The organism is Pseudomonas pudica (assembly GCF_015680405.1).
Lineage (GTDB): Bacteria > Pseudomonadota > Gammaproteobacteria > Pseudomonadales > Pseudomonadaceae > Aquipseudomonas > Aquipseudomonas pudica.
Window position 1 is genome coordinate 1 of the sequence record NZ_JADLJS010000030.1, and the last position, 57,671, is coordinate 57,671.

At 63.4% G+C, this 57,671-nt stretch carries 48 protein-coding genes (1 of these 48 running past the window's edge); 23 read left to right on the plus strand and 25 right to left on the minus strand.

What is annotated here, in order from left to right; all coding sequences use genetic code 11:
- Positions 1 to 74: 74 nt before the first annotated feature.
- The 6 genes from tadA to IRZ77_RS18950 form a co-directional block, all read right to left on the minus strand.
- Positions 75 to 554 carry a tRNA adenosine(34) deaminase TadA gene (gene tadA / locus IRZ77_RS18925; protein WP_046617108.1) on the minus strand — a complete coding sequence of 160 codons (480 nt, stop codon included), beginning with the start codon at positions 552 to 554 and terminating at the stop codon, positions 75 to 77.
- Positions 554 to 1,936 (minus strand): multicopper oxidase family protein, encoded by a 1,383-nt coding sequence (locus IRZ77_RS18930; protein ID WP_196174117.1) that lies wholly within the window; start codon positions 1,934 to 1,936, stop codon positions 554 to 556. The genes tadA and IRZ77_RS18930 overlap by 1 nt, the downstream gene beginning before the upstream one ends.
- A gap of 89 nt (positions 1,937 to 2,025) precedes the next feature.
- Complete coding sequence (locus IRZ77_RS18935) at positions 2,026 to 3,498, minus strand: M48 family metallopeptidase (RefSeq protein WP_196174118.1); 1,473 nt, start codon at positions 3,496 to 3,498, stop codon at positions 2,026 to 2,028.
- 31 nt (positions 3,499 to 3,529) lie between these two features.
- A complete protein-coding gene (locus IRZ77_RS18940) occupies positions 3,530 to 4,228 on the minus strand; it encodes a hypothetical protein (protein WP_046617119.1) in 699 nt (232 codons plus the stop codon).
- On the minus strand, positions 4,188 to 4,853 hold the full coding sequence (locus IRZ77_RS18945; RefSeq protein ID WP_286195487.1) for a hypothetical protein: 666 nt from the start codon (positions 4,851 to 4,853) through the stop codon (positions 4,188 to 4,190). The genes IRZ77_RS18940 and IRZ77_RS18945 overlap by 41 nt, the downstream gene beginning before the upstream one ends.
- Positions 4,850 to 5,296 (minus strand): hypothetical protein, encoded by a 447-nt coding sequence (locus tag IRZ77_RS18950; protein ID WP_046617112.1) that lies wholly within the window; start codon positions 5,294 to 5,296, stop codon positions 4,850 to 4,852. The genes IRZ77_RS18945 and IRZ77_RS18950 overlap by 4 nt, the downstream gene beginning before the upstream one ends.
- A gap of 177 nt (positions 5,297 to 5,473) precedes the next feature.
- Here IRZ77_RS18950 and IRZ77_RS18955 point away from each other — a divergent pair, with 177 nt between their 5' ends.
- Positions 5,474 to 6,418, plus strand: a complete 945-nt coding sequence (locus IRZ77_RS18955; protein WP_046617113.1) for a helix-turn-helix transcriptional regulator — start codon at positions 5,474 to 5,476, stop codon at positions 6,416 to 6,418.
- Between the two features lie 60 nt (positions 6,419 to 6,478).
- Here the strand turns inward: IRZ77_RS18955 and guaA are convergent, their stop codons facing one another.
- From guaA to IRZ77_RS18975, 4 genes are all read right to left on the minus strand, one after another.
- Positions 6,479 to 8,056 (minus strand): glutamine-hydrolyzing GMP synthase, encoded by a 1,578-nt coding sequence (gene guaA / locus IRZ77_RS18960; RefSeq protein ID WP_013971139.1) that lies wholly within the window; start codon positions 8,054 to 8,056, stop codon positions 6,479 to 6,481.
- Between the two features lie 78 nt (positions 8,057 to 8,134).
- Positions 8,135 to 9,604: an IMP dehydrogenase gene (gene guaB / locus IRZ77_RS18965; RefSeq protein ID WP_046617114.1), complete on the minus strand. Its 1,470-nt coding sequence runs from the start codon at positions 9,602 to 9,604 to the stop codon at positions 8,135 to 8,137.
- Positions 9,605 to 9,690: 86 nt separating this feature from the next.
- Positions 9,691 to 10,248 (minus strand): hypothetical protein, encoded by a 558-nt coding sequence (locus IRZ77_RS18970; protein ID WP_046617115.1) that lies wholly within the window; start codon positions 10,246 to 10,248, stop codon positions 9,691 to 9,693.
- A gap of 52 nt (positions 10,249 to 10,300) precedes the next feature.
- Complete coding sequence (locus tag IRZ77_RS18975; protein ID WP_196174119.1) at positions 10,301 to 11,056, minus strand: sulfite exporter TauE/SafE family protein; 756 nt, start codon at positions 11,054 to 11,056, stop codon at positions 10,301 to 10,303.
- 97 nt (positions 11,057 to 11,153) lie between these two features.
- Here IRZ77_RS18975 and IRZ77_RS18980 point away from each other — a divergent pair, with 97 nt between their 5' ends.
- The 4 genes from IRZ77_RS18980 (at position 11,154) to leuA (ending at position 16,484) form a co-directional block, all read left to right on the plus strand.
- Entirely contained in the window at positions 11,154 to 12,032 is an 879-nt protein-coding gene (locus IRZ77_RS18980) for a LysR family transcriptional regulator (protein ID WP_196174120.1), read from the plus strand.
- 136 nt (positions 12,033 to 12,168) lie between these two features.
- A complete protein-coding gene (gene xseA, locus IRZ77_RS18985) occupies positions 12,169 to 13,548 on the plus strand; it encodes an exodeoxyribonuclease VII large subunit (protein ID WP_085600570.1) in 1,380 nt (459 codons plus the stop codon).
- 3 nt (positions 13,549 to 13,551) lie between these two features.
- Positions 13,552 to 14,379, plus strand: a complete 828-nt coding sequence (locus IRZ77_RS18990) for a M23 family metallopeptidase (protein ID WP_025337876.1) — start codon at positions 13,552 to 13,554, stop codon at positions 14,377 to 14,379.
- 431 nt (positions 14,380 to 14,810) lie between these two features.
- On the plus strand, positions 14,811 to 16,484 hold the full coding sequence (gene leuA / locus IRZ77_RS18995) for a 2-isopropylmalate synthase (RefSeq protein WP_025337875.1): 1,674 nt from the start codon (positions 14,811 to 14,813) through the stop codon (positions 16,482 to 16,484).
- A 238-nt stretch (positions 16,485 to 16,722) separates the two neighbouring features.
- Here the strand turns inward: leuA and IRZ77_RS19000 are convergent, their stop codons facing one another.
- The 3 genes from IRZ77_RS19000 to zwf are packed head-to-tail and all read right to left on the minus strand — an operon-like array spanning position 16,723 to position 19,590.
- Entirely contained in the window at positions 16,723 to 17,403 is a 681-nt protein-coding gene (locus tag IRZ77_RS19000; RefSeq protein ID WP_025337874.1) for a bifunctional 4-hydroxy-2-oxoglutarate aldolase/2-dehydro-3-deoxy-phosphogluconate aldolase, read from the minus strand.
- Positions 17,404 to 17,420: 17 nt separating this feature from the next.
- Positions 17,421 to 18,134: a 6-phosphogluconolactonase gene (gene pgl, locus IRZ77_RS19005; RefSeq protein ID WP_135001599.1), complete on the minus strand. Its 714-nt coding sequence runs from the start codon at positions 18,132 to 18,134 to the stop codon at positions 17,421 to 17,423.
- Positions 18,121 to 19,590, minus strand: coding sequence for a glucose-6-phosphate dehydrogenase (gene zwf / locus IRZ77_RS19010; protein ID WP_196174122.1), 1,470 nt, complete (start codon positions 19,588 to 19,590; stop codon positions 18,121 to 18,123). Before zwf ends, pgl begins: the two co-directional genes overlap by 14 nt.
- Positions 19,591 to 19,801: 211 nt before the next feature.
- Between zwf and hexR the strand changes: the two genes are divergently transcribed.
- Positions 19,802 to 20,665 carry a DNA-binding transcriptional regulator HexR gene (gene hexR, locus IRZ77_RS19015; RefSeq protein WP_169774905.1) on the plus strand — a complete coding sequence of 288 codons (864 nt, stop codon included), beginning with the start codon at positions 19,802 to 19,804 and terminating at the stop codon, positions 20,663 to 20,665.
- Here hexR and IRZ77_RS19020 read toward each other — a convergent pair.
- The 11 genes from IRZ77_RS19020 to edd all read right to left on the minus strand — a co-directional run bounded on the left by IRZ77_RS19020 (position 20,658) and on the right by edd (position 34,112).
- Positions 20,658 to 21,512 carry a D-hexose-6-phosphate mutarotase gene (locus IRZ77_RS19020; RefSeq protein WP_046617125.1) on the minus strand — a complete coding sequence of 285 codons (855 nt, stop codon included), beginning with the start codon at positions 21,510 to 21,512 and terminating at the stop codon, positions 20,658 to 20,660. The two genes, hexR and IRZ77_RS19020, sit on opposite strands and share 8 nt — an antisense overlap.
- A 116-nt stretch (positions 21,513 to 21,628) precedes the next feature.
- Positions 21,629 to 22,921: a carbohydrate porin gene (locus IRZ77_RS19025; protein ID WP_230385668.1), complete on the minus strand. Its 1,293-nt coding sequence runs from the start codon at positions 22,919 to 22,921 to the stop codon at positions 21,629 to 21,631.
- 101 nt (positions 22,922 to 23,022) lie between these two features.
- The gene (locus IRZ77_RS19030; RefSeq protein ID WP_085600578.1) at positions 23,023 to 24,177 is read right to left on the minus strand and encodes an ABC transporter ATP-binding protein; all 1,155 of its coding nucleotides are present in this window, start codon (positions 24,175 to 24,177) and stop codon (positions 23,023 to 23,025) included.
- A gap of 3 nt (positions 24,178 to 24,180) precedes the next feature.
- Positions 24,181 to 25,026, minus strand: a complete 846-nt coding sequence (locus tag IRZ77_RS19035; RefSeq protein WP_046617128.1) for a carbohydrate ABC transporter permease — start codon at positions 25,024 to 25,026, stop codon at positions 24,181 to 24,183.
- Positions 25,019 to 25,927 (minus strand): carbohydrate ABC transporter permease, encoded by a 909-nt coding sequence (locus IRZ77_RS19040; RefSeq protein ID WP_025337868.1) that lies wholly within the window; start codon positions 25,925 to 25,927, stop codon positions 25,019 to 25,021. Before IRZ77_RS19040 ends, IRZ77_RS19035 begins: the two co-directional genes overlap by 8 nt.
- 180 nt (positions 25,928 to 26,107) lie before the next feature.
- Complete coding sequence (locus IRZ77_RS19045) at positions 26,108 to 27,394, minus strand: ABC transporter substrate-binding protein (RefSeq protein ID WP_046617130.1); 1,287 nt, start codon at positions 27,392 to 27,394, stop codon at positions 26,108 to 26,110.
- 104 nt (positions 27,395 to 27,498) lie between these two features.
- Positions 27,499 to 28,749: a D-mannose isomerase gene (locus tag IRZ77_RS19050; RefSeq protein WP_196174124.1), complete on the minus strand. Its 1,251-nt coding sequence runs from the start codon at positions 28,747 to 28,749 to the stop codon at positions 27,499 to 27,501.
- 240 nt (positions 28,750 to 28,989) lie between these two features.
- On the minus strand, positions 28,990 to 30,444 hold the full coding sequence (locus tag IRZ77_RS19055; RefSeq protein ID WP_196174127.1) for an ATP-binding protein: 1,455 nt from the start codon (positions 30,442 to 30,444) through the stop codon (positions 28,990 to 28,992).
- Positions 30,425 to 31,150, minus strand: coding sequence for a two-component system response regulator GltR (gltR, locus tag IRZ77_RS19060; RefSeq protein ID WP_046617133.1), 726 nt, complete (start codon positions 31,148 to 31,150; stop codon positions 30,425 to 30,427). Before gltR ends, IRZ77_RS19055 begins: the two co-directional genes overlap by 20 nt.
- Positions 31,151 to 31,329: 179 nt before the next feature.
- Positions 31,330 to 32,289 carry a glucokinase gene (locus tag IRZ77_RS19065; RefSeq protein ID WP_085600585.1) on the minus strand — a complete coding sequence of 320 codons (960 nt, stop codon included), beginning with the start codon at positions 32,287 to 32,289 and terminating at the stop codon, positions 31,330 to 31,332.
- Positions 32,286 to 34,112 carry a phosphogluconate dehydratase gene (gene edd / locus IRZ77_RS19070; RefSeq protein WP_046616960.1) on the minus strand — a complete coding sequence of 609 codons (1,827 nt, stop codon included), beginning with the start codon at positions 34,110 to 34,112 and terminating at the stop codon, positions 32,286 to 32,288. The genes IRZ77_RS19065 and edd overlap by 4 nt, the downstream gene beginning before the upstream one ends.
- Before the next feature lie 265 nt (positions 34,113 to 34,377).
- Here edd and gap point away from each other — a divergent pair, with 265 nt between their 5' ends.
- The 6 genes from gap to IRZ77_RS19100 all read left to right on the plus strand — a co-directional run bounded on the left by gap (position 34,378) and on the right by IRZ77_RS19100 (position 41,196).
- On the plus strand, positions 34,378 to 35,379 hold the full coding sequence (gene gap, locus IRZ77_RS19075; protein WP_196174129.1) for a type I glyceraldehyde-3-phosphate dehydrogenase: 1,002 nt from the start codon (positions 34,378 to 34,380) through the stop codon (positions 35,377 to 35,379).
- A gap of 198 nt (positions 35,380 to 35,577) precedes the next feature.
- Positions 35,578 to 36,090, plus strand: a complete 513-nt coding sequence (locus tag IRZ77_RS19080) for an RNA polymerase sigma factor (protein WP_025337861.1) — start codon at positions 35,578 to 35,580, stop codon at positions 36,088 to 36,090.
- 70 nt (positions 36,091 to 36,160) lie between these two features.
- Complete coding sequence (locus IRZ77_RS19085) at positions 36,161 to 37,120, plus strand: FecR family protein (protein ID WP_196174131.1); 960 nt, start codon at positions 36,161 to 36,163, stop codon at positions 37,118 to 37,120.
- Positions 37,121 to 37,305: 185 nt separating this feature from the next.
- The gene (locus tag IRZ77_RS19090) at positions 37,306 to 39,909 is read left to right on the plus strand and encodes a TonB-dependent receptor (RefSeq protein WP_108480957.1); all 2,604 of its coding nucleotides are present in this window, start codon (positions 37,306 to 37,308) and stop codon (positions 39,907 to 39,909) included.
- 222 nt (positions 39,910 to 40,131) lie between these two features.
- Positions 40,132 to 40,725, plus strand: a complete 594-nt coding sequence (locus IRZ77_RS19095) for a biliverdin-producing heme oxygenase (protein ID WP_046616964.1) — start codon at positions 40,132 to 40,134, stop codon at positions 40,723 to 40,725.
- Positions 40,726 to 40,779: 54 nt separating this feature from the next.
- Positions 40,780 to 41,196 carry a YbaN family protein gene (locus IRZ77_RS19100; RefSeq protein ID WP_108480956.1) on the plus strand — a complete coding sequence of 139 codons (417 nt, stop codon included), beginning with the start codon at positions 40,780 to 40,782 and terminating at the stop codon, positions 41,194 to 41,196.
- Here the strand turns inward: IRZ77_RS19100 and arcD (IRZ77_RS19105) are convergent.
- Entirely contained in the window at positions 41,176 to 42,603 is a 1,428-nt protein-coding gene (gene arcD, locus IRZ77_RS19105; protein ID WP_046616967.1) for an arginine-ornithine antiporter, read from the minus strand. The genes IRZ77_RS19100 and arcD (IRZ77_RS19105) overlap by 21 nt on opposite strands.
- Before the next feature lie 434 nt (positions 42,604 to 43,037).
- On the opposite strand from arcD (IRZ77_RS19105), the gene arcD (IRZ77_RS19110) reads away from it, so the two are divergent.
- The 11 genes from arcD (IRZ77_RS19110) to gcvT all read left to right on the plus strand — a co-directional run.
- Complete coding sequence (arcD, locus tag IRZ77_RS19110; protein ID WP_046616968.1) at positions 43,038 to 44,465, plus strand: arginine-ornithine antiporter; 1,428 nt, start codon at positions 43,038 to 43,040, stop codon at positions 44,463 to 44,465.
- A gap of 33 nt (positions 44,466 to 44,498) precedes the next feature.
- Positions 44,499 to 45,752: an arginine deiminase gene (arcA, locus tag IRZ77_RS19115; RefSeq protein ID WP_196174133.1), complete on the plus strand. Its 1,254-nt coding sequence runs from the start codon at positions 44,499 to 44,501 to the stop codon at positions 45,750 to 45,752.
- Between the two features lie 69 nt (positions 45,753 to 45,821).
- Positions 45,822 to 46,832: an ornithine carbamoyltransferase gene (locus tag IRZ77_RS19120; protein ID WP_046616970.1), complete on the plus strand. Its 1,011-nt coding sequence runs from the start codon at positions 45,822 to 45,824 to the stop codon at positions 46,830 to 46,832.
- Positions 46,833 to 47,013: 181 nt separating this feature from the next.
- The gene (gene arcC / locus IRZ77_RS19125) at positions 47,014 to 47,943 is read left to right on the plus strand and encodes a carbamate kinase (RefSeq protein WP_003257953.1); all 930 of its coding nucleotides are present in this window, start codon (positions 47,014 to 47,016) and stop codon (positions 47,941 to 47,943) included.
- A gap of 55 nt (positions 47,944 to 47,998) precedes the next feature.
- Positions 47,999 to 48,367 carry a DUF5064 family protein gene (locus IRZ77_RS19130; RefSeq protein WP_046616971.1) on the plus strand — a complete coding sequence of 123 codons (369 nt, stop codon included), beginning with the start codon at positions 47,999 to 48,001 and terminating at the stop codon, positions 48,365 to 48,367.
- Between the two features lie 175 nt (positions 48,368 to 48,542).
- A complete protein-coding gene (locus tag IRZ77_RS19135; RefSeq protein WP_046616972.1) occupies positions 48,543 to 50,051 on the plus strand; it encodes a sigma-54-dependent transcriptional regulator in 1,509 nt (502 codons plus the stop codon).
- 309 nt (positions 50,052 to 50,360) lie between these two features.
- Positions 50,361 to 51,560 carry a sodium/glutamate symporter gene (gene gltS, locus IRZ77_RS19140; RefSeq protein WP_046616973.1) on the plus strand — a complete coding sequence of 400 codons (1,200 nt, stop codon included), beginning with the start codon at positions 50,361 to 50,363 and terminating at the stop codon, positions 51,558 to 51,560.
- Positions 51,561 to 51,902: 342 nt separating this feature from the next.
- Positions 51,903 to 52,286: a glycine cleavage system protein GcvH gene (gene gcvH / locus IRZ77_RS19145; RefSeq protein WP_046616974.1), complete on the plus strand. Its 384-nt coding sequence runs from the start codon at positions 51,903 to 51,905 to the stop codon at positions 52,284 to 52,286.
- 11 nt (positions 52,287 to 52,297) lie between these two features.
- Positions 52,298 to 55,153, plus strand: coding sequence for an aminomethyl-transferring glycine dehydrogenase (gene gcvP / locus IRZ77_RS19150; protein ID WP_085600596.1), 2,856 nt, complete (start codon positions 52,298 to 52,300; stop codon positions 55,151 to 55,153).
- Between the two features lie 202 nt (positions 55,154 to 55,355).
- Positions 55,356 to 56,732, plus strand: a complete 1,377-nt coding sequence (locus IRZ77_RS19155; RefSeq protein WP_196174134.1) for an L-serine ammonia-lyase — start codon at positions 55,356 to 55,358, stop codon at positions 56,730 to 56,732.
- 27 nt (positions 56,733 to 56,759) lie between these two features.
- Positions 56,760 to 57,671, plus strand: partial view of a glycine cleavage system aminomethyltransferase GcvT gene (gene gcvT, locus IRZ77_RS19160; RefSeq protein WP_046616977.1) — the 5' portion only. It continues 210 nt past the right edge of the window; 912 of the gene's 1,122 nt are visible here — the first part of the coding sequence; the start codon lies at positions 56,760 to 56,762; the stop codon falls past the right edge of the window.

Consider the following 57,671-nt stretch of genomic DNA (forward strand, 5'->3'; position numbering starts at 1 on the left):
GGGGGCCCGCCCCCCCCCGTTAAACCCCCCCCCCGCCCCCGCCGGGCCAACCCCCCCTCGGGGGCCGGTGCAGGTCAAGACTTGGCCCGGCGGGCCTTGAAGAAGTCACTGAGGATCTGCCCGCACTCCTCCGCCAGCACCCCGCCCTCCACCATCACCCGATGGTTCAGGAAGCCCTGCCCGAAGAATTGCCCCTGGCTCTGCACGATCCCCGCCTTGGGCTCCAGCGCGCCATACACCACCCGCATCACCCGCGAATGCACGATCAACCCCGCACACATGCTGCACGGTTCCAGGGTCACATACAGGGTGCTGCCGGGTAGCCGGTAGTTGCTGGCGGATTTCGCCGCCGCGCGAATGGCCACCATCTCGGCGTGCGCACTGGGGTCACTGTCGATGATCGGCCGGTTGAAGCCCTGCCCGATCACCTGCCCATGCTGCACCAGTACCGCGCCCACCGGCACCTCGCCCATGGCCGCGCCTTGGGCAGCCAGGGCCAGGGCCAGGCGCATGAATTCCTGATCGCGACTGCGATCGATGATCTGCGGGCGCATCAGACCACCGCGATCGCGGCCATCAGGCCGGTTTCCATGTGGTCGATGACATGGCAGTGGAACATCCAGGTGCCCGGGTTATCCGCCACCAGCGCCACCTGGGCGCGCTCGTTCTTGCCCAGCAGGTAGGTATCGGTGAACCACGGCTCCTTGATGTCATGGCGGTTGGAGCCGATCACCTTGAAGCTCATGCCGTGCAGGTGGATCGGGTGCTGGTACTGGGTCATGTTCTTTAGCTCGAAGATGTAGCTCTTGCCCTTCTTCAGCGTGGCAATCGGCCGCTCGGCGCAGGTCTTGTCGGTGATATCCCAGGCTTGGCCGTTGATCTGCCACATGCTCGACGGCCTGTCCTGGTCCGTAGTGACCGAGACTTTCGCCGCCCACTCGAAATTGAAGTTGAGCTTTTCGGCATTCTCCAGGTCAGGCTCGGCGATCGGGTTGGGCGGTAGCGCCGGCGGCCAGTCGCTCGGCGCGCCGCTGCTGGCCACCGAACGCAGGGTGCCCAGGCGCACGAAACCGTCGCGCAGGGAGATCTCCTCCCCCACTTCGGGAATACGGATAGCCAGGCAGATACGCATGCCTGGACCGAGCCAGTAGTCATCGTCCAATGGGCGCGGGGTTACCGGGTTGCCGTCCAGGGCATAGATTCTTGCTTCGCAGTTGCCCTTGAGATTGATGCGGTAGGTCCAGGTGTTATCGAGGTTCAACAGACGCACACGCACCACCTGGCCGGCCGGCAGCTCGGTGACCGAATCGGCCTGGCCATTGATGGTGATCAGACGCCCGGCGGTGCCGTTGCGCGCCGCCTCACGCGGGATGCTGAACGGCAACCAGGCGCCCTGCTCGTCCACGTGCCAGTTCTTCAGGCTGAGCGTGCGCTCATGCTTGAACCCGGTCGGCTCGCGTTCCTCGACGATCAGCGGGCCGACCAGGCCACGGCCCAGCTCCTCGGAACTGCTGACATGCGGGTGATACCAGTAGCTGCCGGCGTCCGGCACACGGAACTTGTAGTCGAAGTACTCGCCCGGCTTGACCGGCAGTTGAGACACATAGGGCACACCGTCCATTTCCAGCGGCAGGCGGATACCGTGCCAGTGGATGGTGGTTTCGACCGGAAGGTGGTTGATGAAACGCACCCGCAGCCAGGTACCCTGGCGCACGCGCAACTCGGTACCCGGTGCCGACGGGCCAAAGGCCCAGGCCTCGGTCTTGTGCCCGGGCACCAGTTCGACGTCCAGTGGCGCTGCGATCAGCTCGTAGTCGTGGCCGGCATTGTCGTCTTCGACCTTGCCCAGCCAGTAACGCGCCGCGCCACCGGCGCCCAGGCCAACCACAACCAGGCCGGTCAGGCCCTTGAGCATTTGTCGACGGGTGAAGGACATCGGTGCGGGTACCTCGTGTTCTGCGCAATCAAGCTGCCAGCATGGCTGGCGATGAAGGGCGAATACGATACACCTGCAAATGGGAAATATTAAGTGAAGTCTCTTTGGATGCTGCCCGCAGCCTTGCTATCGCAAGTGCTGCCTGGAGCCAGACAAAGGTCATTGAACCACTGCTGGTCACCAGCGGACGGCACGCGCAAGGCGGCCTGCAGCAATTGCGGGTCGAGCAGGATGTCCAGGTTGCTCAGGCGCGTGGCGAGGTCGGGGTGCGTATCGAACGGATGGGTAGTGGCCAGCCCCAGCACTTCCTCGCCCAGTTGCAACGGCGTGCCTTGCAGGTGCGCTGCCAGCGCCTGCAAAAGGTTGCTGCCACCGTGTGCGACCAACAAGCCGTCGATCACCCGACCCAGGGCAATCACCCGTAACAGCGCCTGTACGAACAGCTTCGGGCCAGCGACCTCGGCACCTGCCCGATCAGCCAGCAATTCCTGTGCACGCCCCCAGTGATGAACCGCAAGCTGGAAATGGTGCAAGAACTGCCCGGCCAGCCACAAGGTGGGCCGAACCACCCAGCGCGGAGCATCCTCGTCGCCGACCATGGCCGAATAATGCGCGCACATCAGGCTGAAACGAGCACTGGTTTCGCTGCCCCGCTCCGTATCACGGCGCCTGAAATGGCCCAGTTCGTGACCGATGATCGAGGCCGCCTCGGCCTGGCTCAAGGCGGCCAGGCAAGGTAGAGGCAGATACAACGTGCGCCCCCTGAGGACCTGCCCACCGGGCTGCAGCAGGATCGGAACGCTGGTGACGAAAAAACCTTGGTCAAGGCCGACCACGATATGGTCCGGGACAGGCGCGTGCAGTTGTGTTGCCAAGGTCTCGATCCACTGCCACACCGCTGGCGTCGCCTGCCTGCCTAGCGGGCGGGCGAGAAAACTGGCGGTTGGAGACTGCATCAGCGGCCAGTGCCGACGCATTCGCCAGACCTGGCGAACACACACAACCAGGACTGAGGCCAGCGGCAGCACCACGACCAGCACCGTCATGCCGCCCTGCGCTGCGCGGCTTGCTCCGGAACTGGCCTCATAGAGCAGCAACAGGCACAGTGAACCGGCAAGCATGACCATGTAGAGACTCAAGCAACAGCCCAGAGCCTGCCAGTTGGCCATCATGCGTTCATAAAGATAGGCCGCAGAGCGCAGCGCCCGCCAGGCGTCCAACTTCAGCTTGAGCCAGGCCCAGAGGCCTGCCAGCAAAGCGGCCACTGCCAGCCAGCAGCTCATACTGGCCATCACCTTGCGTACGCTTACCCAGTGGCGATCCGCATTGAGCAGGTCCAGTTGGCGCTGCAGGGCCTGCCGCGTATCGACATGCCTGGCAAGCTCCTTGCGGGCTTCCCACGGCAATTGCCGTAGCAACGTCTCACTGGGGGCAGCCAGCCATTGCCGTATGGTCCGGGCCTGATCCTGCGCCGTGTCAGCCCGCCAGTACTGCACTTTACCCCAGCCAAACAGCACAAGAGGCAACAGCAGCAGGATCAGGCCCCAACCGAAGCGCTTCATTGCCCCAGAGCGCCAATGGTCACGATCAGGCTCATCTGGCCGCTTCACCCAGACGCGCCACACCCGGAAACAGCTGCGCCAACGTACGCCTGGCCTGGGCCGCTTGCACATAGGCATAAAGCAGATCCACCAGTTCCTGCAGGCCAAGGCGGCGCCCGGCCACGACGGGCGTGCAAAACCAAAGCCTGACGCGCAAGCCGCCCGCGACGACCACCGCGTCAGGCGAGGCCAGCGCCCTGAAACAGGCCGGTGCCAGTACTGGTGCATGGCTGAACGCCGACACGGTAAAGATCAGCCGGGTAGTGAAGTAACCCTGCTCGACCTCGAAGCCGTCGAAGGCGTGCAGTGGGGTCGGCGCCTGCGCGTTGGCGAAGCACAGGGTATCTGGTGTCACGCTCAGCACCCGCTTGCCGTGCCGGCGGTATAGCACGACGGCACAGGCCAGCCCCACCACCCCGACGCCGGCCAGGCCGAGGCCGAAACCAGACATCAGCCAGATGACACCGCTGCTGGCACTGTGACTGAACCGCACCGCCAGAGCGGTCAGCCATATGCCCAGCGCGCCGAACAACAGGCCAATCACAGCACATGCCAGCGCCTTGCCGAGCGAATGCTCCAGCAGTACGAAGCTGTCGGTGGGGCCATCAGCCTGAGCCTGCAGGTACGCGAGGTGGGCTTCGCGTTCGCCGTTATCCATCGTTCTGCAACAGATCCAGTTGCCGTTGCGCATGTGCCGCATCGCGGTAGGCTGCCAGCAGCGCGAGCACTTCCTCGTTCCCCAGCTTGCGTCCGTTGCTGGCCAGGCCTGCGGACATGATGCGGATCTGCGGTCGCGGTTTCTTCAACACCATGGCCTGGTTACCGAAGAACTGCAGTTTCACCACATGATGCTTTGGCAGGACGGCTTCGCTGCTCATTTCCAGCGTCTGCACCATGACCAGCCCTTCATCCTTGACCGAAACGTCTTCCACTTCCGCCAGGTCTACCGGTGCATCCAGCGTATCGACGAACAACTGCCGACGGGTCAGGCGCATGAATACCTGGGTACCGGCATTACGGTGTTGCCAGGTCACCGCCGCTGCAATCAAGGTTATGAAGACACCGGCTGCAACCGCCCCCAAGCGTTCAGGGTTGAATGTCACGGCCGTGATGATCAGTGAACCCAGCAACAATACTGGCCCCCAGACCCGGTAACGCCGGGAGTTGGTGAACTCGCTCTGCTCGGGCACGCGCTCGATCACTTGCTTGAGCTCAGCGATCACTCGGTCGCGCTGGGCGGCACGGCTTTGCTCATAGTCCTGACCGAGCGAGCCAGACAGTTCGGACAGCGGGTCGTTGAAATCGCCCATGGTCATTGCGCCTCCGTGTTCTGTGCTGCCAGGTAATCGGTAAGGAATGCCTGGGCATTGCCCTGATGCGACAGCCCTTCCGAATAGCCGACCTGCATTGCCTGAGCCTCACCCGGCAGATACAGTTCGCCGCCCCAGTTGCCCTGGATGATCAGCACAACGTATTTCTTGCCATCCACGGTGGTGGAGTAACGGGTATCCCTGCTGGTTTTCTCCACCTGCATTTTCTGGATGCGCATGTTCCAGTCGTGATCGACGCCCTCGATTTGTACCAGCGCTTCGTTGGCGGCGCGTTCACCGATGCGCAGCGTCCACACCTTGGCACCTTGCGCCCCCATGTAGGCAACTACCTGGTCAGCCACTTCCGGCCGTTCTTCAGCGTGAACCTGGCCCAGCCACAGGCTGAGCGCAGCCACCAGAAGGGCAGTCCATTTGCGATAAGCGAGCATGTCTTTTCCATCCTGAATCGGAACAAACGCCCATTGAAATAAGCCTGGCCCGTCTAGCCAACCCCGCTGACCGGTTCGCACAACAGACAGCACCGTGCGCACAATGGCTGTCGCTGAAAATGTGCACGCGTTACCATTTCCGGCCATGCCGCCCTCAGCCAAGGATGCCTAGCGCACATGCGATCGATCAGCCCCTACCTCGACACCGACTTTTCATTCGATAGCCCCGGGTCACTCGCCGAGGCCGGTGTACTGGACGCGAGCAGCGCGCGGGTGATGGGCAGCGCGTCCGGCCACTATCGGGCGCAGACGGTACACGACGGGTTGCAGTACTTCGATTGCAACCTGCAATTTCCGGAGCCGCTGAGAATCGACAAGGTGCTGCCGCAAAGCCTGTGCATCGTGCAGGTGTTCGACGGGGCGTGGCAGCACACGGTGGACGGAAGGCTCAACAGTTATGCCCCAGGCCAATTGCACATGCTGGGCCTTGGTGAAAGCCTGGAAGCGCAGGACCAATTGCCCGCCAACAGTCACGCCCGCATGGCCGGGGTACGTATTGCTGGCGATTACCTGCACGAGCTGGCCCGGGACGACGCGCAGTTGAAGCCTCTGCTGGCGCTGGTCGCCGATGGCATGCGCTTCGACCAGTTGCCGCAGTGCCCAGCGGTGAGCCGCCTGTTCCAGCAGCTCTATCTGTCGCCCTACACCGGCGGGCTCAGGCGCCTGCATTGCGAGAGCCTGAGCCTGGCCATCGTGCTGGAGCTGGCCAGCCACCTGATCGGGCACAGGTCTGTCGAGAAGATTCAGGACCGGGGGCGCCGCGATCTGGCCGTTGAAACGCGCCGCCAGCTCGACGAAAACCTGAACGCCCCGCCCACTGCTGCCGCCCTCGCTCGCCAATTGGGGGTGAGCGAAACTACCATGCGCCGCGCATTCAGCCACGAGTATGGCCGGTCGCTCCTGCAATACGTTCGGCAACAAAGAATGGAACTGGCCCGCGCCCTTCTGCTGGAGCGTCGATGGCAGGTATCGCAGGTTGCCTACCATGTTGGCTACGCCAACCCTGCCAACTTCTGCCATGCCTACAAGGCGTATTTCGGGCATTCTCCCGGGGCCGAGTAGGGCTTGGCCAAAAAAAACGGGCCTGCAATGCAGGCCCGTTTCATTAACCGCGAGGCGGGATCATTCCCACTCGATGGTCGCTGGCGGCTTGCTCGACACGTCGTAGGTAACGCGCGAGATACCGTCGATTTCGTTGATGATACGGCCGCTGACGGTTTCCAGCAGTTCGTACGGCAGGTGCGCCCAACGTGCGGTCATGAAGTCCACGGTCTCGACGGCACGCAGTGCCACGACCCAGGCGTAGCGACGGCCGTCGCCAACAACGCCAACCGACTTGACCGGCTGGAACACCACGAATGCCTGGCTGGTCTTGTGGTACCAGTCGGCCTTGCGCAGCTCTTCGATGAAGATGTGGTCGGCACGACGCAGGATGTCGGCGTATTCCTTCTTCACTTCACCGAGGATACGCACGCCCAGGCCCGGGCCCGGGAAGGGGTGGCGGTAGACCATGTCGTACGGCAGGCCCAGCTCCAGGCCGATCTTGCGCACTTCGTCCTTGAACAGTTCACGCAGCGGCTCGACCAGCTTGAGGTTCATTTCCTCCGGAAGGCCACCGACGTTGTGGTGCGACTTGATCACGTGGGCCTTGCCGCTTTTCGCACCGGCCGATTCGATCACGTCCGGGTAAATGGTGCCTTGGGCGAGGAACTGGATATTTTCCAGCTTGCTGGCTTCGGCATCGAACACGTCGATGAAGGTGCGGCCGATGATCTTGCGCTTCTTCTCCGGGTCGGCTTCGCCGGCCAGGTTGTCGAGGAACTGCTTTTCAGCGTCGGCGCGGATGACCTTGACGCCCATGTTCTCCTTGAACATGGCCATCACCTGGTCGCCTTCGTGCAGGCGCAGCAGGCCGTTGTCGACGAATACGCAGGTCAGCTGGTCGCCGATGGCGCGGTGCAGCAGTGCGGCAACGACGGAGCTGTCGACACCGCCGGACAGGCCCAGCAAAACGTTGGCCGAACCGACCTGCTCACGCACCTGGGCAATGGCGTCTTCGACGATGTTGGACGGAGTCCACAGGGCTTCACAGCCGCAGATGTCCTGCACGAAGCGGGACAGGATGCGACCGCCCTGCTTGGTGTGGGTCACTTCCGGATGGAACTGCACGCCGTAGTAGCCGCGCGCGTCGTCGAACATGCCGGCGATCGGGCAGCTCGGGGTGCTGGCCAGCACGTGGAAGTTGCCCGGCATCTGGGTGACCTTGTCGCCGTGGCTCATCCACACGTCCAGGCCCAGCACGCCGTCGGCGTCGATGTGGTCTTCGATGCCGTCGAGCAGGCGGCTCTTGCCGACCACGTCCACGCGGGCATAACCGAATTCACGCAGGTCGGAACCTTCGACCTTGCCGCCCATCTGCTCGGCCATGGTCTGCATGCCGTAGCAGATGCCCAGCACTGGTACGTTCAGGTCGAACACTGCCTGCGGGGCGCGCGGGCTGTTGGCTTCGTGGACCGACTCGGGGCCGCCGGCGAGGATGATGCCGCGCGGGTTGAATTCGCGGATCGCTTCATCGTCCATGTCGAACGGGTGCAGCTCGCAGTACACGCCGATTTCGCGCACGCGGCGGGCGATCAGCTGGGTGTACTGGGAACCGAAATCGAGGATCAGGATGCGGTGAGCGTGAATGTCGAGGGCCATGACTCAATCTCGTCAGTGGAAATCGGAAACGACGCGGGGCTGTCATGACAGCCCCGCATGCTTGTATTGCTTGAAGCCTCAGCCTACGCGGTAGTTAGGGGCTTCTTTGGTGATCTGCACGTCATGCACGTGGGACTCGGCCATGCCGGCACCGGTGATGCGCACGAATTCCGGCTTGGTGCGCATCTCTTCGATGGTTGCGCTGCCGGTGTAGCCCATGGACGAACGCAGGCCGCCCATCAGCTGGTGGATGATCGCGGCCAGGGCGCCCTTGTAGGGAACACGGCCTTCGATGCCTTCCGGTACCAGCTTCTCGGCGCCGGCCGAGGAGTCCTGGAAGTAGCGGTCGGACGAGCCTTGCGCCTGTGCCATGGCACCCAGGGAGCCCATGCCACGGTAGGCCTTGTAGGAACGGCCCTGGAACAGTTCGACTTCACCCGGAGCCTCTTCGGTACCGGCGAACATCGAACCCATCATCACGCAGGAAGCACCGGCAACGATGGCCTTGGACAGGTCACCCGAGAAGCGGATGCCGCCGTCGGCGATCAGCGGCACGCCAGTGCCTTCCAGTGCAGCGGCAACGTTGGCGATGGCGCTGATTTGCGGCACGCCGACGCCGGCAACGATACGGGTGGTGCAGATCGAGCCTGGGCCGATACCGACCTTGACCGCGTCAGCGCCAGCCTCGGCCAGAGCCTTGGCGGCAGCGCCGGTGGCGATGTTGCCGCCGATCACCTGCACTTGCGGGTAGGTTTCCTTGACCCAGCGAACGCGGTCGATCACACCTTTGGAGTGACCGTGGGCGGTGTCGACCACCACCACGTCAACGCCAGCAGCTACCAGGGCGGCAACGCGCTCGCCGGTGTCCTTGCCGGTGCCGACCGCGGCGCCGACGCGCAGGCGGCCTTGGTCGTCCTTGCTGGCCAGCGGGTAGGCCTTGGCCTTTTCGATGTCCTTGACGGTCATCATGCCCTTGAGGTTGAACTTGTCGTCGACGATCAGGACTTTTTCCAGGCGGTGCTTGTGCAGCAGCTCGCGGACTTCGTTCTTGTCGGCGCCTTCGCGGACGGTGACCAGACGCTCTTTCGGGGTCATCACCTCGCGGACCTTGGCGTCCAGGCGGCTTTCGAAGCGCACGTCACGGGAGGTGACGATGCCGACCAGATCGCCGTTCGCCAGCACCGGAACACCGGAGATGTTGTTCAGGCGGGTCAGGTCGAACAGGTCGCGCACGGTGGCGTCGGCGTCGATGGTGATCGGGTCCTTGACCACGCCAGCCTCGAACTTCTTGACCTTGCGGACTTCGCTGGCCTGCTGTTCGATGGTCATGTTCTTGTGGATGATGCCGATGCCGCCTTCCTGGGCCATGGCAATGGCCAGGCGCGCTTCGGTCACGGTATCCATGGCGGCGGAAACCAGCGGAATGTTCAGCTCGATGCCGCGGGTCAAACGGGTCTTGAGACTGACTTCATTGGGCAGTACCTCGGAATAGCCAGGTACAAGGAGGATATCGTCGAAGGTCAGGGCTTCTTGGCTGATACGCAGCATCGCGGGGGCTCCCGGGCGGGAAAAATGGAAGCGCGCCATTATACTCATGCACGGCGCGCCGCTCAATGCAAAATAAGGGCCTTCGGTCAGCCTTGTGGCAGTTTCACCTGTACCACGGTCACCGGCTGGTCGAGCCAATCGGCGAAGCTGTCGAGAAAGGCCTGGGTGAACCCGGCCTCGCCCCAGTTGTTGAAGATGAACCCCAGGTTGGAAAAGGCACATGGCTGCAGGTAAATGAAGCCATTGATGTCGTCTTCGAAGCCGCACAACGGGCAGGTGAAGTTGTCGCTCACCGCCGGCATCCATTCTTCCAGGCTTTCGAACAGCGGCTCACCCACCTCGCGCCGGCACTCGGGGCAACCGGCCTCTTCGAGAAAACCTTCGGTAGGGGTATAGATGCAGCGCTTGAGCATCACCTCCAGGCCGTTGACCTGTTCGCCGAAAGGCAGTTTCTCCGGATACAGGGCCACTTTGCGGGCACCTTCGGCCAGGGCATGGCCCATGCGGTTGCCGGTGCGGCCACAGGTGGTCAACTGTTCCTCGACGACTTTCTCGCGCACCAGCCAGCGCAGGATGGCGCGGGCACGGGCTTCGTGCACCGGGACGGTAGACAGTTTGGGAACGATGATGCTCTGGGTGTTCATGAACGGGACAAGCCTGAAAAAACTGCGGTAATGGCGCAATTCTACCGCCTGCTCAGGCGCTCAGGTAGCGACCGATCAGCGCCAGGCCGCTGGCCAGCACCAGCCAGGTGACCAGACGCACGAAGGCTTCGCGGGACAGCCGGTGGGTCAGCCTGCGCCCTATCCAGAGGCCGACGAGCATTACCGGCAACAGGCAGGCGGCGAGCAGCAGCAGGTTCTGGTCGGCATAGACGCCTGCGATCAGGAACAGTGTCAGACGCACCACTGTGCTGCAACTGATCAGTGCGCTCTGGGTAGCGCGCACCTGTTCCTTCACCCCCAGCCGCGCGCTCAGGTACAGGGCATAAAGGAAGCCGCCACTACCGAACAAGGCGCCAAACAGCCCGCCTGCCGTGCCCATCGGCATTGCCCAGAAACCCGACAGACTGGCCGGTCGCACCTTCACCGCCAGCCCGTACAGAGCATAGCCTGTGACGAACAGGCCCATCAGCAGCAGCAGCAGGTCGGACTTCAGCTGTAGCAGGAATACCACACCCAGCGTGCAGCCAATGGCCATGAACGGCAGCAGCCGCAGCAACTCGCCGCGCACGACATCACGGCGCGAGGGCAGCAGGTTGCCGAAGGCGGCGACGAAGTCCAGCAGCACCAGCAGCGGAATGATCCGCGACAGCGGCATGAAGTGAATCAGCACTGGCCCGGCCACCAGCGCGGTGCCGAAACCGGCGATGCCAAAGACGATGTAGGCAGCGCCGACACCAAGCAGGATGGGCAGCCAGTCAAGGCCGGAAAACGACAGTTGGGCGAGCATGGCAGCAGTTCCTGGAAAGACAGGCAAAGGTTAGCCAGCCATGAGCCATGCCGACTAATATGCCTTTGTCGCCACACTCATCTCGAAAAGGCATGACATGACGTCGATCCGCCAATTGCGTTACTTCGTGGAAATCGCCGAATGCGGCAGCTTCAGCGCTGCCGCCGAGCGGCTGTACATCGCCCAGTCGGCGCTGAGCCGGCAGATCAAGGAACTGGAGCAGCAATTGGGCACGCCGCTGTTCGAACGCACCGCGCGCCTGCCGCGCCTGACACTGGCTGGCCAGGCCTTTCTGGAACGGGCGCGGCGCTTGCTGGCCGACCTGGCGCAGGCCGAGAGGGTTACCCGTGACATTGGCGAAGGGCTGCAGGGCAGCCTGCGCCTGAACCACTCCAGTACCGTACCGCTGACCGGCCCGTTGCTGGCTCGCCTGGGCGACTACTTGCGCGACAACCCAGGGGTTTCGCTGGAAATTGCCCAGCAGTCGTCGGAGGCGCAGCTGGAGGATATCGCTGCCGGGCGGTTGGATATCGGCCTGCTGCGCTTGCCGGTGCTGCGCCAGCATGAAGGCGTGGTGCTGCATGAAGTGTTCAGCGAACCCCTGCTGCTGGCGGTCGCCGCCGGGCATCCCTTGGCCAGCGCATCAAGGGTGAAACTGGAACAACTGCGGGAAGAGCGCTTCATATCGATTCCGCATCGGGATCGTGGCGGGCTGAGCTACCTGTCGGCCTCGATGTGCATGGAGGCGGGCTTTTTCCCGCGTGCGGCGCAGGTTCTGTCGCGCAAGACCACCCAGTTGCAGTTGATTCAGGCGGGGTTCGGGGTGGCGTTGTTACCCGAATGCATGCGCGAGATTGCCCCGGCGTCGGTCAGTTTCGTGGCGCTGGAGGGGGGGTGTGAGAGTACTGTGGCGATGGCTTGCAGGCGTGATGCAGGTTCGATGGTGCGCCAGTTCGTGACGGCGATGCAGGCCTGAAAGGCCCCATCGCCGGCAAGCCGGCTCCCACAGGGACAGCATGAGGCCCAAGCCAGCGCGATACCTGTGGGAGCCGGCTTGCCGGCGATAGGGCCGGGACAGACAACCGGGGCCGATGTCCTTTATGATGCCCGCCATGATCAGAGACCCTTTCGAACGACTCGGCCTGGACCGCGAGGTTCTTACCGTCAGCCAACTCAACGGCCGCGCCCGCGTGCTGCTGGAAGACGTGTTCCGCAGCGTGTGGGTGGAAGGCGAGATTTCCAACCTCGCCCGCCCTGCGTCCGGCCACATGTACTTTACCCTCAAGGACAGCGGCGCACAGGTACGTTGCGCACTGTTCCGGCAAAACGCCACGCGGGTGCGCCAGGCACTGCGCGACGGCCTGGCGGTGCGGGTACGCGGCAAGGTTTCGCTGTTCGAAGGGCGTGGCGACTACCAGCTGATTCTCGACACCGTCGAGCCGGCTGGTGATGGCGCCCTGCGCCTGGCATTCGAAGCACTGAAGGAAAAGCTCGGTGCCGAGGGGCTGTTCAGCGCCGAACGCAAGCAGCCGCTGCCGGCCCACCCGCAGCGCATCGGCATCATTACGTCGCCTACCGGTGCAGTGATCCGCGACATCATCAGTGTGTTCGGTCGCCGCGCCCCGCAGGTGGAACTCAACCTGATCCCCACCGCAGTGCAGGGCCGAGAAGCCATTGCACAGATCGTGCGCGCCATCCGCCTGGCCGACAGCCTCGGGTTCGATGCGCTGATCCTGGCCCGGGGCGGCGGCTCGCTGGAAGACCTGTGGTGCTTCAACGAAGAAGCCGTGGCGCGGGCCGTGGCCGCCTGTGCCACGCCGATTGTCAGCGCCGTGGGCCATGAGACCGATGTCTCGATCAGCGACTTTGTCGCCGACGTGCGCGCGCCCACACCCTCTGCCGCTGCCGAGCTGCTGGCCCCCGACAACAGTGGCCTGCAGCAACGCCTGGATGGCCTGCAACGGCGCCTGCTGTTGCGCATGCAGAACCGCCTGACCCACGACCGCCTGCGCCTGGAGTCGCTGACCCGGCGCCTGCGCCATCCGGGCGAGCGCCTGCGCCAACAGGCCCAGCGCCTGGACGACCTGGACATGCGCCTGCGCCGTGCATTCATGCTCAACCTAAACCAGCGACACGAGCGCCTGGCACGCCTGGACACCCGCCTCGCCGCGCAACACCCGGGGCGCACCCTGAAACTGCTGGGTCAACGCCTGGACAGCCTGGCCGAGCGCCTGCCACGGGCCATGCGCGAGGTGCTCAAGGACCGCCGCCAGCGCTTCCAGGCCCAGTTGCAGACGCTGCAGGTGGTCAGCCCGCTGGCCACCCTCGCCCGCGGCTACAGTATCCTGCTGGACGAACAGGGCCAGGCCATCCGCAGCGCCGAACAGACCCGCAATGGCCAGCGCCTGACCGCCCGCCTGAACGAAGGCGAGCTGTTGGTGCGGGTCGAAGACAACCACCTGACCCCGGTCACCCTCTCACTTCTGGACTGACACATGCCCCGCCTGCTCGCGCCCCTGCTTGCCCTTTCCCTCCTGCTGCTGGCCGGCGGCGCCCAGGCCAGCTACATCACCCGCACGCTGAACAAGCCGGTACCCGGCGGCGTGGCAGTGGTCGACCTCGGCCCCGCCGCCAGTGCACCCAGCGCTCGCTTCGACGGCAAGCCGGTGCTGGTGGTGAAAGAGCAGGACAACTGGCTGGCCATCGTTGGCATCCCGCTGACCCAGAAGCCCGGCACCGCGGTGCTTAGCCAGGGCGGCCGTACCCTGCCCTTCACGGTCGGCAGCAAGAAGTATCCCGAACAGCGCATCACCCTGAAGAACACCCGCCAGGTCAACCCGAACCCGGCCGACCTCAAGCGCATCGATCGTGAGCTGGCCGAGCAGATCAAGGCATACCGCAGCTTCAGCCCGACCCTGCCGAGCAACCTGATCCTCGACAAGCCGGTCAGTGGCCCGCTCTCGAGCAAGTTCGGCGTGCGCCGTTTCTTCAACGGTGAAGAACGCAACCCACATGCGGGGCTGGACTTCGCGGTGCCGGCCGGCACGCCGATCAAGACCCCGGCCAATGGCAAGGTGATTCTGGTGGGTGATTACTTCTTCAATGGCCGTACGGTTTTCGTCGACCACGGGCAGGGCTTTATCAGCATGTTCTGCCATATGTCGAAGATCGATGTGCAGGTGGGGCAGCAGTTGCGCCGGGGCGAGGTGGTAGGCCGTGTGGGCTCGACCGGGCGGGCTACAGGGCCGCACATGCATTGGAACGTCAGCCTGAATGATGCACGGGTGGATCCGGCGATTTTCATTGGCGCGTTCCAGCCCTGAGATTGCGGCGCCTGCATCGCCGGCAAGCCAGCTCCCACAGGTCCCGCGCAGGATTCAAGTCCTGTGGTAATCCTGTGGGAGCTGGCTTGCCGGCGATAAGGCCAGAGCAGGTCAACTCGCTTCCAAGGTGTTGCGCCATCGAAAAATACTGCGCAAAAATAGAGAAGCACTCTGACAATTACAGCGATAAAATCTCGCCTTTCAGCTTTTTTTAAGCATTCCTCTCAATTTTTCCTGAGCGCTTGCCATCCCCCACCTCACTGGTTAGGGTTGAAGGCATGAAAACCTTCAGCACCCTCATCCTGCTCCGACAACATCGCAGCCTCTGCCTGGTCAGCGCCCGACTACCAGGCTGAATCGCGTCGCCTCGCCTTTCATCTCGTTATCGCTCGGCAGGCCCGATCTCGGCCGCACACAAAAGGATTGCTTCCATGACCATGCTCAAAGACCCTTCGAAGAAATACCGCGCTTTCCCGACCATCGACCTGCCTGACCGTACCTGGCCGTCGAAGACCATCACCGCCGCGCCAATCTGGTGCAGCTCCGACCTGCGTGATGGCAACCAGTCGCTGATCGAGCCGATGGATTCGGAGAAGAAACTGCGCTTCTGGAAGACCCTGGTGCAGGTTGGCGTGAAGGAAATCGAAGCCTCGTTCCCGTCCGCTTCGCAGACCGATTTCGACTTCGTGCGCATGCTGATCGAAGACGGCCACATCCCGGATGACACCACCATCCAGGTGCTCACCCAGGCCCGTGAAGACCTCATCGCCCGCACCTTCGAGTCGCTGCGCGGGGCGAAGAAGGCCATCGTCCACCTGTATAACGCCACCAGCCCGTCGTTCCGCCGCATCGTCTTCAACCAGGACAAGCAAGGCGTCAAGGACATCGCGGTGAACGCGGCCAAGCTGTTCGTCAAGTACGCCGCCCAGCAGCCGGAAACCCAGTGGACCTTCCAGTACTCGCCGGAAACCTTCAGCGCCACCGAGCTGGAATTCGCCAAGGAAGTCTGCGACGCGGTCATCGAGGTGTGGAACCCGACCCCCGAGCACAAGATCATCCTCAACCTGCCGGCCACCGTGGAAGTGTCCACCCCGAACATCTACGCCGACCAGATCGAGTGGTTCTGCCGTAATGTCAGCCGTCGCGACAGCGTGATCATCAGCCTGCACTGCCACAACGACCGCGGCACCGGCATTGCCGCCACCGAACTGGGCCTGATGGCCGGCGCCGATCGCGCTGAAGGCTGCCTGTTCGGCAACGGCGAGCGTACCGGTAACGTCGACCTGGTGACCCTGGCGCTGAACCTCTACACCCAGGGTATCGACCCGCTGCTGGACTTCTCCGACATCGACGGCGTGCGCAAGGTGGTCGAAGAGTGCAACCAGCTGCCGGTGCACCCACGCCACCCATACGTGGGCGACCTGGTCCACACCGCGTTCTCCGGCTCGCACCAGGACGCCATCCGCAAAGGCTTCGCCAAGCAGCAGGAAGGCGAGCTGTGGGAAGTGCCTTACTTGCCGATCGACCCGGCCGACATCGGCCGCAGCTACGAGGCGGTAATCCGCGTCAACAGCCAGTCGGGCAAAGGCGGCATCACCTACCTGCTCGAGCAGGAATACGGCATCAGCCTGCCGCGCCGCATGCAGATCGAGTTCAGCCAGGTAGTACAGGGTGAAACCGACCGCCTGGGCCTGGAAATGACCGCCCAGCAGATCTACAGCCTGCTGCACAAGGAATACCTCCAGGCCAACGCCCCGTACGCGCTGGTCAGCCACCGCCTGCAGGAAGAGAACGGCCACAGCGCCGTGGAAGTGGAAGTCGCCGGTGAAGGCGAAACCACCCTGCACTGGCGCGGCAAAGGCAACGGCGCTCTGGAGGCGCTGGTGGCCGGCCTGCCGATTGCCGTGGAGATCATGGACTACAACGAGCATGCCATTGGCGCCGGCACCAATGCCAAGGCTGCGGCCTACATCGAACTGCGCGTGGCCGGCGGCCGCCCGGTACATGGTGTGGGTATCGATGAAAACATCACCACGGCCAGCTTCAAGGCACTGTTCAGTGCGCTGAACCGCTCGCTGAGCCTGCAGGAAGCCAAGGCGGCCTGAGCCGTACCGCAATGAATGAGAGAGCCCGCATCGTTTGATGCGGGCTTTTTTGTTGGCCTGTGCCGGCCTCTTCGCGGGCTTGCCCGCTCCCACAGGTACTGCACAGCTCCCGAGAGCGGCGCAATCCTGTGGGAGCGGGCAAGCCCGCGAAAGGGCCGGTACAGGCGCTGCAAGATCTCCAGGCAAAAAAAAGGGGCGCCGACCAAGCGCCCCACAAGCCGTAAAGCACACAACTAATTCAGTTGGCGTCCAGCAGCGCCATCGCTTCCGCACTGCACGCTTCGATCCGCGCCCAGTCGCCGTTCTTGATCCAGCTGCTGTCGAGCATCCAGGTGCCACCAACGCACATCACATTGGGCAAGGCCATGTAGTTACGCACGTTGGCCGGGTTCACACCGCCCGTTGGGCAGAAACGAATATCGCCGAACGGGCCGCCAAAGGCCTTGATCGCCGCCACGCCGCCGCTGATCTCCGCCGGGAACAGCTTGAAGCGGCGGTAGCCCAGGGCGTAGCCCATCATGATTTCGGACGGTGTGCTGATGCCTGGCAGCAGCGGGATCTCGCTGTCCACACCAGCTTCGAGAATGTCCTGGGTAATGCCTGGCGTAACGACGAACTGCGCACCTGCAGCTTCAACGGCGGCGAACATGCCGCGATCGAGCACGGTGCCGGCACCGACACAAAGCTCCGGGCGCTGCTCGCGCAACACCTGGATGGCCTTCAGGCCATATTGCGAGCGCAAGGTCACTTCCAGGGTACGGATACCACCGGCGGCCAGGGCATCAGCCAGGGGCAGGATGTCTTCCTCACGGGCGATGGTGATCACCGGCAGAATGCGCGCCTTTTCGCAAATGGCGTCGATCCGTGCGGCTTTGTCGGCCATCGAGAGCTTGGGCTGTGGGCGTTCGAGGGTGGTCATGACTGTGGATCCTTGGCTCATGGGCACCAGTAGATGTCCAGGGGGTCGTGAAGAAAAGCGCGAATCGGCATTTCGGTAAGGTCGTTGCCAGCCAGCGCGGCGCGCAGGGTAGCGAGTTTGCCCTGCCCTTGTATGGACAGCGCGGTAAAGGCGGAGCTGACCAGCAGCGAACGGGTCATCGACAGGCGCTGGTGCGGTACGCTCGGTGCCAGCAAGGGCAGGCAGCGGCGAGGGTTGGCCAGGTCGAGGCCGGCCTCCAGGTTGGGGCTGGCGGGGAAAAGCGAAGCGGTATGGCCATCATCCCCCATGCCCAGCACCAGCACGTCGATCGGCGGCAGCTCGGCCAGGACCTCATCGGCCCTGCCCGCGGCGGCATCAAGGTTCTCTGCCTGCTGGTAAAGGCCAACGAAGCGGGCCTTGGCCGCCGAGCCCTTGAACAAGTGGCGGGCCAGCAGGCCGGCGTTGCTGTCGGCGTGCTCCACCGGCACCCAGCGCTCGTCGGCCAGGCTGACGGTGACCTTGGCCCAGTCGAGGTTTTCGCTGGCCAGCTTCTCGAGGAACGGCACCGGGCTGCGGCCGCCGGACAGCACCACGCAGGCCTGGCCCTTGGCAGCAATGGCCGCGCGCAGGCGCTCGGCCACGTCATGGGCCTGGGTTGCGGCCAGAGCCTTGGCATCCGCCAGCTCGTGTACCTTCACAGCCGCTGGCAGTTTCAGTTCAGATATCCCCATACCACGCCCTCCCATCGCGTGTGATCAGTGCAATCGAGCTCATCGGCCCCCAGGAGCCTGCCGCGTATGGCTTGGGCGCATCGCCCGCGTTACGCCAGCCGGCGATCAGCTGGTCGCACCACTTCCAGGCATACTCGATTTCGTCCTTGCGCACGAACAGGTTCTGGTTACCGCGCATCACTTCGAGCAAAAGCCGCTCGTAGGCATCCGGAATCCTTGCACTGCGCCAGGTATCGGAGAAATTCAGCTGCAACGGGCCGCTGCGCAGTTGCATGCCTTTGTCCAGGCCCTGCTCCTTGGTCATTACCCGCAAAGAGATGCCTTCGTCCGGTTGCAGGCGGATGATCAGCTTGTTACCGATCTGCAAACGCTGTTCCGGGGCGAAGATGTAGTGCGGCGTTTCCTTGAAGTGGATGACGATCTGCGACAGCTTCTGCGGCATGCGCTTGCCGGTACGCAGGTAGAACGGCACCCCCGACCAGCGCCAGTTGCGGATGTCGGCACGCAGGGCGACGAAGGTTTCGGTGTCGCTCTGGGCGTTGGCGTTGTCTTCTTCAAGATAACCGGGCACCGGCTTGCCATCGCTGTAGCCGGCGATGTACTGGCCGCGCACCACACGGGTGCTCAGCCCTTCGCCCGTGATCGGTGCCAGGGCCTTGAGTACCTTGACCTTCTCGTCACGGATGGCATCGGCCGACAGTTCGCTGGGCGGGTCCATGGCGATCAGGCACAGCAGCTGCAGCAGGTGGTTCTGGATCATGTCGCGCAGCTGGCCGGCCTTGTCGAAGTAGCCCCAGCGGCCTTCGATACCAACCTTCTCGGCGACCGTGATCTCCACATGGGAGATGGAATTCTGGTTCCACTGGGTTTCGAACAGGCTGTTGGCGAAACGCAGGGCGATCAGGTTCTGCACCGTTTCCTTGCCCAGATAGTGGTCGATGCGATAGACCCGGCTCTCAGGGAAGAACCGCGCCACGGCATCGTTGACCCGGCGCGACGACTCCAGGTCGTGGCCAATGGGCTTCTCCAGCACCACTCGGGTGCGTGCGGCCAGCCCGACCTTGTCGAGGTTTTCGCAGATGGCCCCATACACCGCCGCAGCGGTGGCGAAGTAGGCGATCAGCGGCAGCTCGGCCGGCAATTGCTCAGCCAAGGCCTGGTAGCCCTCGGGCTGGAGAAAGTCCAGGTGCTGGTAACTCAGCCTGGCGAGGAAGCGGCCCAGCGCGGCGGGCTCGATATCGGCCTCGGGTACATGCCGGCGCAGGTGCGCTTCGATGCTGTCCAGGTGGCTCTGCGCGCTACCGGCCTCGCGGGCCAGCGCCAGCAGGCGGGTTTCCGGGTGCAACAGGTTGGCCCGGTCGAGCTGGTAGAGCGCAGGAAACAGCTTGCGCAATGCCAGGTCGCCGAGGGCGCCAAACAGGGCAAAGGTGCAAGGTTCGACACTGATCGCAGCCATGATGTTGGTTCTTTCCTAAAGTTGGTCTAGGAATACCGCTTTCACATACGGTTTTCAAGGGATAATGTAGTAAAAACCACAACATTACACGCAAGTGTTACAGACAAGTGGTACGTCAACCGCGCCGACAGTACGATAGACGACCGTGCAAAAAGCCTGCTGCTCCAACAGCCGGCTGTCTTCCCGACCCAAGGACACACCCATGGACCGCGTGCGAAACCTCCTGGAACAAATCCAGGGCCGCCTCGACGAGCTGAACAAGGCCGAACGCAAAGTCGCCGAAGTCATCCTGCTCAACCCGCAACAAGCAACCCGTTTCAGCATCGCTGCGCTGGCTCAGGCGGCCAAGGTCAGCGAACCTACCGTCAACCGCTTCTGCCGCTCGTTCGGCGTCAGCGGCTACCCCGAGCTCAAGCTGCAGCTGGCGCAGAGCCTGGCCAGCGGCGCCGCCTACGTCAGCCGCGCGGTGGAGGCTGACGATGACCCGGCCGCCTACACCCAGAAGATCTTCGCCAGTGCCATCGCCTCGCTCGACAGCGCCTGCCAGCAGCTCGACCCGCAGCAGGTCAGCCGTGCCGTGGACATGATGATCCAGGCCCGGCAGATCCACTTCTTCGGCCTGGGCGCCTCGGCCCCGGTGGCGCTGGACGCCCAGCACAAGTTCTTCCGCTTCAACCTGGCAGTGTCGGCCCACGCCGACGTGCTGATGCAGCGCATGCTGGCCTCGGTGGCGCACACCGGCGACCTGTTCGTGATCATTTCCTACACCGGACGCACCCGCGAACTGGTCGAGGTGGCCCGCCTGGCCCGGGAAAACGGCGCCTCGGTGCTGGGCCTGACCGCTGCCGGTTCGCCACTGGCCAATGCCTGCAGCCTTAGCCTGCACATTCCGCTGCCGGAAGACACCGACATCTACATGCCGATGACCTCACGGATCATCCAGCTGACCGTGCTCGATGTGCTGGCTACCGGCATGACCCTGCGGCGCGGCGTGGATTTCCAGCCGCACCTGCGCAAGATCAAGGAAAGCCTCAACGCCAGCCGCTATCCGATCGAGGACGACGAGCTCAACTGAGCCGGTGCGCCTGCAGGCGCAGGTGGGCACGCTGCCCCGGCGCCAGGCTCAAGCCCTCGCCGCTGCCGCTGGCGGCCTCGACACAGATGAAACGCTGGCATTCGCGCCCGGTCACGCCCATCAACGGGCGATTGCCTGGGTGCCAGACCACCGTGTCGTCGCTGTCACCGGTATCGATGCAAAGTTCGCGCTGCCAGGCCGGGTCCTGCAATTGCACCCGCGGCGTGCCGGGGTAGACCTTCTGGCAGCCGCCCTTGAGTTTCAGCGCGCCATCTTCACGGCAGGCCTGACGGTTCAGGCGGTCGTAGCCTTCGATATCCTCGAGCCCGGACAGCGCTATCTCGGACACGTCACTGATGCGCCAGTAGGCCAGCAGGGCATGGCTCAGCTGGCATGGTTCGCTGTCCTGGTGCTCGGTGCTAAGGCTCAGCTCCATGCGGCTACCCAGCCGGGCATGCAGGTCGACCTGCCAGTCGCACAGGTCCAGCCGCCATTTCAGGGTTACCCCCTCCTCGTCCTCGCGGCTGTCCACCAGCTTCCAGTCGAGCAGCCGCGCCCAGCCATGGGCCGGCCACAAGTCCTCGCTGGGGTGGCGGCCATACCATGGCCAGCACACCGGCACACCACCGCGGATCGCCCCCACCTGGGGCCACTGCTCGGCGCACCACAGCCAGGGCCGTTCACCCGCTGGTTGAAAATGCAGCAGTTGCGCACCCTGGCGGCTGAACACCGCCTGGCAACGGGGATGGTCGATGATCAGCACATCGCGCTGCTGGTAACGCTCCCACTCGAATGTCGGCCGGGGCCGCTGCGAGGTAAAGAAGCGATGGAGCGGATGTTCGGGCATGGTTCAGAGCTCTTGTTGTTTGAGATAGCGCTGTCTCGGCCTATCCCCGACAACCACTGGAGGCCAGTGGGTGCCGGGTACCGAAGTGGATTGGCGTAAATTTACAACAATTGCTCTCAGAATGACGACTGAATCTTCAATCCCGCGACCAGCGCGTTGTCCACCTCATCGACCCCGCCGGGGCTCTTGATGTACTGCAGGTTGGGCCGCACGGTCAGCCAGTTGGTGACGTGGAAGCCGTAGTAGAGCTCGGCGTTGTACTCGGTACGCTGCAGCGGCACGAAGCCTGGGTTGTCGTAATCGCTGATGCCGCTCTGGGCGTTGAGCAGTTCGGCGCGTTTCTTCACGTCGTCGTTCACATGAATGCGCGCCACGCCGAAGCCGATGTCGTCCTTGGGCCGGGCGTCGAAGGCGCCTTTGTAGACCAACCCCAGCTGCTGGTAGTTGTCGACCACGTTGGTGGCCTGGTCGTGCACGGTGAAGTTGGCGAACAGGCTCAGGCCACGGTTCACGTCGCCGCCATGGGCGGTGACCTGCTGCTGCGCCACCACCCACCAGCCATGCTTGCTTGAGTGCGACTTGAAGGCTTCGCCCGTCAGCGCCTGCGGGTTGCCGTTGACGTCATCGAACACATCGTCGGCCTTGGCCGTGCTGTAGTAGTAACCCAGGCGGTACTCGCCCGGCAGGCCGTTGACCTTGGGTGACCACACCGCTTCCACCGGCAGGATCGCACCCTTCGTACCGCTGCCGCTGAGCTTGAAGCCGTTTCCGGTTTCCAGGTTGGAAGGGTTCTGCTCGAAGGCGCCGACCTGGACGAAGAATTCCGGGGTGATGTTGTATTTCACCCGCAGCGCCCACTGGCTGACCGGCCAGTTGTACCAGATGCCGCCGACCCAGTTGCCCACCTGCGAGCCGCAGAAAGCCAGGTTCTGGAAGTCGCAGGGGAAGCTGTTGAAGTCCTCGCCCTCGCCGAAGCGGCCAAATTTGACGTCCAGTGCGCCGTCGAAGTACTTCTGCTTGATCCACATCTGGGTCAGCCGCCAGGTCTGGCCACGGCCCCACACTTCCTGCACCGAGCTGAACTGCCCGGCGCGCGGATCGCTGATACGGTCGTTGGACAGGTTGCGGCCGCTGCGCTCGGTGATCGCCAGCTTGAACTCGGCGTCGTGCCAGCCGAAGATTTTCTGCAGGTCCAGGTGCGCACCGAGGGCAAACTGGTCGCTATAGCGCGCGGTCTTGTCGTCGTTGTAGCCGCCGTGCAAGTTGCCAGCCGCCTCACCGACATAATCAAGGGTGAAGTCATAGCCCTTTTCCAGCAGCTCGGTGCGGGTGCCGCCCCAGTCGCCGGTCATCCACTTCGATTCGCTGGAAAAAGCCTCGGCAGCCTGCGCGCCGCTGCCAGCGGCCATCGCCAGCGGTGCGAGCAAGGCGAGCGAACCTAATGTCCTGATGCGTTTGCGCTGTTCCATCCCTTTGCGTCCTCTTGTTCTTATTTGACGGTGTAGACGAGTTATCGGCCTTTGAAGTGCGCCACATTGTCCTTCATGGCCGTGGCAGTAGTGGCCAGGTGCAGGCGCTCGCCGCTGGCAGCGTCGAACAGCAGCACCCGGGCCGGGTCGAATTGCAGGTTCAGGCTGTCGCCGACCCGGCACGCCACATCCGGCGCCAGGCGGCAGCAGACCTTGGTCTGGTTCAGGGTGACGAACACCAGCAGGTCCGGCCCGGTGGGCTCGGTCACCTGCACCTCGGCGCGAATGCCGGGCAGGCCATTGCCCTCGGCTGCACCCAGGGCAATCTGCTCGGGGCGGATGCCCAGGATGATTTCGCGGCCATCCAGCTCGTCAGCGGCTACCCCCAGAGGCAGTTCGCAACGCGCCTGGCCGCTGTCGAGCAAGGCCAGCAGGCGCCCGTCCTGTTGCGTGAGGCGCACCGGGATGAAGTTCATCGGTGGCGAACCGATGAAGCTGGCGACGAACTGGTTGGCCGGATCGTTGTAGATCTGCTGCGGGGTGCCGAACTGCTGGATGATGCCGTCCTTCATCACCGCCACCTTGTCGCCCAGGGTCATGGCCTCGATCTGGTCATGGGTGACGTACACGGTGGTGGTCTTGAGGCGCTGGTGCATCAATTTCATTTCGGTACGCATCTCGACGCGCAGCTTGGCATCGAGGTTGGACAGCGGTTCATCGAACAGGTAGATCTTCGGCCGCCGCGCCAGCGCCCGGCCCATGGCCACGCGCTGCTGCTGGCCACCGGACAGCTGCGCCGGCTTGCGCGCCAGCAAGTGCTCGATCTGCAACAGCTTGGCCACCCTCGCCACTTCTTCGTCGATGGCGGCCTGGGGCAGCTTGCGGATCTTCAGGCCGAACTCGATGTTCTCGCGCACGCTCATGGTCGGGTACAGCGCGTAGGACTGGAACACCATGGCGATGTCGCGGTCCTTGGGGCTCATGCCGCTGACGTCCTGCTGGTCGATGAGAATCGCACCGCCGGTGATCTGCTCCAGCCCGGCGATGCAGTTCATCAAGGTCGACTTGCCGCAGCCCGACGGGCCGACCAGGATCAGGAACTCGCCATCCTTGATCGACAGCTGGATGTCCTTGAGGGTGTCCGGCAAGCCGCTGCCGTAGGTCTTGTTCACATTGCGAAGTTCGAGCGTTGCCATGACTTACCCCTTTACCGCGCCAGCAGTCAGCCCGCGGACGAAATATTTGCCTGCCACCACGTAGACCAGCAGGGTTGGCAGGCCGGCGATCATCGCCGCTGCCATGTCGACGTTGTATTCCTTGGCCCCGGTGCTGGTGTTGACCAGGTTGTTCAGGGCCACGGTAATCGGTTGCGAATCGCCGCTGGAGAACACCACGCCGAACAGAAAGTCGTTCCATATCTGGGTGAACTGCCAGATCAGGCAGACCATGATGATTGGCGTGGACATCGGCAGGATGATGCGGCGGAAAATGGTGAAGAACCCGGCACCGTCCAGGCGCGCAGCCTTGACCAGCGCATCGGGGATGCTCACGTAGAAGTTGCGGAAGAACAGCGTTGTGAAGGCCAGGCCGTAGACCACGTGCACCAGTACCAGGCCGGTGGTGGTGCTGGCCAGGCCAAGCTTGCCGAGGGTGAACGAGGCCGGCAGCAGTACGGTCTGGAACGGCAGGAAGCAGCCGAACAGCAGCAGGCCGAAGAACAGCTGCGAACCGCGGAAGCGCCACATCGACAGCACATAGCCGTTCAGCGCGCCGATGGCGGTGGAGATGAGCACCGCTGGCACGGTGATCATGATCGAGTTCCAGAAATAACCGCTGACCGTGCCCCAGGCCTTGACCCAACCGATGCCGGTAATTACCGCCGGCCAGCTCAGCAGGTTGCCGGTGCTGATGTCTTCCGGGGTCTTGAAGCTGGTCAGCAGCATCACCACCAGCGGCACCAGGTACAGCAGCACCGCCAGTAACAGCACCGCGTGGATGGCGATGCGGCTCGGGCTCGGCACTGCTTTGTCGAGAGGGCTATGCATGGCGTTTGCTCCGCAACTCCGAGTACAGGTAAGGCACGAGGATCGCCAGGATCGCCCCGAGCATCAGGATGGCGCTGGCCGAGCCCATGCCCATCTGGCCGCGGCTGAAGGTGAATGAATACATGAACATCGCGGGCAGGTCGGACGAGTAGCCTGGGCCACCGGCAGTCATGGCCGCCACCAGGTCGAAGCTCTTGATGGCAATGTGCGCGAGGATCATCAGCGAACTGAAGAACACCGGGCGCAGGCTGGGCAGCACCACGCGCCAGTAGATTCGCGGCAGGCTGGCACCGTCGATCTGAGCGGCACGGATGATCGACGGGTCGACGCCACGCAGGCCGGCAAGGAACATCGCCATGATGAAGCCCGAGGCCTGCCACACGGCGGCGATCACCAGGCAGTACACCACCCGGTCTGGATCGATCAGCCAGTCAAGGCGAAAGCCCTCCCAGCCCCAGTCACGCAGCAGCTTGTCCAGGCCCATGCCGGGGTTGAGCAGCCACTTCCAGGCGGTGCCGGTGACGATCATCGACAGCGCCATGGGGTACAGGTAGATGGTGCGGATGAAACCTTCGCGACGGATGCGCTGGTCCAGCAGGACCGCCAGCACTACACCGATGACCAGGCTGATGGCGATGAACAGGCCGCCGAACAGCAGCAGGTTCTTGCTTGCCACCCACCAGCGATCGTTGTCGAACAGCCGGGCGTACTGCGCCAGGCCGGCCCATTTGTAGGTCGGCAGGAAGGTCGAGGTGGTGAAGGACAGGACGAAAGTCCAGAGGATGTAGCCGTAGAAGCCCACCAGGACGATGAACATGCTCGGCGCCAGCACCAGCTTGGGCAGCCAGCGCTGTAACGCGTCCAGGGGTGAGGCCCGCAGTTGGGCGGTTGCTGTGGTCATGGTTCACCTCAAAGGCGCCGCACTCCCCTGCAGGAGCGGCCTTGTGTCGCGATGGGCTGCGCAGCAGCCCCAACGGACTCAAGGTCGATACCTACCTGAAAGATCGAGTGCGCAGGTTATGGGGCTGCTGCGCAGCCCATCGCGACACAAGGCCGCTCCTACAACGGATTCGCGTCAGCCTTACTGGGCAGCCTTGATCGCCGCCGCCAGCTTCTTCGCCGCATCGGCCGGGTCGGCCTTGGGGTCGTTGATGTAGTTGGTCACCACATCGAAGAACGCGCCCTGCACGGCCAGCGTGGTGGCCATGTTGTGCGCCATGCTCGGCTGCAGGCCGCCATTTTTGGCATCGGCCAGGAAGTCCTTGGCGGAGGTCTGCGCGCAGACGTCGAAGTCATACTTGCCCATGTCGGCAAGCATGTCGTTGCGCACCGGGATCGACCCCTTGTTGCTGCTGAAGACCTTCTGGAAGTCCTCGCCCAGCACCTTGCGGGCAATATCCTGCTGCCCGGCAGACGTGCCGGCGTCGTTCTGCTTGAACACCACCAGCGAGTCGATGTTGTACAGGAACGCCTTGTCGGTGCCGGGGAATGGCACGCACTGGTAGTCCTTGCCGGCGGTTTTCTTCGCCAGGGTCCATTCGCTCTTGGCCCAGTCGCCCATGATCTGCATGCCGGCCTTGCCGTTTATGACCTTGGCCGCTTCCAGGTTCCAATCCTGGCCTTTGCCATCCGGGTCCATGTAGCTGGCGACCTTTTTCAGTTCGGTCAGCGCCTTGACCATCTGCGGGCCGGTCAGGGCTGTGCTGTCAAGGTCGACCAGGGCCTTCTTGTAGCCATCGGCCCCCATCACCGCCAGCACCACGCTTTCGAACACGGTGCTGTCCTGCCACGGCTGGCCGCCGTGGGCGAGCGGGATGAAGCCGGCGGCCTTGAGCTTGTCGGCAGCGGCGTAGAATTCGTCGAGGGTGGCTGGCGCCTTGTCGACGCCGGCCTTCTTGAAGACTTCGGGGTTGATCCACAGCCAGTTGATACGGTGGATGTTCACCGGTACGGCGACATAGTCACCGTCATACTTGACGGTATCGGCGACTTTCTTGTCGAGCAGTGAGTCCCACTTTTCTTTCTTGGCCACATCCTTGAGTACATCGGCGTCGAGCAGGCCGGTGGCCGCCCAGTCCTGGATGTCCGGACCCTTGATCTGCGCGACACCCGGCGGGTTGCCGGCAACGGCGCGGCTCTTGAGCACGGTCATGGCGGTGGCACCACCACCACCGGCAACGGCACCGTCCTTCCAGGTGAAACCATCTTTTTCGACCTGGGCCTTGAGCACATCGACCGCCGCTTTTTCACCACCAGAGGTCCACCAGTGCACCACCTCGACACTGCCTTTGGATTCGGCAGCCAGGGCATTGAATGGAAGCAAGGAGGCCAGGGAGATGGCGGCAGCGAGACGGAGCGTGGAATTCATCGAAGCACCTTTCTTGTTGTTATGCCGTGCAAGTCGATCGCTTGCGTTGCATGAAGTCTAAACAGCGTGCTCGCCTCGCCAGGTAACGAAGCGATGCGTGAATGTCATCGTTTGGTTACATTGCCGGCCAAGCTGCTGGCCAGGCTGGGTGCCAGTGGCAAGCCCGGCAGCAGCAGCGCCTGGTAGGCATGGTAGAGGTCGGGCTTGCCTGGCCAGATGGTCGCGGCCGGCTGGTTGCGCGTATCGAGTTCGTGGTGCCAGCTGCCAGCGCCATGGTCGATGAAATGGTTGACGATGAAGTCCCAGCAACGGCGGTACCACTGCTCGTAGTGCGCCTCGCCCGTGCGCTGCAACAGGGCCGCGGCGGCGGCGCAGGCTTCGGCATGCACCCAGTGCAGGCGTGCGCGCACCACCGGGCGATCGGCCCAGTCCAGGGTGTAGACAAAACCGGGCGCGCCATCGACGTTCCAGGCCTGCTGGCAGGCTGTATCGAACAATGCACGGGCACAGTCTGGCAGCCACTGCGGGGCATGCAGGCCGGCCTGTTCCAGGCTGGCTTCCAGATGCAACAGCAACCGCGCCCACTCCAAGGCATGCCCGGGGGTGGAGCCATAAGGCCGGAAGTGGTCTGCCGGGTACGCCTGGTTGTAGTGCGGCAGCGGCTGCCAGAGGGCGTCGAAATGCTCGATGACCCGGTAGCCGTTGGCGGCGGCATGGGTATGGATGATGCGTTCGGCGATGCGCAAGGCGCGTTGCAGCCACAGGTTGTCACCAGTTACGTCTGCCAGGGCCAGAAAGGCCTCGACCGCATGCATGTTGCTGTTGGCACCACGGTACTGCTCGGGCAACTGCCAGGCGCGGGAGAAGGCTTCCCGCAGGGCACCCTCCTCTTCGCTCCAGAAATGCGCTTCGACCACCTGCACCGCGCCTGCCAGCAAGGCTGGTGCACCGCAAGCACCTGCCATCACCGCCGAGCTGGCGGCCAGGGCGACAAAGGCATGCAGGTAAGCCGCCTTGCCGCTGTCGTCATGGCCTCCGGGGTGGGCGAACCAGCCGCCGTAGGTGGCATCCTGCAGCGCGCCAAGCAGGGCGGCAACACCGTGTTCGGCATAGGGCAGGTAGCCAGGCAGGCCCTGCAGGTGGGCCAGGGCGAAACAGTGAGTCATGCGGGCGGTGATCAGGGTTTCGGCGCGGGCACCGGGGGCAAGCAGGCCTGCGGCGTCGAGGCTACCGAAGCCATCGGGCAGTTTCGAAGCCGTGGCGAAGGCCAGCAGGCGCTGCCCTTCGGCCATGCGCCAGGCGGTGTGGGCCGGGGCGTCGAGCCAGCGGGTGGAAGGCAGGTTGTAGGTGCTCAAGGGCCAGCTTGATCCTTGCCAGTCGTCTGCGAATTCTAGTGAGCGGGCCTGGATGGGAATGTCACCAAGGAAGGTGGATTTGTCACCAGTCAGTGACATTTGTGCTGCCTGTGCCGACCTCTTCGCGGGTAAACCCGCCCCCACAAGTTTTTGCATTAGCCTCGGAGCCTGTATGGACCTGTGAGGTCTTTGTGGGAGCGGGTTTACCCGCGAAGGGGCCGGTACAGGCAATACAACCCTTCAGTCCATGCCCCGCGGCAGGTACAAGGTCACCCGCAACCCGCCCTCACGCAGGTTCAGCAAGCTCACCTCCCCGCCATGGCTATGGGCAATGTTGCGCGCAATCCCCAACCCCAGCCCGTACCCCTGCTGTTGCCCGGCCAGACGGAAGTGCGGCTCGAACACCTGCTCCAACTGCTGCTGCGGCACCCCCGGCCCCTGGTCATCCACTTGCAGGACAAACCCCTCGGCACTGTCGATGATGCGCAGCCGCGCTCGCTCGCCGTACTTGATGGCGTTGTCGATCAGGTTGCCGATGCAGCGCCGCAACGCCAGCGGTTTGCCCGGGTATGGCGCCAGCGCCCGGCCTTCGAGCGTTATGCGGCCATCGCCCAGGTACGGCTCGGCCAGGATTTCCAGCACCTGGTTGAGGTCGACCGGCTCGATGTTCTCGTGGATGTCGGTGTCCTTCACGCACTGCAATGCACCTTTGACAAGTAGCTCCAGCTCGTCCAGGTCCTGGCTGAACTTGGCCTGTAGGCGCTCGTCCTCCAGCAGCTCGACGCGCAGGCGCAAGCGGGTGATCGGCGTGCGCAGGTCGTGGGAGATGGCACTGAACAGCTGGCTACGCTCGGTCAGGTAGCGGCTGATGCGCTCGCGCATGCTGTTGAATGCACGCCCCACCTCGACCACCTCGCTGCCACCACCTTCGGCCACCGGTGCCACATCGGCGCCCAGTGACATCTCTCGGGCAGCCCGCGCCAGGCGCTTGAGCGGCCAGCTTTGCCAGTGCACCAGCAAGCCGATGAACAGCAGCAGCAGGACCGTGGTCAACACGATGAAGCCAATCTGCTGGCGCGGCAGGCGCTCGGCCTCCAGGCTGGTGTAGGGCTCGGGCAGCAGCGAGGCGATGTACAGCCACTCACCCTCACCCAGGCGGATCTGGGTTACCAGCACCGGCGGGTTGAGTGGCTCGAGTGTCAGCGAGTAATGCGCCCAGGAGCGTGGCAGTTCGTCGAGCTTCAGGCCGCTGTTGAAGATACGCAGGTCGTCGGGCCCGACGAACTCGACGGAAATTTCCATCTGCGAACCCAGGCGCTCATGCAGCACCTGCTGGAACACATCGATCACCGTCTGCTTGCGCGGGGTAACGGGCAGTAGCGGCATGTCCAGCGGCTTGGCGTTGAGCGACACGAAAAAGCGTGTACCGCCCATGCTGCGCAACTGGTCGAGGACCATCGGCCGATAGGCCACTGGCAACGAGCGGAAGTAGCTGACGCTGGCACTCATCGAATGAGCCAGGCTGCTGGCGCTGGCACGCAGGCCCTGCAACTGACTGGCGCGCAGTTGGGCAACCCAGATGACGCTCGACAAACCCTGGGCAAGCAGCACCACCAGCAGGGTCAGCAACAGCATGCGCCCCAGTAGCGAGCGCGGCAGCAGTCGCCAGCGCCGCTCAGGGCGCATTGCAGACATGGGCAGCCAACAGGTAGCCGCTGCCGCGTACGGTGCGGATCAGCCGGGGTGGTTTGTCGGTATCGCGCAGGCGCTGGCGCAGACGGCTGACCGCCATGTCGACGATGCGGTCCAGCGGCATCGGCTCGCGACCACGAGTGGCGTTGCCGATGGTATCGCGGTCGAGGATCTGCTGTGGGTGGTCGAGGAACAGCTTGAGCAGGGCGAAGTCGGCGCCAGAGAGAATCACTTCCTCACCGTCGCGATGGAACAGGCGGTGGCTGACCGTGTCCAGGCGCCAGTCGTCGAAGGCCAGCACCGCACCGCCCGGCGCCGCCTGGCCGAACTCGGCGCGACGCAGCAGGGCCTTGATCCGCGCTTGCAGTTCGCGGGGGCTGAACGGCTTGCCCAGGTAGTCGTCGGCGCCCAACTCCAGGCCGATGACCCGGTCGGTTTCGTCGGAGCTGGCGGTGAGCATGATGATCGGTACCCGTGCCAGGCGCGGGTGCTGGCGTACCCAGCGGCACAGGCTGAAGCCGTCTTCGTCGGGCAGCATGACATCGAGGATGACCAGGTCGCAGGGGGTGGATTCCAGCGCGCGGCGAAAGCCCTTGCCGTCGGCTTCGGCATGCACCTGGAAGCCGGAGCGGCTCAGGTAGGTTTGCAGCAGCTCGCGGATTTCCTGGTCGTCGTCGACCATCAGGATCGATTTGCCGGCAGTGCTCAAGGTAGTCCTTCCTCTTGTTGATTGCAGGTCTTTTTGCCTGCTGTCGGGTGTTGCTTTCTGGGGCTGCTTCGCAACCCATCGCCGGCAAGCCAGGCTCCCACAGTTATTGCACAGCCCTAGGCTTGAAGCGATCGGTATGGGAGCTGGCTTGCCGGCGATTGGGTCGCGCAGTGGCCTACCTATCCGTGATCCAGCGCCTGCTGCAAAGCCACCCCGGCCCCCAGCAACCCGGAAAACTCCGCCGTCACCAGCCAAACCGGTACGCCAGCGAAATAACCACTCATGCAGCCCTTGTCGGAAAAACTCGCGGCGAACCCGCTGCGCAGGAACAGCTCGGCAAACCGCGGGATCACGCCGCCGACAATATAGACCCCTCCCCGCGCGCCCAGCGTCAGAACATTGTTACCCGCCACTCGGCCAAGGAAACGGCAGAACTGTTCGATCACCGCCAGCGCCCGTGGTTCGCCGGCCAGCGCAGCATCGGTGATTTGCGCCGGGGTCTTGTGTCGGGGTATGTCAGCGTCCAGTTCACAGATTGCTTGGTACAGGCGCAGCAGACCACCGCCACTGAGCACGGTTTCGGCGCTGACGTGGCCGATCTGGGCGTGAATCTGTTGGTGAATCGCTGCTTCGCGGGCATTACCCACCGGCAGGTCGACGTGCCCGCCCTCGCCCGGCAAGGCACACCAACGTTCCCCCACTCGCAAGAGGGAGCCGACACCCAAACCGGTACCCGGACCGATGACCAACGCCGGACGCGCAAGATCGGCCTGGCCTGGACACACTTCGCGAAACTCGCCATCGCGCAGGCGGGTCATGCCCAGCGCCATGGCGGTGAAGTCATTGATCAGCAGCAGCTGCTCGATCTGCAGTCGCTGGCAGAATGCCAGACGGCTCAGGCGCCAATGGTTGTTGGTGAAACGGAACTCGTCGCCATTGACCGGCCCGGCCACCGCCAGGCAGGCAGCAGTCACGCCGCCGCGGGGAATGCCCAGGCCTTCAAGGTAAGCCTCGATGGCCTGTTCCGGGCTGGTGTAGTCCTCGGTGGCGAAGACCTTCACTTCATGCAGCTGGTTGTCACGCCACAACGCAAAACGGGCATTGGTGCCGCCGATGTCGCCAACCAGCAGGTCCTTCATTTGAGGTTCTCCAGGGCCGAGGTGAAGGCACTGGCGCCCTGCTCTGCCGGGCTGAACGCCATGCGCATGAAGCCGAACAGCTCGCGCCCGCAGCCCAGGTCGTTGCCCTGTGGCGCTGGCGGCAGATCGCGGCTGGCCAGTTCTTCGGCCGACACCATTACCCGCAGCGTGCCTTCGACACCATCGACCCGCACAATATCACCATCGCGCACTCGTGCCAGCGGGCCGCCGTCATAAGCCTCGGGGCAAACATGAATGGCCGCCGGGATCTTGCCCGAAGCACCGGACATGCGTCCGTCGGTAACCAGCGCCACCTTGAAGCCACGGTCCTGCAGCACGCCGAGGAACGGTGTGAGCTTGTGCAGCTCCGGCATGCCGTTGCAGCGCGGGCCCTGGAAGCGCACCACGGCGACGAAGTCACGCTCCAGCTCGCCTGCCTTGAACGCATCGGCCAGCGACTGCTGATCTTGGAACACCCGCGCTGGCGCCTCGACCACCTGGTGCTCAGGGGCGACAGCGGACACCTTCATCACGCCGCGGCCGAGGTTGCCCTCCATCACCCGCAGGCCGCCTTCGGCCGAGAACGGCCGCGCGACCGGGCGCAGGATGCTTTCGTCCAGGCTGTGCTGCGGCCCTTCGCGCCACACCAGCTTGCCGTTGTCGAGGAACGGCTCCTGGGTGTAGCGGCGCAGGCCATGGCCGGCCACTGTGTTGACATCTTCGTGCAGCAGCCCGGCATCGAGCAGCTCGCGGATAAGGAAGGCCATGCCGCCCGCGGCCTGGAAGTGATTGATGTCGGCCTTGCCGTTGGGGTAGACGTGGGACAAGGTCGGCACCACCTCGGACAGGTCGGCCATGTCCTGCCAGGTCAGCTGGATACCGGCGGCCTGGGCAATCGCCGGGATGTGCAGGGTATGGTTGGTCGAGCCGCCGGTGGCGTGCAGGGCGACGATGGAGTTGACCAGCGCCTTCTCGTCGACGATTTCACCCAGCGGCATGAAGTTGCCGCTGGCTTTGGTCATGCGCGTGACCTGCTGCGCGGCCTCGGCGGTGAGCGCGTCGCGCAGCGGCGTGTACGGGTTGACGAACGAGGCGCCCGGAAGGTGCAGGCCCATCACTTCCATCACCAGCTGGTTGGTGTTGGCAGTGCCGTAGAAGGTACAGGTGCCAGGGCTGTGGTAGGACTTCATCTCCGAATCCAGCAGCTCTTCGCGGCTGGCCTTGCCTTCGGCATAACGCTGGCGCACATCGGCCTTCTGCTTGTTGGAAATGCCGGAGACCATCGGCCCGCCCGGGACGAAAATGGTCGGCAGGTGACCAAAGCGCAGTGCGCCCATCATCAAACCAGGGACGATCTTGTCGCAGATGCCCAGCATCAGCGCGGCGTCGAACATGTTGTGCGACAGGGCCACGGCGGTGGACATGGCGATCACTTCGCGGCTGGCGATGGCCAGCTCCATGCCCGGCTCGCCCTGAGTCACGCCATCGCACATGGCCGGCACGCCACCGGCGAACTGGCCGACCGAACCGACATCGCGCAGGGCCTGCTTGATCTGCTCGGGGAAGTGCTGGTAGGGCTGGTGCGCCGAAAGCATGTCGTTGTAGGCCGAGACGATGGCCACGTTGGCCGCGTTCATCAGGCGCAGGGTCTGCTTGTCGTCGCTGCCGCAACCAGCCACGCCATGGGCGAAGTTGGCGCACTGCAGGCTGGCACGCATGGGGCCGTCACTGGCCGCGCCGCGAATCAGTTGCAGGTAGCGTTCGCGGGTGGCACGGCTACGTTCGACCAGCCGCTGGGTGACCTCAAGGATGCGCGGATGCATGTACTGGACTCCAGGCTAATTGTAAGGGCGGTTTACCGGGCATTTCCCCTCCAAACGATTGCGGCCTAGGCTCAAGGTAGAGGAGCCCGCTGCATCGGTGGAGGCACGTCGCCCAACCACTTGTTGTATGTTTAAACAAAATACTGCCACTAAAAAGGCTTGTTTTCTATCGGCAGGTGAATAATCTTGTAATTCCAACAACAAAACCGTTTCAGTGAAGCTCCTTTGTGCCACAGGTTTCACTCGGACTGCCAGAGGTACTGCCATGACCCTACGCATCGCCATCAATGGATTCGGCCGCATCGGGCGCAACGTCCTGCGCGCACTGTATACCCAAGGCTACCGCCAGGACCTGCAGGTCGTCGCTATCAACGACCTGGGCGACAGCGCCATGAATGCCCACCTGCTCAAGTACGACAGCGTGCACGGCACCTTCGACTCCAGCGTCGAGGCCGACCACGAAAGCCTCACGGTCAATGGTGACCGCATCGCGGTCAGCGCCATCCGCAACCCGGCCGAACTGCCCTGGAAGGCCGAAGCGATCGACGTGGTGTTCGAATGCACCGGGCTGTTCACCGAGCGCGCCAAGGCCGCCGCGCACCTGGCTGCGGGGGCTGGCAAGGTGATCGTCTCGGCACCGGCCAAAGGCGCCGATGCCACCGTGGTGTACGGGGTCAACCACGACATCCTGCGGGCCTCGCACCAGATCATTTCCAATGCCTCGTGCACCACCAACTGCCTGGCACCGATTGCCCAGGTGCTGCACCGCGAGTTCGGCATCGAACAGGGACTGATGACCACCATCCATGCCTACACCAACGACCAGGTGCTGACCGATGTGTACCACGGCGACCCGTTCCGTGCGCGCTCGGCGACCCAGTCGATGATCCCGAGCAAGACCGGCGCCGCCGAGGCCGTGGGCCTGGTGCTGCCGGAGCTGGCCGGCAAGCTGACCGGCATGGCAGTAAGGGTACCGGTGATCAACGTGTCGCTGGTTGACCTCACAGTCAACCTCAAGCGCGAGGCCACGGCCGAGCAGGTCAACCAGTTGTTCCTCGAGGCCAGCAAGCATTCCAGGGTATTGGGCTACAACGCCTTGCCGCTGGTTTCCTGCGATTTCAACCACAACCCGCTGTCGTCGATCTTCGATGCCAACCATACCCGGGCCAACGGGCGCATGCTCAAGGTGCTGGCCTGGTATGACAACGAGTGGGGGTTCTCCAACCGCATGCTGGATAACTGCCTGGCGTTGTGCCGCGCCGGCTGAGCATGACACGGCATTTCTACCGCCTGAGAGATCGAGCGCCGCCCGCGCGGCGCTCGATCTCTCAGGCGCTGATAATGCCGCAGCGAGCGCCTCTGCGCCCAATACTCACAATCTTTACCCTTTCCTAACATTTCCAGGCTTGACCTTCGAGGAGGATGATAAGCATTATCATTAACCTTTCGTCGGCCAGGTCCCCCCGTGAGTCAGTCCCGGTTCAACTCTGTCTTCCTCGTCCAGCGCCTTACCCTGCTGCGCACCTTGCAGCGCATGGTGGGCAACCCCAACACGGCCGAGGACCTTTTGCAGGAAACCTACCTGCGGGTGTCCCGCGCCCTCGGTGAACGGCCCATCGAACACATCGAACCGTTCGTGTTCCAGACCGCACGCAACCTGGCCCTCGACCACCTGCGCGCGCGCCGAGTGCAATCGCGCATGCTGGTCGACGACGTGCCCGACGAGGTCCTGCACAGCGTGGCCGCGCCGGCCACCAGCAGCGAGGATGCGGCCCATGCCGAGCAGCTACTCAAGCACCTGAGCATCAGCCTCAACCAGCTGAGCGAACGCCAGCAGCGCATCTTCATCCTCAGCCGCCTGCATGGCGCCACCTACCTGGAAATCGCCGAACAACTGAATGTTTCGCCCAGCACGGTACAGAAGGAACTGAAACTGATCATGGCGATCTGCATGGGGGTCGCCGACCGCCTCAAGTGAGGCAACGCAAAGCCCTTGCCACGCCCCGCCTCAGCCTTGATCATTCGCAAAAACCATTCAAGGATTCACCGTGACCGACAGCCCCCCTCGCCCGTCACCCGCCGGGCCCAGTGCTCGTGCTCGTGCCATGGACGAGGCGCTGGACTGGCTGGTACGCCTGCAATGCGCCGACGCCAAGGACACCCAGGCCTTCGAAGCCTGGCTGAGCGCAGCGCCGGAAAATGCCGAGGCCTATGTCGAGGCAGAAGCCCTGTGGAACGGCGCACCGCTGCACCAGGCGGCCGTGCAGATGCATCAGCAACAGCGCCGCTCGTGGCGCGGGCGCCTGCGCAGCCACTGGAAACCCCTGGCCACGGCGGCGCTGCTGCTGGTCGGGCTGTTCACCCTGGGCAACTTGCCCATACGCCTGCAGGCCGACCACTTGACGGTGGTGGGCGAGCGCCAGCGCCTGCAGCTGGAAGACGGCGTGAAAGTGCTGCTCAACACCAATTCGGCATTTGCCAGCGAGCAGCGTGACGGCCACCAGATCGCCCGCCTGCTACAGGGCGAGGCTTATTTCCAGGTCCCCGAGGGCGCGCTGCTGCCACTGGAAGTGCAGGCCGGGCCGTTGCGCGCGCAGGTGCGCGACACCGACTTTGCCGTGCGCTACCTCGATGGCGAGGCACAGGTGCGGGTGCAGCGCGGCGATGTCGACCTGCAGGGGGCCCGCGACCAGCGCATTCGCCTGAGCGCCGGCGACAGCATCAGCGTCGGCCCCCAGGGGTTCGGCCAGCGCCAGCGCCCCGACATGCACAAGGACCTGGCCTGGGTCGACGGCCGCCTGGTGTTCGAGAATTGCCCGCTGAGCCAGGTGCTGGCCGAGGTGCAGCGCTACTACCCAGGCTGGATCATCAACCGCAATGCGCAGCTGGAAGACATGGCAGTCACCGGCAACTACCGCCTCGACCAGCCGCTGCAAACCCTGCGCGCGCTGGCCCACATCACCTCGGCACAGCTGCATGAGTACCCGGCGCTGGTCATCCTGAACTGATCCGCAAATCTGAAACTCGACACGCTCCCATAGAAATCGCGATACAGATCGCCAGACCGCAATCCAACTTTTTTTACGCAGTCACGCTACCCCGCCCGTCTCGTTATAGCCAATGCAACTGATTCTCGTTTGAAAACGAGTACAGCCATCACCTATAACAGCCCGCGCGTCAGGGAGCGCTTCCGATGTCCACAGGTCCTACCCGCCCCTCCACCCTTCCTCGCCACAGAGGGCAACTGTCCCTCCTGAGCCTTTCCCTACTGAACCTTGCCCTGCTCGCCAGCGGTGCCATAAGCCTGCCGGCACTGGCCACCGAAACGGCACAGGCCAGCAGCCCGCGCATGGGCGACTACCGCTTCAGCATCGGCCAGCAGCCGCTGGTTTCGGCCATCAATGCTTTCAGCCAGGTCACCGGCTGGCAGGTCGGCTTCAGCGCCGAACTGGCCGACGGCGTGGCATCGCCAGGGGTGCAGGGTTCGCTACCCCCGGAAGCCGCGCTCAAGCGCCTGCTACACGGCACCGGCCTGGGCTTTCGCAAGATCAGCAGTGGCAATGTGGTACTCGAACGCCAGGCCAGCGCCAACGTGATTGCCCTGCAACAAGTGACCGTCAGCGCCACCCGCAGCGCCCAGGACGTCAGCCAGGTGCCGAGCACCGTCAGCGTGCAGACACGCGAGCAACTCGACCGGCAGAACGTCAACAACATCCAGGACCTGGTGCGCTACGAACCGGGCGTGTCGGTAGCTGGCACCGGCCAGCGCAGCGGCCTGAACGGCTACAACATCCGTGGCATCGACGGCGAGCGCATCCTCACCCAGGTCGATGGCGTGTCGATCCCCGACAGCTTCTTCTTCGGCCCCTACGCCCAGACCCAGCGCAACTACGTGGACCCGGAGATCGTCAAGCGTGTGGAAATCCTCCGCGGCCCGGCTTCGGTGCTGTACGGCAGCAACGCCATCGGCGGGGCAGTGAGCTACTTCACCCTCGACCCGGACGACATCATCAAGCCGGGCAAGGACGCAGGCGCCCGCCTGAAGACTGGCTATAGCTCGGCCGACGAGAGCTGGCTGACCTCCGCCACCGTCGCCGGCCGCCAGGGCGACTTCGACGGCCTGTTGCACCTGAGCCAGCGCAACGGCCACGAAACCGAGACCCACGGTGGCCACAGCGGTGACGGCCTGGCCCGTACCGAAGCCAACCCGATGGATGTGCGCACCACCAACGTGCTGGCCAAGCTGGGCTGGAACTACGCCGACGACGCGCGCCTGGGCTTCACCTACGAACACTACAAGGATGACCGCGACCAGAACATCCTCAGTGCGGTGGGCGGGCCCTTCATTCCTGGCCTGGGTGCCTCGGGTTACTACAAGGCGCGTAATGGCAACGACACCATCACCCGCGAACGCTTTGGCATCAACCATGAGTTCGGCCTGGATTCGCTGGTCGCCGACCATGTGAAGTGGAGCCTGAACTACCAGATCGCCAAGACCGACCAGCACACCGAGGAGGTCTACGCACCACCTGGCCGTCAGGTACTGCGTACCCGCGACACCCTCTACAAGGACCGCCAATGGGTATTCGATGCCCAGCTGGACAAGGCTTTCAGCCTCGGCGCCACCGACCACCTGCTGACCTACGGCACCACCCTCAAGCACGAGAAGGTCACCGGTTCGCGCAGCGGCACCGGCACCTGCCTGGCCGTTGGTTCAGGTTGTTCCGCCGCTGGCGCCGAGCGCCCGGCAGACGGCCAGGCGCTGGTCAGTGACTTCCCGGACCCGACCGTGAACACCTACAGCCTGTTCGTACAGGATGAAATCCGCTGGAACAACTGGACCTTCCTGCCTGGCGCTCGTTACGACTACACGCGCATGAAGCCCAGGTTCACCGAGGAATTCCTGCGTGGCCTGGAGTCCTCCGGTACCGTGCCCACCTCCCAGGACGATTCGGACAAGAAGTGGCACCGTATCTCGCCCAAGTTCGGCCTGACCTACGCCTTCAACGACAACTACACCTGGTATGGCCAGTACGCCGAAGGTTTCCGCACCCCGACCGCCAAAGCCATGTACGGGAAGTTCGAGAACATCGAGCAAGGCTACCGCGTAGAAGGCAACCCGGGCCTCGAACCCGAAAAGAGCAAAAGCTATGAAACCGGCCTGCGTGGCAACTTCGACGCAGGTAATTTCGACGTGGCGGTGTTCTACAACAAGTACCGCGACTTCATCGACGAAGATGCCGTACAAAGCGCCAACCTGGAGCAGACCTTCAAGGCCAACAACATCAAGCACGCCACCATCAAGGGTGCCGAGGTCAAGGGCCGCCTGAACCTAAACCACTTCGGTGCGCCGCAGGGCCTGTATACCCAGGGCTCGATCGCCTACACCTATGGCCGTAATGATGACACCGGCGAGCCACTGAACAGCGTCAACCCGCTCAAGGGCGTGTTCGGCCTGGGTTACGAACAACAGCACTACGGCGGCCTGCTGAGCTGGACACTGGTCAAGCGCAAGACCCGCGTCGACGACAGTACCTTCTACTCGCCCGACGGCTCGAGTTCCAAGTTCCGCACCCCAGGCTATGGGGTGCTGGACCTGACCGGTTACTACAAGGTTACCGACGATGTGACCATCAACGCCGGCCTGTACAATCTCACCGACAAGAAGTACTGGCAGTGGGATTCGGTACGCAGCTACGACGGCCAGGGTGAAGCGGCCGTGACCCAGCCGGCCAACATCGACCGCCTGACCATGCCGGGGCGCAACTTCGGCATCAATGTGGTCTGGGATATCTGACCTGAATTATCGCTGACAGGCTTGTTTCGTCAGTGCCGGCCTCTTCGCGGGTAAACCCGCTCCCACAGGGGCATCGCAGGCCCGAGGTTTGCGCAATACCTGTGGGAGCCGGTTCACCCGCGAAGAGGCCATTACTACCAGCACAAATACCGGCTTTTTTTACTGTTCCATCCCCACTGGTTCGTCTTGTCTCTAGACGCCCTTTTTTCCAAGGAATGCCCTATGACCGACCGCCCAGCCCTGCGCTCCCAGCGCCTGAAACAGATCACCCACACCCCTCATGCCGAACTGGATGCACTGGTCAGTTCCCACGCCCCTTTCGACAGCCGCGAAAGCTTCGCCCGCTTCGTGGCCGCCCAGTACTTGTTCCAGGCCGAGCTGCAGGCTCTGTACAACGACCCGCAACTGATCGCCATCGTCCCCGACCTGGCCGAGCGCTGCCGTGCCGAACAGGCCCGCCTGGACCTCGCCGACCTCGACACCGCAGTACCGCCAGCCGTGCCGGGGGCCCTGCGCAACCCGAGCCTGGGCGAGGCAATGGGCTGGATCTTCGTCTCCGAAGGCTCCAAACTGGGCGCTGCGTTTCTGATCAAGCGTGCCGTGGCCCTGGGACTGTCCGACAACTTCGGTGCTCGACACCTGGGTGAACCGGCCGGCGGCCGTGCTGAAGGCTGGAAGCAGTTCACCCGCATTCTGGATGGCCTGGCCCTGTCCACCGAAGAGGACACCGCTGCCGAACGCGGCGCAGTTGCTGCCTTCGAGCGCTTCACCGAACTGCTCAAGCACGCCTACGCTGCGGATGCCGCGCTGGTTTGACACACCGTATCCGGCCACCCTACCGGTGGCCGAACCGCTTTATGCAATGAGACCATGACCCGACCCGCCCGCTCGAAACTTGCCCGCCTGCTGTATGCACTCCTGGCTTACGTGAGCCTGGGCGTTGGCCTGGTCGCGATCGTCATCCCCGGCCTGCCGACCACCGAATTCATCCTGCTGGCCGCCTGGGCGGCCACGCGCAGTTCACCGCGCCTGTCTGCCTGGCTGGAGAACCACCGGCTGTTCGGGCCGATCCTGCACAACTGGCGCAATGGCAAGGTTATCCAGCGCCGGGCCAAGGTCAGCGCGACCCTCAGCATGCTGCTGTGCGCGGGCCTGATGCTGACGTTCCTGGAACACCGCTGGCCGGTGTTTCTGGCCATTGCCGGCATGGCCCTGGGCAACCTGTGGATCTGGTCCCGCCCGGAGCACGCCCCCTGCCCTGTCCGGTCACAAGCTCAGCAGCCCTGAGTACAGGGCATAGGCCGCCAGGGCGGCGCCGGCCAGCACGGCGGCGAAAATCAGCTTTTCCCAGGCAGTGAACAAGGCCTTTCCCTGCTCATGCTTGGCCCGGGCGAACAGGATAACGCCCGGCGCGTACAGCAGCGCCGACAGCAACAGGTACTTGAGCCCGCCGGCGTACAAGAGCCACACCGCATATACCAGGGCAATCAGCGCTACCAGCAGGTCCTTGCGGCGCAAGGCCGGCTGCCCGTCGTAGGTTTCTGCACGTACCGCCAACAGCACGGCGTAGGCCGCCGACCACAGGTAGGGCACCAGGATCATCGACGACGCCAGGTAGATCAGGCTGGTATAGGTACCGGCGGAAAACAGCGTGATCAGCAGGAAGCCCTGGATCATGCAGTTGGTCAGCCACAGGGCGTTGGCCGGCACATGGTTGGCGTTTTCCTGGGCCAGGAAGCGCGGCATGGTCTTGTCCCGTGCCGTGGCAAAGAGGATCTCGGCGCACAGCAACGCCCAGGACAGCAGCGCGCCAAGCAGCGAAACCGCCAGGCCGATACTGATCAGCAAGGCGCCCCAGGGCCCGACGATATGCTCCAGCACCGAAGCCAGTGACGGGTTCTGCAGCCCGGCCAGTTCCGGCTGGGTCATCACCCCGAGCGACAGCACATTGACCAGCACCAGCAGCGCCAGCACCCCCAGGAAACCGATCACGGTGGCCTTGCCGACATCCGAGCGGCGCTGGGCGCGCCCGGAATACACACTGGCACCCTCGATGCCGATGAACACGAACACAGTCACCAGCATCATGTTGCGCACCTGCTCCAGCACGCTGCCGAACTGCGGGTTGCTCAGACCCCAGATGTCACGGGTGAAGATATCGGCGCGAAAGGCAAATGCCGCTATCACCACGAAGATCAGCAATGGCACCACCTTGGCAACGGTGGTCACCTGGTTGATGAACGCCGCCTCCTTGATGCCGCGCAGCACCAGGAAATGCACCGCCCACAGCAGCAGCGACGCGCAACCGATGGCAATTGGCGTGTTGCCCTCGCCAAACACCGGGAAGTAGAACCCCAAGGTGCTGAACAGCAGCACGAAATAGCCGACGTTGCCCAGCCAGGCACTGATCCAGTAGCCCCAGGCCGAGGAAAAACCCATGTACTCGCCAAAGCCGGCCTTGGCGTAGGCGTACACCCCCGAGTCCAGCTCAGGCTTGCGGTTGGCCAGGGTCTGGAACACAAAAGCCAGGGCCAGCATGCCGATTGCGGTGATACCCCAACCGATCAGCACTGCCCCCACATCGGCACGCGCCGCCATGTTTTGCGGCAAAGAGAATATTCCGCCACCAATCATCGAGCCGACCACCAACGCGATCAGCGCACCCAGGCGCAGCTTTTGTCCCGGTTCGCTCATGAGCTTTCCTTTTTTAACGCGCTGTCATGGGTTTGAAACAGCCATGCCGTCCATATAGATGGCGTTACTTATAATGATCCGGACCAATGAAGCTATAGCACTAATAACTGCTTTGTCTATGCCCGCTTCCAGTAAAAACTAGCAGCTCGCGAGCAACTAGAGAAGGGCCCGATAAAGCTCGAAATTCTTGTGAAAAATTTGCGAAAGCGGCAAAAGAGGCTAGCTTCAAGCTTCGCAGGCTGAACAGAGCGTTTGCTCTAGAAGGACATGGAGGTGCCAGCGTGCAAGGCCTGCAGCAAAAGTTGTCGGCACTCTCCGGGAGCTCCGTGAAGGAATTTTCCTACTTCACGTCGCCATGAACTGACCCAAGTCAGCGAATGGCAGCGGCGTCGGATTTACGCTGTCGTCAACTTTCTCCTGGCAGGAGTTGTTAAATGTCTGATTCATCCGGAAAACTAAAGCTCGGCGCGTTAGTTGCACTTGTCGTCGGTTCGATGATTGGTGGCGGGATCTTCTCGCTGCCGCAAAACATGGCTGCCAGCGCAGGGGTTGGCGCTGTGCTGATCGGTTGGGCGATCACCGCGGTCGGCATGCTGACCCTGGCGTTCGTGTTCCAGACCCTGGCCAACCGCAAGCCTGACCTGGATGGCGGGGTGTATGCCTACGCCAAGGCCGGTTTCGGCGACTACATGGGCTTCTCCTCGGCCTGGGGCTACTGGATCAGTGCCTGGCTGGGCAACGTCGGCTACTTCGTGCTGTTGTTCAGTACCTTGGGTTACTTCTTCCCGATCTTCGGCGAAGGCAACACCCCGGCCGCCATCATCGGCGCGTCGGTGCTGCTGTGGGCAGTGCACTTCCTGGTGCTGCGCGGCATCAAGGAAGCGGCGTTCATCAACCTGGTCACCACCGTGGCCAAGGTGGTGCCGCTGCTGCTGTTCGCCCTGATCTGCCTGTTCGCCTTCAAGCTCGACATCTTCACTGCTGACATCTGGGCGGTTGGCACGCCAGAGCTTGGCAGTGTGATGAACCAGGTGCGCAACATGATGCTGGTCACCGTTTGGGTGTTCATCGGCATCGAGGGTGCGAGCATCTTCTCGTCGCGGGCGGAAAAACGCTCTGACGTGGGTAAGGCCACGGTCATCGGCTTCGTCACCGTGCTGCTGTTCCTGGTGCTGGTCAACGTACTGTCGCTGGGCATCATGACCCAACCGGAACTGGCCAAGCTGCAGAACCCGTCGATGGCTGCCGTGCTGGAGCATGTGGTCGGCCACTGGGGCGCGGTGCTGATCAGCGTCGGCCTGATCATTTCGCTGCTCGGGGCACTGCTGTCGTGGGTGCTGCTGTGCGCCGAGATCATGTTCGCCGCCGCCAAGGACCACACCATGCCGGAATTCCTGCGCCGCGAGAACGCCAACCAGGTACCGGCGAACGCCCTGTGGCTGACCAACGCCATGGTACAGATCTTCCTGGTGATCACGCTGTTCTCCAACAGCACCTACCTGTCGCTGATCTACCTGGCCACATCGATGATCCTGGTGCCCTACCTGTGGTCGGCAGCCTATGCCGTGCTGCTGGCAGTGCGTAGCGAAACCTACGAACAGGCCTTGGCCGAACGGCAGAAGGACCTGGTGATCGGTGGTATCGCCCTGTTGTACGCCATCTGGCTGCTGTACGCCGGCGGCGTGAAATACCTGCTGCTCTCGGCCCTGCTCTACGCACCTGGCGCGATTCTGTTCGCCAAGGCCAAGCGTGAGGTTGGCCAACCTGTCTTCACCAACGTGGAAAAACTGATCTTCGCAGCCGTGGTCATCGGCGCCCTGGTGGCAGCCTTTGGCCTGTACGACGGCTTCCTGACTCTTTGACCCACGTCTTCGTTCAACTGGAGGAATGAAATCATGTCCGCTGAAAAACAGAAGTACGGTGTCCACTCCGAAGCCGGCAAACTGCGCAAAGTGATGGTTTGCTCGCCGGGCCTGGCGCACAAGCGCCTGACGCCGAGCAACTGTGACGAGCTGCTGTTCGACGACGTGATCTGGGTCGACCAGGCCAAGCGTGACCATTTCGACTTTGTCACCAAGATGCGCGAGCGTGGCGTGGATGTGCTGGAGATGCACAACCTGCTGACCGAAATCGTCCAGCAACCCGAGGCACTCAAGTGGATCCTCGATCGCAAGATCACCCCGGACACCGTCGGCGTGGGCCTGACCAACGAAGTACGCAGCTGGCTCGAAGGCCTCGAGCCACGCCACCTCGCCGAGTTCCTGATTGGCGGCGTTGCCGGGCAGGATCTGCCGCAGAGCGAGGGTGCCGAAGTGGTCAAGATGTACAACGACTACCTGGGCCACTCCAGCTTCATCCTGCCACCGCTGCCCAATACCCAGTTCACACGTGACACTACCTGCTGGATCTACGGCGGCGTCACGCTCAACCCGATGTACTGGCCAGCGCGACGCCAGGAAACCCTGCTGACCACCGCCATCTACAAGTTCCACCCCCAGTTCACCAACGCCGACTTCCAGGTCTGGTACGGTGACCCGGACAAGGACCACGGCCAGTCCACCCTAGAAGGCGGCGATGTCATGCCGATCGGCAAGGGCATCGTGCTGATTGGCATGGGCGAGCGCACCTCGCGCCAGGCCATCGGCCAACTGGCGCAGAACCTGTTCGCCAAGGGCGCCGTCAAGGAAGTGATCGTCGCGGGCCTACCAAAATCGCGCGCCGCCATGCACCTGGATACCGTGTTCAGCTTCTGCGACCGCGACCTGGTCACGGTCTTCCCGGAAGTGGTTAAAGAGATCGTGCCGTTCATCATTCGCCCGGATGAAAGCAAGCCCTACGGCATGGACGTGCGCCGCATCAACAAGTCGTTCATCGAAGTGGTGGGCGAACAACTGGGCGTCAAGCTGCGCGTGGTCGAAACCGGAGGCAACAGCTTTGCCGCCGAGCGCGAACAGTGGGATGACGGCAACAACGTGGTGGCCATCGAGCCGGGCGTGGTCATTGGCTACGACCGCAATACCTACACCAATACCTTGCTGCGCAAGGCAGGTGTCGAAGTCATCACCATCAGTGCCGGCGAACTGGGCCGGGGCCGGGGCGGCGGCCACTGCATGACCTGCCCGATCGTGCGCGACCCGATCGACTACTAACGACCATTGCACCCGGCCGGGCCCACAACGCACCGGCCGGGACACTACCGAATCCAAGGAGAAGCTGTCATGGCGTTCAATATTCACAACCGCAACCTGCTCAGCCTGGAACACCACACCACCCGCGAGCTGCGCTACCTGCTGGACCTGTCCCGCGACCTCAAGCGCGCCAAGTACACCGGCACCGAGCAACAGCACCTGAAAGGCAACAACATCGCGCTGATCTTCGAAAAAACCTCTACCCGTACCCGCTGCGCCTTCGAAGTGGCCGCCTATGACCAGGGCGCCAATGTCACCTACATCGACCCGACCTCCTCGCAGATTGGCCACAAGGAAAGCATGAAGGACACCGCCCGCGTGCTCGGGCGCATGTACGACGCCATCGAGTACCGTGGCTTCAAGCAGGAAATCGTCGAAGAACTGGCCAAGTTCGCCGGCGTACCGGTGTTCAACGGCCTGACCGACGAATACCACCCCACCCAGATGATCGCCGACGTGCTGACCATGCGTGAGCACAGCGACAAACCGCTGCACGACATTAGCTACGCCTACCTGGGCGACGCCCGCAACAACATGGGCAACTCGCTGCTGCTCATCGGTGCCAAGCTCGGCATGGATGTGCGCATCGCCGCGCCCAAGGCGCTGTGGCCGCATGATGACCTGGTCGAGCGTTGCCGCAAGTACGCCGAGGAAAGCGGCGCGCGCATCACCCTCACCGAAGACCCGGTTGCCGCGGTCAAGGGTGTGGACTTCGTGCACACCGACGTGTGGGTATCGATGGGTGAGCCGATCGAAGCCTGGGGTGAGCGCATCAAGCTGCTCAAGCCGTATCAGGTGAATGCACAGCTGATGAAGTCCACCGGCAACCCGCGGACCAAGTTCATGCACTGCCTGCCGGCGTTCCACAACTCTGAAACCAAGGTAGGCAAGCAGATCGCCGAACAGTACCCGGACCTGGCCAACGGTATCGAAGTGACCGACGACGTCTTCGAGTCGCCGGCCTGCATCGCCTTCGAGCAGGCGGAAAACCGCATGCACACGATCAAGGCGATCCTGGTATCGACCTTGGCTGACCTGTAAAGGCTGACTCGGCAAGCCGGGCAACCCGGATCCCTGTGGGAGCGGGTTTACCCGCGAATGCATCAGTAGCACCAGCCGCGTTGCATGGGCTGACGCTTTCGCGGGTAAACCCGCTCCCACAAGGGGGCGGCGATACCGGTCGAGTACAGCGCTCCCTTCTTTTCGTTAAAGGACATTCCCCATGCGTATCGTTGTTGCATTGGGCGGCAACGCCCTGCTGCGTCGCGGCGAGCCCATGACCGCTGACAACCAGCGCGCCAATATCCGCACCGCCACCGAACAGATCGCCAAGATCCACCCAGGCAACGAACTGGTCATCGCCCACGGCAACGGCCCGCAAGTCGGCCTGCTGTCGCTGCAAGGCCTGTCCTACAAGCCCGACGAGGCCTACCCGCTGGACGTGCTGGGTGCCGAGACCGAGGGTATGATCGGCTACATGATCGAACAGGAACTGGGCAACCTGCTGGCATTCGAGGTGCCGTTCGCCACCCTGCTGACCCAGGTCGAAGTGGACGCCAACGACCCCGCCTTCAAGGACCCGACCAAGTTCATCGGCCCGGTCTATGGCAAGGAAGAGGCCGAGCGCCTGGCCAAGGAAAAGGGTTGGGTGGTCAAGGCCGACGGCGACAAGTACCGCCGTGTGGTGGCCAGCCCGAAACCCAAGCGCATCTTCGAGATCCGCCCGATCAAGTGGCTGCTGGAAAAGAGCAGCATCGTGATCTGCGCCGGCGGCGGCGGCATCCCCACCATGTACGATGAAAACCGCAAGCTGAAGGGCATCGAGGCGGTGATCGACAAGGACCTGTGCTCGGCCCTGCTGGCAGAGCAGCTGGACGCCGACCTTCTGATAATCGCCACCGACGTCGATGCCGCCTATGTTGACTGGGGCAAGCCCACGCAAAAGGCCATTGCCCAGGCCCACCCCGACGAACTCGAACGCCTCGGCTTCGCCGCCGGTTCCATGGGGCCGAAGGTGCAGGCAGCCTGCGACTTTGCCCGCAACACCGGCAAAGTGGCAGTGATCAGTTCGCTGGAGAACATCGAAGACATCGTCAAAGGCACCGCCGGCACGCGGGTTTCCACCGCCAAGCCGGGGATCAGCTACCGTTGAATGCAGTGGGCGGGCGTCAGCGCCCGCCATTTTCGACCTTCCAAAGGAGCTTGCCATGGCCCAGTACCAGCCCGGTCATGTACACATCGAGCGCACTGCGCTGAACCAGAACGACCACAGCTATGACCTGAACATCGAATACGAGGCAGTGTCGGACCCCAAGGAAGGCAGAGGCATCCAGTTCAAGATGCATGGCAGCATCGAAGGCAAGCCAGTGGAAGAAAAGTTCTTCCTGGCCAAGGACCAAGTGTTGCCCAGCTTCCTCATGCAGCTGAGCCGAAGGGCGCAGTCGTACCTGCCGTCACCGAAGAAATTCGAGAACCTGAGTTCGCCGCACAAGCTTTATGACCATATGTTCGCGGACATTCGCGAAAAGCTGGATGTGAAATCGGGCGATCCGATCAAGCCTGAACATCTGGAGTGATTTCAGGATCCGGGGGCTGCTTTGCAGCCCATCGCGACGCAAGGCCGCTCCTACAGGGATCGCGTCACTGTCGGGACCTGTAGGAGCGGCCTTGCGTCGCGATAGGGCCGCAAAGCGGCCCCGGCGATGTTGAGGCATACTACCGCACTCCCCGGCCACCACTTCACTGTCCCCCATGCGCATCCACGTCAGCTTCATCGACCGCGTCGGCATCACCCAGGAAGTCCTCGCCCTGCTCGGTGCCCGCAACCTCAACCTGGACGCCGTGGAGATGGTCCCGCCGAACGTCTACATCGACGCCCCTACCCTCAGCCCTGCCGTGCTCGAAGAACTGCACGACGCGCTGTTCGAGGTACAGGGCGTGCAATCGGTGGACGTGGTCGACATCCTCCCAGGCCAACGCCGGCACCTGCAGCTCGATGCCCTGCTGGCGGCGATGAGCGACCCGGTGCTGGCCGTGGACAGTGCCGGCAAGGTGCTGCTGGCCAACCCGGCGCTGATCGAACTGTGCGGCCGCGAATCAGCTGGGCGCTCGGTGGGTGAACTGTTCGGTGACCCGGCGCTGCTGCAGGCCCTGCTGGACAACAATTTCCACCTGCCCATGCGCGAGATGCAGCTCAACGGCCAGAGCTTGCTGCTGGACGCCATGCCGATCACCAACGCCGGTGGCCTGCTGACGCTATACCCCCCTACACGCATGGGCGAACGCCTTTCGGCCCTGCACCACGACCATGCCGAAGGCTTCGATGCCTTGCTCGGCGAATCACCGGCAATCCGCACTCTCAAGGCCCGCGCCCTGCGCGTGGCGGCACTCGATGCACCACTGCTGGTGCATGGCGAAACCGGCACCGGCAAAGAACTGGTAGCCCGCGCCTGCCACGCCATCAGCAGCCGCCACGCAGCGCCATTCCTGGCCCTGAACTGCGCTGCGCTGCCCGAGAGCCTGGCCGAGAGCGAATTGTTCGGCTACGCCCCAGGCGCCTTCACCGGCGCGCAACGGGGCGGCAAACCCGGGTTGATGGAACTGGCTAACCAGGGCACGGTATTTCTCGATGAAATCGGCGAGATGTCGCCATACCTGCAGGCCAAGCTGCTGCGTTTTCTCAGCGATGGCAGCTTCCGCCGGGTGGGTGGCGACCGCGAAGTGAAGGTGGATGTACGCATCATCAGCGCCACCCACCGCGACCTGGAGCGCATGGTCGCCGAAGGCAGCTTCCGCGAAGACCTGTTCTACCGCCTTAACGTGCTCAACCTGCAAGTGCCGCCGCTGCGCGACCGTGGCCAGGACATCCTGATGCTGGCGCATTTCTTCATGCAGCAGGCCTGCACGCAGATCCAGCGCCCACCCTGCCGGCTGACCCCGGCCACCCATTCGGCACTGCTGGCCAACCCTTGGCCGGGCAATGTGCGCCAGCTGCAGAACGTGATATTCCGCGCCGCAGCCATTTGCGAGGGCAACCTGGTGGATATCGGTGACCTGGACATCGCCGGCACCTCGGTGGCCCGTGGCCAGGACGGCGAAGTGGCCAGCCTGGAACAGGCCGTAGGCGATTTCGAGCGCGAGTTGCTGCAACGCCTGTACGCAAGCTACCCATCGACGCGGCAACTGGCAGGGCGCTTGCAAACTTCACATACCGCCATTGCGCAGCGCCTGCGCAAATATGGAATACCAGGCAAAGCCTGATACCTGCCAGATATTGTCAACGGGGGCTGCTACGCAGCCCATCGCAGGCAAGCCAGCTCCCACAGGTATCGCACACGTCCTGAATTGTGCGCGATACCTGTGGGAGCTGGCTTGCCTGCGATGGGCCGCAAAGAGGCCCCTGATAGTTATTGTAATAATCCGGTTGTTATTCAGGCTTTTCCTACGCCAGTGAAAGATACTCTCCCACGGATGCCTCGTAGAATGATGACAGTGTATTCCCATCTGTCACCCCACTTGTCCGCCCCATAGCGGGAAGTGGTCCGCTACTGGATATAACGAGAACACCTGATGTTTGAACTCGATTTTTACGGGACGCTTGTAGCCGCCTCTTTGGTACTCCTATTGGGACGCGGCCTGGTTGCGCGTATTGGTTTCTTGCGCACTTACAATATTCCGGAACCTGTCGCTGGCGGCTTGGTAGTCGCCTTGGCGTTCCTGGCGTTGCGCAGCTTCGATATCCACGTGCAATTCGATACTTCACTGCAAACCCCTCTGATGCTGGCATTCTTCGCCACCATTGGTTTGGGTGCAGACTTCGCCAGTCTGAAGAAAGGTGGCCGCGTGGTTACCGTGTTCCTGCTGGTGGTAACCGGCTTGCTGCTGGTCCAGAACGCCATGGGCATCGGCCTGGCAACGGCACTGGGGCTCGACCCACTGATGGGGCTGCTGGCCGGCTCCATCACATTGTCGGGTGGCCACGGCACAGGCGCTGCGTGGGGGGCCACGTTCACCGAAAAGTTTGGCCTGGCCTCGGCCTCCGAATTGGCAATGGCATCAGCTACATTCGGCCTGGTACTGGGTGGCCTGATTGGTGGCCCGGTCGCCCGGTTGCTGATCAAGCGAGTAGCGACGCCAGGTATCGAAGAAGCAGCGCCACAACTGCCCAAAGGTTTCGAACAACCGGACAAAGAACGCCTGATTACGCCGTTTTCATTTATCGAGACACTTGCGCTTATCGCCGTCAGTTTGCTCGTGGGTTCGTTACTTAACGGTTTACTGAAAGGCACGGCGCTTGAACTGCCAACGTTCGTTTGCGTGCTGTTCGTGGGCGTGGTGTTGCGAAACGGCCTTTCGGCGCTCGGCTTTTATCAAGTATTCGAGCGGGAAGTCTCGGTATTGGGCAATGTGAGCTTGTCGTTGTTCCTGGCCATTGCCTTGATGTCGCTCAAGTTGTGGGATCTTTCAGCGCTGGCTTTACCGTTCTTTGCATTGCTCGCCGCACAGACATTGGTCATGGCACTGTTCGCGATATTCGTCACGTTCCGGGTCATGGGTCGCAACTATGATGCAGCGGTACTGGCTGCCGGGCACTGTGGCTTCGGCTTGGGCGCAACGCCAACGGCAATCGCCAACATGCAAGCGGTGACCCAGCGCTACGGAGCCTCGCGCATTGCCTTCCTGGTCGTGCCGATGGTGGGGGCGTTCTTCATCGACATCATCAATGTCATCGTCATCAAGCTGTATCTGGCATTGCCCTGGTTTGCCTAGATCGAAGTCAGGCCATGTTCCAGGGCGTATTTCACGAGCGGCGCAAGTGTCGTGGCCGAGCATCGCGTCCTCAACACTATGTATTGATTTCAATACGCCGTATTGAAATCAATACACATCCATTCGGATACGACTGTGCAAGGGTTTGATCCCCAAACCCTTTTCCATCACCCTCCTGCTGTAGCGTTTTCATTCCATCAAATGGATAAAATAATCACGCTAAATAGATAACTTATTGATTAATAACATTTTTTAACGATTGGCCGCATTTTTGCTAAGGGAATCCCAACCCCAAGAGCGCGGAGCCACTGCGCCTAACGCCCTGCTTCCCGAGGATTCCCCATGAGCGAGTTGCGTTTCACTGAAGATCACGAATGGCTGCGCGTCGAAGCCGATGGCAGCGTCACCGTGGGCATCACCGCCTACGCCCAGAACGCCCTTGGCGATGTGGTTTTCGTGCAACTGCCAGAGTTGCAGCAGTATGAGAAAGGCAGCGAAGCGTCCACCGTCGAGTCGGTCAAGGCCGCCAGCGGTGTGTACATGCCCCTTACCGGCGAAGTGGTCCAGATCAACGACCAACTTGAAGACAGCCCGGAGCTGGTCAACGAAGACCCGATGGGCGAAGGCTGGTTCTTCCGCTTCATTCCCGCCGACGTCAGCGCCGTGGCCGCCCTGCTTGACCAGGACGCCTACGACCGCCTGATCAAAGCCAACGACGACGCCTGAGGAACCCTGCCATGACCATCAACCTCGGCACCGCCAACGAATTCATCGCCCGCCATATCGGCCCGCGCGCCGCTGACGAGCAGGCCATGCTGGCCGCCCTCGGCTTCGACTCGCTGGAAGCCATGACCGCCGCGGTCATTCCCGACAGTATCAAAGGTACCAGCGTGCTCGGCTCGCACGATGGCCAGAGCGAAGCCGACGCGCTCGCCGCGCTCAAGGCCATCGCCGGCAAGAACCAGCTGTTCAAGAGCTACATCGGGCAGGGCTACTACAACACCCATACCCCAGCGCCTATCCTGCGCAACCTGCTGGAAAACCCGGCCTGGTACACCGCCTATACCCCGTACCAGCCAGAAATATCCCAGGGCCGCCTGGAAGCGCTGCTGAACTTCCAGACCCTGATCAGCGACCTGACCGGCCTGCCGATCGCCAACGCCTCCCTGCTCGACGAAGCCACCGCTGCGGCCGAGGCCATGACCTTCTGCAAGCGCCTGTCCAAGAACAAGGCCAGCCACGCCTTCTTCGCCTCCGTGCACTGCCACCCGCAAACCCTGGATGTGCTGCGCACCCGCGCCGAGCCACTGGGCATCGAAATCGTGGTCGGCGATGAGCGCGAGCTGGGCGATGTCAGCGCCTTCTTCGGCGCCCTGCTGCAGTACCCGGCCAGCAACGGTGAAGTGTTCGACTACCGCGAAGTGGTCGAGCGCTTCCACGCCGCCAACGCCCTGGTCGTCGTGGCCGCCGATCTGCTGGCCCTGACCCTGTTGACCCCGCCGGGCGAGTTCGGCGCCGACGTGGCCATCGGCAGCGCCCAGCGCTTCGGCGTGCCGCTGGGCTTCGGTGGCCCGCACGCGGCCTACTTCTCCACCCGTGATGCGTTCAAACGCGACATGCCGGGCCGCCTGGTCGGCGTGTCGATCGACCGCTTCGGCAAGACAGCCCTGCGCCTGGCCATGCAGACCCGCGAGCAGCACATCCGCCGCGAAAAGGCCACCAGCAACATCTGCACCGCTCAGGTGCTGCTGGCCAACATCGCCAGCATGTTCGCCGTGTACCACGGCCCGGCCGGCCTCAAGCGCATCGCCGAACGCACCCATGCCCTGACCGCGATCCTGGCCGCCGGCCTGAAGACGCTGGGCGTGCAGGTAGTGGGCGCCAGCGCCTTCGATACCCTGACCCTGGCCACCGGCAGTGCCACTGCCAGCCTGCATGACAAGGCGCGCGCCCAAGGCATCAACCTGCGCCAGATCGACGCCGCCCACGTGGGCCTGTCGCTGGACGAAACCAGCAGCCAGGCCGATGTCGAGGCCCTGTGGCAATTGATCGGTGGCGACCAGGCCCAGCCAGACTTCAACGCTCTGGCCGCCAGCACCGGCTCGCTGCTGCCTGCCGCCCTGCTGCGCCAGTCGGCCATCCTGCAGCACCCGGTGTTCAACCGCTACCACAGCGAAACCGAGCTGATGCGTTACCTGCGCCGCCTGGCCGACAAGGACCTGGCGCTGGACCGCAGCATGATCCCGCTGGGCTCGTGCACAATGAAGCTGAACGCCGCCAGCGAAATGATCCCGGTCACCTGGGCCGAGTTCGGCAACCTGCACCCGTTTGCCCCGGCCGAGCAGAGCCAGGGCTACCTGCAGATGACCACCGAGCTGGAAGCCATGCTTTGCGCCGCCACCGGCTACGACGCCGTGTCGCTGCAACCCAACGCCGGTTCCCAGGGCGAGTACGCAGGCCTGCTGGCTATCCGTGCCTACCACCGCAGCCGTGGCGAAGGCCACCGCGACATCTGCCTGATCCCGTCGTCGGCCCACGGCACCAACCCGGCAACCGCTCACATGGCCGGCATGCGTGTAGTGGTCACCGCCTGTGATGCCCGCGGCAACGTCGACGTCGAGGACCTGCGCGCCAAGGCCATCGAGCACCGCGAGCGCCTGGCCGCGATCATGATCACCTACCCGTCGACCCACGGCGTGTTCGAGGAAGCGATCGGCGAAATCTGCGCGATCATCCACGACAACGGTGGCCAGGTGTACATCGACGGCGCCAACATGAACGCCATGGTCGGCCTGTGCGCCCCGGGCAAGTTCGGCGGCGACGTTTCCCACCTGAACCTGCACAAGACATTCTGCATCCCGCACGGCGGCGGCGGCCCGGGCGTCGGCCCGATCGGCGTCAAGTCGCACCTGGCGCCGTTCCTGCCTGGCCACGCACAGCTGGAAAACACCGAGGGCGCGGTTTGCGCCGCGCCGTTCGGCAGCGCCAGCATCCTGCCGATCACCTGGATGTACATCCGCATGATGGGCGGTGCCGGCCTCAAGCGTGCCTCGCAGATGGCGATCCTCAACGCCAACTACATCGCCCGTCGCCTGGAAGAGCACTATCCTGTTCTGTATACCGGCGGCAATGGCCTGGTGGCCCACGAGTGCATCCTCGACCTGCGCCCGCTGAAGGACACCAGCGGCATCAGCGTCGACGACGTGGCCAAGCGCCTGATCGACTTCGGCTTCCACGCCCCGACCATGTCCTTCCCGGTTGCAGGCACGCTGATGATCGAACCGACCGAAAGCGAGTCCAAGGAAGAACTGGACCGCTTCTGCGACGCGATGATCCAGATCCGCGAAGAAATTCGCGCGGTCGAGAACGGTAGCCTGGACAAGGACGACAACCCGCTGAAGAACGCCCCGCACACTGCGGCCGAGCTGGTTGGCGAATGGGCCCATGGCTACAGCCGCGAGCAGGCGGTGTACCCGCTGCCGAGCCTGGTGGAAGGCAAGTACTGGCCGCCGGTCGGCCGGGTCGACAACGTGTTCGGCGATCGCAACCTGGTCTGCGCCTGCCCATCGATCGAGAGCTATCAGGACGCCTGACCAGGCGCTCTGGCCTCATCGCCGGCAAGCCAGCTCCCACAGGGGCCTCACCGCACCCAAGGCTGGTGCAATACCTGTGAGAGCTGGCTTGCCAGCCCTTAAGGGCTCACCTGTTTTCCAAGGCTGGTGCAGTACCTGTGGGAGCTGGCTTGCCGGCGATCGAGTGCGCAGCACTCGCCTTACCTACCGGAGGGAATGAGCAATGTCTTTGAGCGTCTTCGACCTGTTCAAGATCGGCATCGGCCCCTCCAGCTCGCACACGGTCGGCCCGATGCGCGCCGCCGCGCGTTTCGCCGAAGGGCTGCGCCGTGATGACCTGCTTGCCCGCACCGTCAGCGTCAAGGCAGAGCTGTATGGCTCGCTCGGCGCCACCGGCAAGGGCCATGGCAGTGACAAAGCCGTGCTGCTGGGCCTTGAGGGCGAGCACCCCGATGTCATCGACACCGACACCATCCCTGCCCGCCTGCAGGCCATCCGCGACAGCGGTCGGCTGAAACTGCTCGGCGAGCACAGCATCGCGTTCATCGAAAAGCAGCACCTGGCGATGATCCGCAAGCCGCTGGACTTCCACCCCAACGGCATGATCTTCCGCGCCTTCGACGAGGCCGGCCTGCAAATCCGCAGCCGCGAGTACTATTCGGTGGGCGGCGGTTTCGTGGTCGACCAGGACGCCGCCGGCCACGACCGCATCGTCGAGGACAGCACACCGCTGACCTACCCGTTCAAGACCGCCAAGGAGTTGCTCGGCCACTGCACCGGGCAAAACCTGTCGATCAGCCAGGTAATGCTGGCCAACGAGGCGGCCTGGCGCCCCGAAGCGGAAACCCGTGCCGGGCTGCTGCGCATCTGGCAGGTGATGCAGGATTGCGTCGAAGCCGGCTGCCAGCATGAAGGCATCCTGCCGGGCGGGCTCAAGGTCAAGCGCCGAGCGCCGGCGTTGTACCGCCAGCTGAGCCGCAACCCGGAGGCCAGCCTGCGCGATGCCCTGTCGGTACTCGACTGGGTCAACCTCTATGCCCTGGCAGTGAACGAGGAAAACGCCTACGGCGGGCGCGTGGTCACCGCGCCGACCAACGGCGCCGCGGGCATTGTCCCGGCGGTGCTGCATTACTACATGCGCTTCGTACCGGGTGCCAACGAGGACGGGGTGGTGCGGTTTCTGCTCACCGCCGCGGCCATCGGCATCCTGTACAAGGAAAACGCTTCCATCTCCGGCGCCGAAGTAGGCTGCCAGGGCGAGGTCGGCGTGGCCTGCTCGATGGCTGCTGGTGCGCTGTGCGAGGTGATGGGTGGCACCGTGCAACAGGTGGAAAACGCTGCCGAAATCGGCATGGAACACAACCTGGGCCTGACCTGCGACCCGATCGGCGGGCTGGTCCAGGTGCCTTGCATCGAGCGCAACGCCATGGGCTCGGTGAAGGCGATCAACGCGGTGCGCATGGCCTTGCGCGGCGATGGGCAGCACTACGTGTCGCTCGACAAGGTCATCCGCACCATGCGCCAGACCGGCGCCGACATGAAAAGCAAATACAAAGAGACCGCCCGTGGCGGCCTGGCCGTCAACATCATCGAATGTTGACCCGACAACAACAGCAAGGAGTCACCGATGTCCGAAACACTGCTCAAGACCCCACTGCACGCCCTGCATCTGGAACTGGGTGCGCGCATGGTGCCGTTCGCCGGCTATGACATGCCGGTGCAGTATCCGTTGGGCGTGCTCAAGGAACACCTGCACACCCGCGAGCAGGCCGGCCTGTTCGATGTCTCGCACATGGGCCAGATCACCCTGCGCGGCAGCGATGCCGCCAAGGCCCTGGAGAGCCTGGTGCCGGTGGATATCATCGACCTGCCGGTGGGCATGCAGCGCTATGCCATGTTCACCAACGAGCAAGGCGGCATCCTCGACGACCTGATGGTCGCCAACCTGGGCGACGACACCCTGTTCCTGGTGGTCAACGCCGCCTGCAAGGACCAGGACCTGGCCCACCTGCAAGCACACATCGGCAGCCGTTGCGAGGTGCAGCCGCTGTTCGAGCAGCGCGCCCTGCTGGCCCTGCAAGGCCCGGCGGCGGTCAAGGTGCTGGAGCGCCTGGCCCCGGAAGTGGCCGGCATGACCTTCATGCAGTTCCGCCCGGTGAAACTGCTGGGCGAAGACTGCTTCGTCAGCCGCTCGGGCTACACCGGTGAAGACGGCTACGAAATCTCGGTACCGGTACATGCAGCCGAAGCCCTGGCCCGCCGCCTGCTGGCAGAGCCCGAAGTACAGCCGATCGGCCTGGGTGCGCGCGACTCGCTGCGCCTGGAAGCCGGCCTGTGCCTGTATGGCCACGACATGAACACCGAGACCACGCCGGTGGAAGCCAGCCTGCTGTGGGCCATTTCCAAGGTTCGCCGTGCCGATGGCGCGCGTGCCGCCGGCTTCCCGGGTGCCGATGCCATCTTCGCCCACCAGCGCGATGGTGTGGCGCGCAAACGTGTGGGCCTGTTGCCGCAGGAACGTACCCCGGTACGTGAAGGC

Bases quoted from the DNA above. Each gene is read 5' to 3' on its own strand.
- IRZ77_RS18940 (WP_046617119.1), bottom strand. From the start codon at position 4,228: ATGCGCAACGGCAACTGGATCTGTTGCAGAACGATGGATAACGGCGAA.
- IRZ77_RS19020 (WP_046617125.1), bottom strand. From the start codon at position 21,512: ATGCCCGAACATCCGCTCCATCGCTTCTTTACCTCGCAGCGGCCCCGG.
- IRZ77_RS19090 (WP_108480957.1), top strand. From the start codon at position 37,306: ATGTCCACAGGTCCTACCCGCCCCTCCACCCTTCCTCGCCACAGAGGG.
- IRZ77_RS18955 (WP_046617113.1), top strand. From the start codon at position 5,474: ATGCGATCGATCAGCCCCTACCTCGACACCGACTTTTCATTCGATAGC.
- IRZ77_RS19155 (WP_196174134.1), top strand. From the start codon at position 55,356: ATGTCTTTGAGCGTCTTCGACCTGTTCAAGATCGGCATCGGCCCCTCC.
- gltS (WP_046616973.1), top strand. From the start codon at position 50,361: ATGTTTGAACTCGATTTTTACGGGACGCTTGTAGCCGCCTCTTTGGTA.
- IRZ77_RS19095 (WP_046616964.1), top strand. From the start codon at position 40,132: ATGACCGACCGCCCAGCCCTGCGCTCCCAGCGCCTGAAACAGATCACC.
- guaB (WP_046617114.1), bottom strand. From the start codon at position 9,604: ATGCTGCGTATCAGCCAAGAAGCCCTGACCTTCGACGATATCCTCCTT.
- IRZ77_RS18945 (WP_286195487.1), bottom strand. From the start codon at position 4,853: ATGACCATGGGCGATTTCAACGACCCGCTGTCCGAACTGTCTGGCTCG.
- IRZ77_RS18935 (WP_196174118.1), bottom strand. From the start codon at position 3,498: ATGAAGCGCTTCGGTTGGGGCCTGATCCTGCTGCTGTTGCCTCTTGTG.
- IRZ77_RS18975 (WP_196174119.1), bottom strand. From the start codon at position 11,056: ATGCTCGCCCAACTGTCGTTTTCCGGCCTTGACTGGCTGCCCATCCTG.
- gap (WP_196174129.1), top strand. From the start codon at position 34,378: ATGACCCTACGCATCGCCATCAATGGATTCGGCCGCATCGGGCGCAAC.
- IRZ77_RS19030 (WP_085600578.1), bottom strand. From the start codon at position 24,177: ATGGCAACGCTCGAACTTCGCAATGTGAACAAGACCTACGGCAGCGGC.
- IRZ77_RS18930 (WP_196174117.1), bottom strand. From the start codon at position 1,936: ATGTCCTTCACCCGTCGACAAATGCTCAAGGGCCTGACCGGCCTGGTT.
- IRZ77_RS19120 (WP_046616970.1), top strand. From the start codon at position 45,822: ATGGCGTTCAATATTCACAACCGCAACCTGCTCAGCCTGGAACACCAC.
- gcvP (WP_085600596.1), top strand. From the start codon at position 52,298: ATGACCATCAACCTCGGCACCGCCAACGAATTCATCGCCCGCCATATC.
- IRZ77_RS19045 (WP_046617130.1), bottom strand. From the start codon at position 27,394: ATGAATTCCACGCTCCGTCTCGCTGCCGCCATCTCCCTGGCCTCCTTG.
- IRZ77_RS19135 (WP_046616972.1), top strand. From the start codon at position 48,543: ATGCGCATCCACGTCAGCTTCATCGACCGCGTCGGCATCACCCAGGAA.
- arcA (WP_196174133.1), top strand. From the start codon at position 44,499: ATGTCCGCTGAAAAACAGAAGTACGGTGTCCACTCCGAAGCCGGCAAA.
- IRZ77_RS19025 (WP_230385668.1), bottom strand. From the start codon at position 22,921: ATGGCCGCTGGCAGCGGCGCGCAGGCTGCCGAGGCTTTTTCCAGCGAA.
- guaA (WP_013971139.1), bottom strand. From the start codon at position 8,056: ATGGCCCTCGACATTCACGCTCACCGCATCCTGATCCTCGATTTCGGT.
- IRZ77_RS19065 (WP_085600585.1), bottom strand. From the start codon at position 32,289: ATGAAGGACCTGCTGGTTGGCGACATCGGCGGCACCAATGCCCGTTTT.
- IRZ77_RS18970 (WP_046617115.1), bottom strand. From the start codon at position 10,248: ATGAACACCCAGAGCATCATCGTTCCCAAACTGTCTACCGTCCCGGTG.
- IRZ77_RS19040 (WP_025337868.1), bottom strand. From the start codon at position 25,927: ATGACCACAGCAACCGCCCAACTGCGGGCCTCACCCCTGGACGCGTTA.
- IRZ77_RS19035 (WP_046617128.1), bottom strand. From the start codon at position 25,026: ATGCATAGCCCTCTCGACAAAGCAGTGCCGAGCCCGAGCCGCATCGCC.
- xseA (WP_085600570.1), top strand. From the start codon at position 12,169: ATGATCAGAGACCCTTTCGAACGACTCGGCCTGGACCGCGAGGTTCTT.
- IRZ77_RS19055 (WP_196174127.1), bottom strand. From the start codon at position 30,444: ATGTCTGCAATGCGCCCTGAGCGGCGCTGGCGACTGCTGCCGCGCTCG.
- IRZ77_RS19000 (WP_025337874.1), bottom strand. From the start codon at position 17,403: ATGACCACCCTCGAACGCCCACAGCCCAAGCTCTCGATGGCCGACAAA.
- pgl (WP_135001599.1), bottom strand. From the start codon at position 18,134: ATGGGGATATCTGAACTGAAACTGCCAGCGGCTGTGAAGGTACACGAG.
- zwf (WP_196174122.1), bottom strand. From the start codon at position 19,590: ATGGCTGCGATCAGTGTCGAACCTTGCACCTTTGCCCTGTTTGGCGCC.
- edd (WP_046616960.1), bottom strand. From the start codon at position 34,112: ATGCATCCGCGCATCCTTGAGGTCACCCAGCGGCTGGTCGAACGTAGC.
- tadA (WP_046617108.1), bottom strand. From the start codon at position 554: ATGCGCCCGCAGATCATCGATCGCAGTCGCGATCAGGAATTCATGCGC.
- arcD (WP_046616967.1), bottom strand. From the start codon at position 42,603: ATGAGCGAACCGGGACAAAAGCTGCGCCTGGGTGCGCTGATCGCGTTG.
- IRZ77_RS19130 (WP_046616971.1), top strand. From the start codon at position 47,999: ATGGCCCAGTACCAGCCCGGTCATGTACACATCGAGCGCACTGCGCTG.
- arcC (WP_003257953.1), top strand. From the start codon at position 47,014: ATGCGTATCGTTGTTGCATTGGGCGGCAACGCCCTGCTGCGTCGCGGC.
- IRZ77_RS18980 (WP_196174120.1), top strand. From the start codon at position 11,154: ATGACGTCGATCCGCCAATTGCGTTACTTCGTGGAAATCGCCGAATGC.
- leuA (WP_025337875.1), top strand. From the start codon at position 14,811: ATGACCATGCTCAAAGACCCTTCGAAGAAATACCGCGCTTTCCCGACC.
- IRZ77_RS19100 (WP_108480956.1), top strand. From the start codon at position 40,780: ATGACCCGACCCGCCCGCTCGAAACTTGCCCGCCTGCTGTATGCACTC.
- arcD (WP_046616968.1), top strand. From the start codon at position 43,038: ATGTCTGATTCATCCGGAAAACTAAAGCTCGGCGCGTTAGTTGCACTT.
- gcvH (WP_046616974.1), top strand. From the start codon at position 51,903: ATGAGCGAGTTGCGTTTCACTGAAGATCACGAATGGCTGCGCGTCGAA.
- IRZ77_RS18950 (WP_046617112.1), bottom strand. From the start codon at position 5,296: ATGCTCGCTTATCGCAAATGGACTGCCCTTCTGGTGGCTGCGCTCAGC.
- IRZ77_RS18990 (WP_025337876.1), top strand. From the start codon at position 13,552: ATGCCCCGCCTGCTCGCGCCCCTGCTTGCCCTTTCCCTCCTGCTGCTG.